Here is a 57277-nt window from a genome sequence, read left to right on the forward strand (position 1 = left end):
GGCCCGAGCCGGCGGCCCGAGTCGGCGGCCATTCGCCGGGCGCTACGAGGAGGCGCTGATCGAGATGGTTCGGTAGGCGGTGGTGTCGCCGGAGCGGTAGAGGCTGATGGTGACGCGTTCGTCGCCGGGGATGGTGAGGGTTTCGCGCCAGGTGCCGGCGGCCGACGCGGTGATCGTGCGGCTGGCTTTGGTGCTGGCGGCGACCGGGTTGACGGTGACCTTGTAGGGGGCGTCCTCGTCGAGGAGGCCGGAGGCTGAGACGACGACCGTGCGGTTGCCGTCGGAGGCCACTGCGCCGGCGGGCTCGGCGGACAGGGCTGTGACGGTGGTTTTGTAGGTCTCGCGGGAGGTGTGGAACGAGAGCCAGCTGGCGCCGCCGAGGATGGCCGCCACCAGCAGCAATGGCAGGGACTGCTTGATGAGGCGGTTGCGCTTCACCCTGTACTCGGCGGCGAGCCGTTCCTCGGTGGTCGGCGGAACGACCTGCATGACGATGGTATGAGCCTCCGTCATCGTCGGCTCGGCCGCCACAACGCGCGGCCGTGGCGAATTACCGGCCGCGCCGCCGCCCGCGGAGCCGGCAGCCGCAGCGCCGGAACTCGCATGCCCGGAACTCGCATGCCCGGAACTCGCATGCCCGGAACTCGCAAGCTCGGAAGCTGCGGAGCCGGAGCCGGAAGTCGCGCGGCCTGACGAGCCGGGGCCTGACGAGTCGCGGCCGGCCGAGTCGGGGCCTGACGAGCCGGGTGTAATGGGGGAGCCCGCAGGGGAGCGGGACGGGATGAGGGCGGCGATCAGCGCCGCGATCGTCACGCCGGCGGTGGCCGCGGTCCAGGTGACGCGGTCGAGGGGCAGGCGGCACAGGTAGATGACGAGGCCGGCGATGACCAGGACCGCCATGCTCAGGGCGGGGGCGAGGGTGACGCGTTCGACCACGGTGAGCGTACGGTCGCGAAGTAGTGCTCCGGTGAGAGCTGTGCCGGGCAGGACCAGGCCGAGCAGCAGGCCGCCGATGATGGGCAGTGGCTGGGGGCCGAGCAGCACGGCCAGCGCCGACAGCGTGGTGGCGGCCCAGACGATGCGGGTCAGCAGGGGGTTCATCCTCCCACTCCCATCCGGTAGACGCGGACGGTGCCGTTGTCGTAGAGCCGGTCGACGCCGGTGAGGGTGTCGAACTTGCCGAGCTGGGTGGCGGTCAGCGGGGAGGTGATGTTGCCCGCGTGCGGGTCGTTCTCGAAGTACGCCTCGCCCTCCGGCAACTGTTCGCCGAGCCGCTTGTCGACGACCAGGTACTGGATGTACAGGTCGTTGACGAGCTGATCCTCGGTCAGGCCCCACTCGTCGGCGTAGTACAGCGGGCCGACCTCGCGGACCGGGTCCTGCCGGCCGTACGTGGAGGCCAGGGATACCGAGGTGACGTCGCCGCCCACCCGGTTGTCGTGGCCGAGCGAGTCACGTTCCCAGTCGGCGGCGTCCACCCCGTACGCGTCGACCGATCTTTCGAAGCCGCCCGCCAGATACGGTCCCGGCAGGATGGAGCCGATCGGGGGCCAGCCACCGGCCCGCGCGCCGATCATCAGTACGGTGATCATCAGGGAGCCCGCGGCGACCCGGCTGTAGAGGTTCCAGCCGCCCGGCGCGATCACGTCGATCGCCGGTGGGGAAGCCCGCCAGCGATGCCCGTCCGCGTCCTTGGCCGGGATGATCTGCACCCCGCGGACCAGGGCGATGGCGGCCAGGATCGAGATCGGCACGTACGTGAACGTCGACAGCCGCGCCGCGATCTCCGGCCCGTTCTGCCCGAGGAACCGCGCCCCGTTCCCGGCGAAGAAGATCGCGCCGCCGACCGCCGCCGCCCAGCGCCACGCATCCCGGTCGCTGCGCTGGAACATGTCGCGCAGCAGCGCCACGTACAGCACGAAGAGCCCGAGCAGCCCGAGCCCCTGCACGATCAGCTGCCCGAAACTGATGGCCGCCGTCGTCGAGGACGCCTCGGACGTACCGCTGATCAGGTTGTTGACCGTGTCGATCACCTGGTCGACCGGCGCCTCGAGATAGCTCACGACGTCCCGCGCCACGAACAGCACCCACGCCAGCACGATCACCAGGTCCACACCCGGCAGCACCAGCGCACTCCACCGCCGCGGCCGCTGCACCACCAGCTCGACCACCGCCAGCAGCGTCAGCGTCAGCACCAGCGCGAACGCGGTCACGTGGTGGCTCACCGTGCAGACACCCATGGAAAGAACGGCAAGAACGACGAACGGCCAGCCGCCCTCCGTACGCCACCGGCGCGTCGCCCAGACCGCGAGCATGAAGAACGGCAGCGCCGCCGTCTGGTAGAGAAACATCGAATTGAAGAACAGATAATGCAAAGCTGTCGCGTACGTCGCACAGGCGACCCCCGCAACCGCAGGCGAATTACTGGCCCGCAGCACCGCGGCGAACAACACCGCCACGAACACCAGGTGCGCGATCCCGGCGACAATGACCCCCGAAGCGGTCACCGGCAGCCCGGTCATGGACGTCAGCGCCGCCCCCATCTCGGCCAGCCCCGGAAAATGCACGGCGGGCGGCAGCGCCGGATTCGGCTGGAACAGCTCCCCCGACTGCACGATCACGGTCGTCGCCAACCAGTGCTGCAATTCGTCCGGGAACCGGAACTGGTCCGGGCTGTACATCCACTTCAGCAGATACTGATTCAGCGCCAGCCCCATGACCAGCACAAACGACTCAGCCACCCCGGCCATCCGCCGGCTCAGCAACCGCACGACCACAGGCGTGAAAACAACCACCTGCCCGATCCAGTACGCATACTGGGCGTTACCCGTCCCGATCCGCCCCCCGGCGTACCCCAGGGCAATCATGAGCACACCCAAAGCCGAAATGGTGAGTACGGCCGGAGCGTGCCCAAAATCAAGCGGCTCCCGCCGCGGCCTCGCAGGACGCGGCGCCCGCCCAGGATCACGCGGCGCAGGCACCTTCGTCCGCTGCCCGTCCTTACGCCCATGCACGATAGGAATCAGCGCAGTCACGGCGCTGTCCTTCTCACCCGCGCCGGCCTTCACCCCACTGATGACCTGAGTCTCATCCGCAGCAGGCAGCCTGATGACCTGAGTCCGCTCAGCCCCGCCCAGCTCACCCCTCCGCAGCGCACCCTTGTCCGGCTCGGCTCCGTTCGCCGCGGCTTTGGACGGCCCGGCTCCGTTTGGCCCGGCTCCGTCCGGCGTGGTTTTGGGCGGCGTGGTTTTGGGCGGCGTGGTTTTGGGCGGCGTGGTTTTGGGTGGCGCGGTTTTGGGTGGCGTGGTCGTCGTCCGGTTGGGGAGCTCGATGATCTGGGTACGCTCGGCGTCGCCGCTCTCCACCTTGATGGCCGGGATGACCTGGGTCGCGTCGACGAGCGGCGAGGCCTCCGGCAACCGGATAACCTGCGTGGCCTCGGCATCCTCCGCGGCACCCAGCTCTGCAGCCGGGAGATCCTTGCGCGGGCGATCCTGGGCCGGTAGATCCTGGGCCGGTAGATCCTTGGGCGGGTGATTCCTGGGCGGGAGCTTGATGATCGCGGTGGCATCAGGGTCAACCTGAGCTTCACGCTTGCCCGTGTCGACCTCTACCTCACCCTGAGATCCGCCCCGCGCGGGCACCTCATCCCGCGGCGCCTCGGCACCGACAACAGACGGCTTGCCCCTGACCCCAGCCATCCCACTGCTGGTTGGCCCGCTGCTGCTCGGCCCGTTGGCGCCCGGCCCGCTGCTGCTAGGCCTGCTGCTAGGCCCGCTGCTGCTAGACCCGCTACTGCTCGGCCCGCTGCCAGTTGGCCCGCCGATGGTCGGCCCGCTGCCATTCGGTCGGCTATCGGTTGGCTCGCTGCCGGTTGGCTCGCTGCCGGTCGGTCCGGTGGCACGGGGCCAAGAGCCAGGCGTTGCACCGCGCGGCGTCTCGGTGGAGGTCTTTGGTGTGGATGGGGGAGCTGGTGTGGATGGCGGAGGGGTGACTGGCTGCTCTGTGGCTTTTGAACCGTTGCTGGCAGTCGCCTCGGTGATCCGCCCCCGGTGCCCGTCATCCGGCTTATCGGACGAATTCATCTTTGATGGGGCAGGCTCGATAGGCGCTTCGGCGCCCTGGATCGACGTCATCGGCGCCGCAGGCCGCAAGGTTGGCTCAGCTACTCCCGACGCTGGCTCAGCCACTCCCGAAGTCGGTTCAGCAGCAGACCCAGCGCCCCCTGCAGCGCCTGAGCCATCCTGAATGTCCGGCACCACGCCCGGCACCACGCCCGGCACCACGCCCGGCACTACGCCCGGCACCACGCCCGGCACCACGCCCGGCACCACGCCCGGCACTGCGCCTGAAGCCGCAGGCTGGCCGGGCTGGTCGTCTGAACGATCGTCGGCGGAGCTCACCATGGAACGGCCGCTCTCCCCGGGGGCGGTGGGGGAGCGGTCTGCGGGAGACCGATCATTTGCCACATATGCACCGAGAATGCCCCGTTTCTCGGGTGATTGTCCGGTGAACTGCACGATCAGCGGCTGCCCCGGAGCTTGGCGCGGGCGGCGCGCCGGCCCTTCAGGTAGGCGCGGGGCCCGGCCAGCATCCCTCGTCGGTTGGCGCCGAGGAGTTCGCGGGGGAAGTCTTCCTGCAGCGTCGAGACGCGGAGGCTGTCCTTGCTGGTGAGGTCCCTGAGGGCGCCGGGGGCCAGCTTGAGCAGCGGCCAGAGCAGCGACGGGCGGGAGAGCAGCAGGCTGGTGTACGCGGCTGTGAGGCCGGCGCCGTACCCGATCATCTGTTTGCGGAGGCCTTCGAAGTCGCGGCGGTGGTAGTGATGGGTGACCGCGGTGGGCTGGTAGACGATGGTGCCGCCGCCGAGCAGGACCTGGGTGAAGGCGAGGGTGTCCTCGGAGCCCATGGCGGGGGTGCCGGCGCCGAGGGCGGTGTCCCAGCCGCCGGCGCGTTCGATGACGCCGGGGCGGAACGTCATGTTCGCGCCGGTGCCGAACGGGGGCAGCGGGTAGAGCGGGCTCTGGATGTGGGCGGTTGCCGGGCTGAAGACGTCGGGTTTGAAGCCGCGGCCCTTGCTGTGACCGCCGAACTGCTCGAACCAGAGCTGGGCCTGGGTCTCGAGTTCGGCGGGGACGATCACGCCGGATACGACGTCCGCGGAGGGGTGTTCGTGCAGGGCGCGGGCGATCTCGGCGAGCCAGTTCGGGTCGGCGTACTCGTCGTCGTCGATCCAGGCGATGATCTCGCCGGCGGCGGCGGCCTGGGCGGCGTTGCGGGCGAACGACAGGCCGGCCTTGGGTTCCTTGAGATAGCTGACCGGGCCGCGGCGGGCGGCCGAGCTGACCACTTCGGCGGTCGCGTCGGTGACCGGGGCGTTGTCGACGACGAGGATCCTGAAGTCGGGGTAGTCCTGGGCGAGCAGGCTGTCGAGGCAGCGGGCCAGGGCGCCGGGGCGTTCGCGGGTGCAGACCACGATCGTGATCGGCTGGGCGGTGGCGAGGGCTTCGCGGCGGCCGGCGAGGAAGGCCGGTTCGCCGTCCGGGACGATGCCGTCGGTGGGCACGGTCGCGAGGCCGCGTTCCCGCAGGCGCGGTGCCAGCTCTTTGTCCAGGGCGGCGGCCAGGACGGCCGGTTCCAGCCCTTCTGTGGGTACGTGGACCAGCGCCGTCCCCAGCGGTTCGCTGAACAGGCGTACGAGGATCCACGCCTGCAGCACCCGCCGTCCGTCCGCTGCGATGGCGGGTACGGGGGCCAGCGGCTGGGCCAGGTCGATGTCCAGGACGACGGCGGGCAGCTCGCCGGCGCCGGTGCTCAGCGTCGGCGCGGTGAGCGGGGTCTCCGCCGTCATCGGGTGGCCTCCGCGGTGACACGCTGCGGCGTACGGCGGGCGGCGACCGTTTCGACGACGCCTCCCCAGCCGGCGGCAGCGACACCGGCGATCACGCCGCCGGCCTTGAGGGCGTGCCCGACCCCCTTGCCGCGCGCCGCGGCACCGAGGTTGCGCACCACGGCTCTGGGCAGCGAGCGCAGGTAGTCACGTTCGGAGCCGAGGCTCTCGGAGCCGTCGAGCAGCCCGGCCATCGCGACCTTGCCCCGGCCCTCGGCGTAGCAGCGGCGGATGAAGAAGCCGAAGGTCGAGCGGCCGGCGGGGACCTCGTGGCGGATGACGGCGTCCGGGACGTACATCCAGTGGCCGCCGCCGAGGGCGCTCATGCGCAGGCACAGCTCGGTGTCCTCGGGGCGGTTCTGGTTGCCGAGCTTGCCGAAGCCGACCCGGAAACCGCCGACGGCGAGGAACGTCTCGCGGCGCACGATCATGCCGGCCGACCAGACGTTGCGGATCTTCGACACCGTGGTCGGCATGCCGGAGTAGGAGCCGCCGACGGCCCAGAGGAACTCCTCGGGCATCCAGCGCGGCTCGCCGGTCTGCCAGTCGGGGCAGATGCCGCCGCCCGCACCGACGACGGTGGGGTCGCTGAACGGCGCGATCAGGTTGCCCAGCCACTCGGGGCCCATGCTCACATCGTCGTCCACGAACGCGATCAGCGAGGTCGAAGTGTGGAAAGCGCCCGTGTTGCGGTTGCCGGAGACGCCCTGGGTGTAGAGGTTCTCGAGCACCGTGACGCCGCTCAGATCCCGGCGCGCCCGGCGGTAGAGCTCCGGGTTGTGGTCCACCACGACGACGATCTCGGCCGGCGTGTAGGTCTGCGACTTGGCGGCCGCGACCGCGCGGACGATCGACGGCCAGCGCTTCTCGGTGTGGGTCGGGATGACGATGCTGACGGCGGGGCGGGGGGTGGATTCCACGCTGGGTGTGCTCCTCGGGCGGGGTGGGCCGTGGCCGCGTGACCGTGGGGGTCACGGGCCGGCCGGGGTCGTGCCGGGGGTGGTGCCGCTGGGGTGGTGGCTCGGGGTGAGAGGTCGCCCGTGCGGCCGGAGGTGGGTCGGCCGGGCGATCCGGGCCCGGGGAGTCGGGCCGGGCTGAGCTGGGCTCAGTCCTCGCTACCGGTGCGGGTCTGGATGGCGCGGATGTCGTCGGTGCGGCGGGTGCCGACGTCGTCGCGGCGGTTGGTGCGGTCGTCGTCGCGGCGCAGGCCGCGGTTGATGCTGGCGACGTGCTGGCGCGGGTCACCGGCGGGGCCGACACCGGCCGCGGGCGGGCGGTTGACGACCTTGCCGGCCGAGGGCGCGGAGCTGAGGGTGCGGGCCGACGCGGCGTTGGCCGCCGACGGGTGCTGGTGCACGACCACGCCGCCCGGGCGGGCGCCGGTGTGGCGCATCCGCTTCATCCGGCCGTACTCGCTGAAGATGGTCCGCAGCACCCGGAAGCCGTCGCGGAACGTGTTGAGGTTGCTCGCCCCGTGGATGCGGGCGTGCTCGACGCTGCCGACCTCGCCGACCTTCATGCCGTCGGCGGCGGCGCGGATGTTGATCATCGTTTCGATCTCGAAGCCGTCGCCCCAGAGCTTCGAGCCGTCGTTGGGCCGCGGCAGCGCGGTGTCCGGCAGGTCCAGGGTCGGTACGACCCGGGCCCAGAACGCGTTGTAGCCGTAGCAGAGGTCGGTGAAGCGGGTCCCGAACAGCACGTTCACGACCAGGTTCAGCCCGTCGTTGCCGAGTTTGCGCAGCGCGGTGATGTCGTGGCTGAAGCCGCCGTGCGAGAAGCGCGAGCCCTTGACGAAGTCGGCGCCGTCGACGAGCTGGGCGACGAACAGCGGGATCTCGCCCGGGTCGGTCGACCCGTCGGCGTCGATCATCACGATGATGTCGCTGGTGCAGGCCGCGAAACCGCAGGCCAGCGCGTTGCCCTTGCCGGTGCGGGACTGGTGCACGATCTTGGCGTCCGGGCGCAGCTGCAGGGCCACCTCGACGGTCCGGTCCACCGAGCCGCCGTCCACCACGATCACCTCGTCGATCCCCTCAGGGAGCTTGGCGAACACGTGGGGCAGGTTCCGTTCCTCGTTGAGGGTCGGAATCACGACGCTTACGGTCGGTGACAATGTGTTGTCACGCTCTGTGTTGCCAGAGGCTGGGGGGAGCTGCATGTCGTTCCCTTCGGGGGCGGCAGAAGCGACGGATTCAATGATTCCCGGGAGCGGGAATCCGGGTCGCCGGCGTCTGTCGCCAAATCTACCAACACGCTACGTAGCGTCAACTAACCAAAGGGCCGGGTAGTCGATATCCATGCGGGCACCTCTGACCAATCGGCTGAGCTGCGACTATGCGCACAGGCAACAAGATCACCCTTCTGTCCCACCAGTCACGTTGCGTAATGGACATCGAGGCATTCGCGGGCACGGAATGCGGATCAGAGACAATTCCGGAATTGCAATACCGTCGAGGTACGCACATCGCATTCTCGCGATGTCCGACATGTCTCGGTGATGTGTGTCACTCTCAGTGTTGTCACCGTGCGTATAAGCGACGGTTGCAGGATGGTTGTTGCGGCGTGGGAACGGTGAGCGGGGCCGTCTATGCCTAGGCTGTGGACATGCGAAGTGACCGTCCGCTGCGCGCGGGTGCGGTGCCATCGGCACGTTGGGTGATCCGGTGACCGCCCCCGGAGCGCTCTGTGTCTGCGGCCATCAGCACGCCGCCCACGAGCACTACCGCGCCGGCACGGAATGCACCCGCTGCGGCCCGCAGTCCTGCCCCCGTTTCCGCCGCCGGACCTGGTGGCGCCGCAACGCCTGAGCGCGCAGGCAGAATGCCGGGCCGGTGTACGGGCGCCGCGGCGCCTGAGCGCGCCGGCAGAACGCCGGGCCGGTGTACTGGCGCCGCGGCGCCTGAGTGGGCCGGGCAGAACGCCGGTCGGTTGTGGCGGCGCTGCCGCGTGGGACCGCATCGCAGGAATGCCGGGCGGGCGTGGGGGTAAGGCGGTGCGGGCGCATCCGGCGGCGGGCCCGCGGGATCGCGAATGCCTACTTGATCTGTAGGCTAAGTGTGGGGGCCTGCCCCGCAGCCCGGCCGACAAGGGGGATCCTCATGCCGTTGCCCGACTTCCTCATCGCCGGTGTGCCCAAGGCGGGGACGACGGCGCTGCACGCCGCGCTCGTCCGGCACCCCGGGCTGTTCCTGCCGGCGGTCAAGGAGCCGAAGTTCTTCCTCTCCGACGGCCGGCCGCCGGCGACGGGTGGCCCGGGCGACGTGCAGACCTACCAGGAGCACGTCTGGCGCCGCGCCGACTACGAGAAGCTGTTCGAGCCGGCGCCTGCGGGTGCGCTGCTGGGCGAGGCCACCCCCTTCTATCTGTACGACCACGCGGCGCACGACCGCATCCACGCCCTCGTGCCGGACGCGAAGCTGATCCTGCTGCTGCGCGACCCCGTCGACCGGGCGCATTCCAACTGGACGCATCTGTGGAACGCGGGTCTGGAGCCGGAGGCCGACTTCCTCACCGCCTGCCGGGCCGAGGAGTCGCGCCGGGCCGCCGGGTGGGCGGACTTCTGGCACTACGTGAGTCTCGGCCTGTACGGGCGCCAGGTCCAGCATCTCTACAAGGTGTTCGACCGCGAGCAGGTCCTGCTGCTGCGCTACCGCGATCTGAAGGACGCCCCGGCCGCCACCCTGGACCGGGTTTGCGCGTTCCTCGGGGCGCCGACCGGGGTGCTCCGCGAGATCCCCAAGGAGAACGTCAACCGGCACCTGGTCGAGGACAACACCGTCAACACCGTGCTGCGGGGCCTGTTGCGGGCGGGCGGGGGCTTCGGTCACCGGTTCCCCGTGCCGCTGCGGCTCGCAGCCCGGGGACCGCTGCTGACATTGCTGCACCGCAAGCACGGCAAGCGCCCGGTGACGACGCCGGAGGAACGCGCCGCGCTGCTGCCGCTGTTCGCCGAGGACATCGCGCTGCTGCAGGACGTGACGGGGGAGCGCTACGACGACTGGCTCTCGGTCGACCGCCACGCCGGCGCGAAGTAGGGCCCGAACCGTGGGAATACCCTCCCGGGTAATCCCTATCTTCCCCATAGATGTTGCAAACTTGGGCGGATACCCTTCGCTGTGCCGACGTCGCCACGAAACGGAGCCGCTTTGTCCCACGGAACTCAGACTCTGTCGCTGCCTCGCTGGGAAGACTCGACCGTGGTGGTCGAACCGCCCGGTGACGAACCGGGAGCATGGGCGGGCGCACCGTCAGCTGTCGTCGCCGACGGTTACATCTATCTCGCCTACCGGCTGCGGTTGCCGATCGGTGAGGGACGCGGCATCTCCAACGTCGTCGCCCGCTCGTCGGACGGGGTCACGTTCGAGGTCGTCGCGGAGGTGACCAAGGACCAGTTCGGTGCGGAGTCGCTGGAGCGGCCCGCTCTCGTGCGTACGCCGGAAGGTCGCTGGCGTCTCTACGTCAGTGCCGCCACCCCCGGCACCAAGCACTGGCGCGTGGATCTGGTCGAGGCCGCGACCCCCGAAGGCCTGTCGACCGCGCCGGCCGTCACCGTCCTCGCCGGCGACGACACGATCGGGGTCAAGGACCCGGTCCTGCACCACGACGCGTACGGCTGGCATCTCTGGGCCTCGGTCCACCCGCTCGAGTCCTGGGACGACGCCGACCGGATGACCACGCGATATGCCACCAGCCCCGACGGCGTCGCCTGGACGTGGCGCGGCACCGCCCTCGCCGGCCGCCCGGGCCGGTGGGACGCGCGCGGGGTGCGCTTCTCCTCGGTGACCGTCGACGGCGACACGATCGTCGCGGCGTACGACGGCCGCGCGACCGCGGGGGAGAACTGGGAGGAGCGCACCGGCGTAGCCCGCGGTGCCCGGCTCGCGGACGGCACGTTCGGCGAGTTCACCGCCGCCGACGGTGAGCCGGTGGGCAGCCCGCACGCCCCCAACGGCCTGCGGTACCTGACCGGCGTCACCCTCCCGGACGGCCGCACCCGGCTCTACTACGAGGCGACCCGCGCGGACGGCGCGCACGACCTGCGTACTGAGATCGCGTAATAGGGGATCGCGTAATTGAGAGCCCGGTCACGATGCCCGCCCCCGCATGACGGACCGTGATCGACTTCGCCTAGCGTCATCAGCACGAAACATTCGGCCTGCTGGCCTCCGCCACCAAAATCGGCGGGTTTCAGCCGGCGGGCCGTCATGGCGGAACCCCTCCCACAAGGAGGAGTTCCGCCATGTCTACTTTCAGTGACTTTTCGACGTCACTGTGTGGCGTTCGCCGATGGCATCGCCTATAACGTTCGTGGGACGCCGGTTCAACGCAGCGTCACCGATGCCCGGCCTTGGCCGATTCATGTGATCTCTCTGCCAGTGTCAGGTTGCGCGCGCTGACTTGTCCACTGTGCACGGTTCACAGCAAGGTGGTCCCGCCCGGACCCCGCACGCCGTAAGGAGCACCACCCCCGATGCAGGACTTCAGGGATCTCGCGCCGGCCATCGTCCGCCGGCGCCTTGTCGTCGAGGGTTACCCGGCGTTCACCATCACCGCCGGCCACATCACGGCCTACCTCCGCAAACTCTCCGAGGTCACGGACATGGTGACGCTGATCGAGCCGGTGACCCACCGCAGTGACCGGTACGGCTGGGCCGGCTGGATCCACTGGGAGACCTCGGGCGCGCACTTCTACGCCTGGGAACAACCGCTCGCGTTCTTCAGCGTCGACGTCTACACCTGCAAGGACTTCGACCCGGACGCGGTGCTCAGCTTCACCCGCGACTTCTTCGGGGCCACCGAGATCACCGGCAAGGAATTCTGAGCCGGTGACCACGACGGACGACACCCGCTACGACCTCACCGCCGCCGAGATCTGGCGGATCACCACCGAGTTCCTCGCCGCACACCCCGGCCGGGGCCGCTTCGTCTCGGCCGTGGTCGGCCCCGCGACCCCGCTCGCCGGCGTCGGGCGCACCCTGGAACGCCACGTGTTCGAGGACGCGTTCGGCAACGACGCCAAGGTCATGGCCGCGGAGTACGGCGCGTACGAGCACAACAGCCTGTTCTTCGTCGCCCTGGACCGCAGGCACGGCGTGCCCGCCGGCGTCGCCCGGATGATCGAGAGCACCGGCCCCGGCGTGAAGACCCTCGACGACGCCCCGGCGTGCATCGGCGTACCCCTGGACAAGATTCTGGCGGCCCACGGCATGGACGGCGGCACGGTCTGGGACTGCGCCACGCTCGCGGTCCTGCCCGAGTACCGCGGCCCGCGCTCGGCGCTGCTGGTCAGCTCGCTGATGTACCGGACGTTCCTGGTCATCGGGGCGCGACGCGGTGTGCGGCACGCGGTGTCGATGCTCGACCGCGGAGCGTACAAAGGGATCGGTCTGCTCGGCACCCCGCTGGAGCCGCTCGCGGGGTCGGGCCCGTTCGAATATCTCGGCTCGGGCGAGAACCGGGCCGTCTACATGGACTTCCCGCGCATCGCACCCACGGTGACCAGGCACGCGGCTCGTCTGCGCGCGGCGGCCCGGCCCGGTCCCGCCGTGCTGCGCCGCGGTGGCCTGCGCCGGCTGCTGACCGCGCGCCTGGCCGCCGCGGCGTCCCTGCGGGTCGGCACCGGCAAGGACCTGGACCAGCTCATCCTCGTGCCGGAGCCACTCGGCGTGAGTGTGACGCCTCACCGTGACGTTTGTGCTGGGTGAGCCTCGGGTAGGAAGCCTGGACCGGAGATCAGGGCGGGTCCCCGGGTGACACGAGGGGGATCGATGCGGATGCTGGGCGGGCGGTACCGGCTCGAACAGCGCATCGGCATCGGTGGCATGGCCGAGGTGTGGCGCGGCCACGACGACGTCCTCGACCGCCCGGTGGCCGTCAAGATCATGGCCCCGGCGATGTCGGGCACCCTGGGCGAGATCACCAGCATCGATCTCGTACGCACGGAGGCCCGCTCCGCCGCCCGCCTGGCCCACCCCAACGTGGCGGGCGTCCACGACTTCGGCACCTCCCCGGCCCCCGACCGCGAGGTCCCCTACATCGTGATGGAGCTCGTCGACGGCCAGACCCTCAGCGAGCACCTGGCCGCCGGCCCCCTGGACTGGCGCATCGCCGTCCGCGTCTGCGCGGAGGTCGCCGCGGCCCTCGCCGCCGCCCACGCCCAGCACGTCGTGCACCGCGACATCAAGCCGTCGAACATCATGCTCACCCCGTCGGGCGCCAAGGTCCTCGACTTCGGCATCGCCGCCGCCGCGGGCAGCCACGACCCCGACCCGGACGCCCCGGTCATGGGCACCCCCGCCTACGTCGCCCCGGAACGCTTCCAGGGCCTGCCCGCCACCCCGTCCTCGGACATGTACTCCCTGGGCGTCCTGCTCTACCACTGCCTCTCCGGCCGCCTCCCCTGGCATGCGGAATCGGGTACAGCCCTCATCTACGCCCAGCGCTACCGCGACCCCGACCCCCTGCCCCCCATCGAAGGCCTCGCCCCCGAAGTCCTCGACCTCTGCTCCCGCTGCCTCGACAAGGACCCCGCCGAACGCCCCACGGCCCTCGTCGCAGCCCTCCTCCTCGCCGAAGCCGTCGACGCCCGCGTCTACGTCCCCCTCATGGAGATCGGCACCCGCCCACCCCGCCCCGAAATCTCCACCTGGGACAGACGAGCAGCCGAAGCCCCCACCGACATGGCCGTCGCCCCCGCCGAGCCGCCGTCGCCCTCGCCTGCCGCGCTCTCGCCCTCGCCCGCCGAGCCGGCTGCGGCAGACCTTGATGACGTGCCGGTCATGGACCCCACGACCGGTTCGCACAGCCCGTCTGGCTCGCACAGCCCGTCTGGCTCGCACAGCCCGTCTGGCTCGCACAGCCCGTCTGGCTCGCATAACCCGGCTGGCTCGCACGGTCCGGTCGATTCCGACAGCCCGGCGGGTGGGCACGGCTCTGCCGGTCCGCAGGACCCGGCCGGTTCGCACGGGTCATCGTGCAGCGCGGTGCGGCCCGTCTCGGGCGGCCCGTCGGTCACCCACCGGCCCGGCGGCCGGCACCGCGCCTGACGGGGGCATCGCGCCTGACGGGGGCATCGCGCCTGACGGGGGCATCGCGCCTGACGGGGGCATCGCGCCTGACGGGGGCATCGCGCCTGACGGGGGCATCGCGCCTGACGGCGGCATCGCGCCTGACGGCGGCATCGCGCCCGGTGTTGCTTGCAGGCCCGCTGCCTACAGGCAGGTTCCGTCCGACAAGGTGCCGGTGACCGTGAGGGCGACCCGGTCCGGACTCCCGGCCCACTGGCCCACCAGGCAGGTCGTGCCGAACCGCACTGCGAACGCCTCGCCGCCGCGAACCGTGACGCCCGGGTAACCCAGGTCGGCCAGTACCGTCGTCGCGTCGCCGAGGTCCCGGCCGCCGGACGCGGTGAACCGTTGCTCGATCCCGCTCCGGATCCGGGTCGCCGCCGCCCGGGCCGCAGTCGTGTCGGCGGACTCCACGACCGGTAGGCGGCAGGAATCGCGCTGCGCGTCGTCGCAGGATCGCTCGTCGCCCACGATGAAGAAGCACGAGCCCGTCCTGCTGTCCCCAGATGTCTCCCCGTCGGGTTATTCAAGGAAATACGCCATCGCGGACAGCGTCACCGCCGCCGTCAGCAGCACGACGCCGGCCGCGGCGATCCTCGGTTGCACGCCGTCAAGGTAATGCCTGACCTGCGGTTCCGCCCCGCACCTGATGGGGGAGGGGCGGGGCGGAACCGGGGGTCAGGCGCTGCGAAGGGCTCAGCCGCTGCGGGGGACGATGACGACGGGGCGGCGGGCGCGGCGGACGAGGCGGGTGGAGACGCCGCCGAGGAAGACACGGCGGGTGGGGCCGTAGCCTCGGGAGCCGCAGAAGAGGACGTCGATGTCGTCGAGTTCGGCGAGTTGGTCGACGACGTCGCCGGTGCGGATCTCCCAGTCGGCGGTGGTTTCGCGGACCGAGGAGGCGGCCCGGGTGAGGGACAGTTCGTAGGTTTCGCGGGCGGTGTCGCGGAAGGCGTGCTCGGCGTCCTGGCCGACCAGGAACGGCAGGGTGGCGTCGGCGTCGGCGACGACCGTGTAGAGCCGCAGGGGGGTCCTGGTCCGGGAGGCCAGGGAGGCTGCCGTGTCCAGGGCGGCGCGGCCGTCGAGGGTGTCGACGTAGGCCACGCCGATGCGGCCGAGGGTGCCGGGCGGGCGTTGCATCCCGGCGGGTGCCACGGCGATCGGGCAGATGCTGCCGGCCAGGAGGCGGTCGGCGGTGCTGCCTGCGAAGAGGCGATGGCGGGGGCCCGCACGACCGGAGCCGACCACGATCGTCTGTGCGCCCAGCTCCTCGGCGAGATCGTGCAGGCCGTGCGCGGCCGACGTCGACGCCACGGTGCGGTATTCCACAGCCGGGCCGGTTGCGGGGATGCCCAGGCCGGTCAGGACCGCGCGGGCGCCGTCGAGGACGGATCGGGCCGCCTCGTGCCGGGAGGCGATCCACTCCGCGTCGACCCGGCCCGAGCCGAGTGCCGCGGGTGCCGGGTGGACGACCGCCACCACCAGCGGGGCGTCCAGGACCGTTGCCGCCCACTGGCCGAGGAGCAGGGCGTCGCGGCCGGAGTCGCCACCGTCCACGCCGACGATCACCGGCGCCGTCACGACGGATCACCGCCCGTGGTGCCACCCGCGCCCGGCGAGGAGGACGGCGGCGGGGAGGACTGCGAGGGGAAGGACGGCGGCGGGGAGGTGATGCCGGCGGCGTGGTCCTTGCGGAGCTTGGAGTTGCGGTAGCCGTACAGGAAGTAGATGGCCAGGCCGATGGCGAGCCAGACCACGAACCGGATCCAGGTGGAGAGCGGCAGGTCGCTCATCAGGTAGACCGCGAACAGGACGCCGACGATCGGCAGGAACGGTGACCACGGCACGCGGTACGGCCGGGGCATCTCCGGACGCGTCCGGCGCAGGATGATCACGCCGATGTTGACCAGGATGAACGCGAACAGCGTACCGATGTTGACGAGTTTGACGATCTCGGAGAGCGGGACCAGCGCGGCCAGGATCGCGATCAGGATGCCGAGGCCGATCGTGAGCCGGGCGGGGGTGCCGTACCGCTGGTTGACCTTGGCGAAGCGCTGGGGGAGCAGCCCGTCGCGGCACATGGCGAAGAAGATGCGCGTCTGGCCGTACATGATGACCAGGACGACGCTGGTGATGGCGACGACCGCGCCCAGTGACAGGATCCCGGCAGCCCAGCTGATCCCGGCGCCCTCGTCGAGGGCCGCGGCCAGGGGTGCGTCGCTGCTCTCGAGCTGTTCGGGGCTGGCGATGCCGATCGCGCCGACCGCGGTCAGCACGTAGAAGATCGTGCAGATGATCAGCGACCCGATGATCGCGAGGGGCAGGTCCTTGGCGGGGTTGCGGGCTTCCTCGCTGCCGGTGGAGACGGCGTCGAAGCCGATGTACGCGAAGAAGATGATCGCCGCCGCGGAGGTGACGCCGTCGACGCCGCTCGGGGCGAAGTTGTGGAAGTTGCCGGTGCCGAAGTTGAACAGTGCCACGGCGATGAAGAACACCAGCACGGACAGCTTCACCGCGACCATCACGAGGTTGACCCGGGCGCTCTCGGTGACGCCGCGCACGAGCAGCAGGGTAATGGCCAGCACGACGAACACGGCCGGCAGGTTGAAGATGCCGCCGTCCTCGGGTGACTTCGCGATGGCGTCCGGCAGGCTGACCCCGAACGCGGCGTCGAGGAACGCGTTGAGGTTGCCGCCCCAGCCGACCGCGATGGCGGCGACGCTGACGCCGTACTCCAGGATCAGGTCCCAGCCGATGATCCAGGCGACGATCTCGCCGAGGGTGGCGTACGTGTAGGTGTAGGCACTGCCCGACACCGGGATCGACGACGCCAGCTCGGCGTAGGACAGAGCGGAGAACGCGCAGGCCACCGCGGCGAGCACGAACGACAGGATCACCGCGGGCCCGGCTACTCCCGCTCCCTCGCCGATGACCACGAAGATGCCGGTGCCGATGATGGCGCCGACGCCCATGGCGGTCAGTTGCAGGGCGCTGACGGACTTCTTGAGACCCTGCCCTTCCTCGGTGGTCTCGGTGATCAAGGATCGGACGTCGCGGATCGCGAAGATCCCCGGTTTCCGGCTCGAGCTCGTCGTCATGCTCACCCTCCGTTGCAATATCGGTGACCATCGGTCTCACCGTGGCGTCCACCTGGGAGAGCCGCAAGATGATCTGCGGGATGCGGGAATCTTCGCCGCCCGGGTTGCCGTCTCGTGCGTGCGGTGGGTGACACCCCCGTGACACTCGGCGGACGCCTCCGGGCAACCCGGCGGACCACCTGTCCGCCCTGGTCACGGATTGGTGCGGCAACCTGCGAGGTGGCGGGACGGCGTTGTACCGTGAACCCACGGGCGAGACAGCGGATGGGGCGGAAGATTCCATGGGCGAGGCCGTGATGACCACCCGGCGTCAGGACGACGGCGCGATCGTGGTCGACGTGCGCGGCATGCTCGACGCCGCGACCGTGGACGCGTTACGCAACGCCCTGGTCGGCACGCTGCACGGGCAGCGCCCGACGATGATGATCGTCGACCTCACCTATGTCACCTTCATGGACTCGATGGGCGTCGGCGCGCTGGTCGCGGGGTACAACGCCGCCCGCGAGACCGGCACCCGGTTCCTGCTGCGCAACCCCAGCGAGTTCGTCCACCACCAGCTGCGCATCACCGGCCTGACCGAGATGTTCGGCCTGCCCCAGCACCCGACGGGCCCCCAGTCCTACACCCCCTGATCCGCCGGGGCCACCTAGTCTGCAGGGCATGTGGCGAGACGTTCCGCTGACACTGCCCGCGCTGCGAGCCGATGTCGATGCCCGGGTGTGGTCACCCCCGGTGCCGACGGACCGGGTGGTCGTCGTTCATGACGGCGATGAGTACGAGCACCGCACGGCGATCTCGACGCTGATCCCCGGCGCTCACGTGGTGCTGCTCCCCGCCGCCGATCGGCTGGAGTGGTATTCGGCCAGTCCGGCGTACGCGAAAGCATTGGCTCTTGAAGCCCTCCCGCAGCTGGCGGCCGTCCTCGGCACGGACCGGCCGGTCGTCGGGGTCGGGGCGAGCCTCGGCGCCCTCGCCATGCTGCACGCGCAGCGCCGCCACCCCGAACGGTTCGCCGGCCTGCTCCTGCAGTCGGGCAGCTTCTTCCAGCCGCGGTTCGACCGGCAGGAATCCGATTTCCGGCGCTGGCTGCGCATCGTGCGTTTCACCGGCCGGGTGGAACGGGCCACCGGCGGCCCCGGCGTGCCGATCGCGCTCACCTGCGGCAGGGTGGAGGAGAACCTGGCCAACAACCGGGCCATGGCGCAAGCCCTGGCGCGTCAGGGGTACGAGGTGGACCATGCCGAGGTACGGGGCGGTCACGACTGGCCCGCCTGGCGTGCCGCGCTCGATCCGCACCTGAGCGCGCTGCTGCACAAGGTGTTTTCCTAGAGGAGGAGACCCGTGGCCGACGTCGAGCACACCATCGGATTGCTGCTGGGAACCGAGGACGACTGGCCGCGCGCCTATGAGGCGCTGCTGCGGCGGGTGGGGACGATAACGGACGGCTCCGGGCGTACCCATCGGATCGATTCGGTAAGGGTGACCATCGAGCCGTTCAACCTGCGTGACAAACCCCGCCACGACCTGGTCATCGACCGGCTCGCCTATTGGTACTACCACCCGCGGGAATGGCTCAAGAAAGCCGCGCTGATGGACGACGTCTACCTGCTGAACAGCCCGTTCACGTTCCAGTCGATGGAGAAGCACGCCGCCTACTGCGCGATGATGAGGCTCGGGCTCAAGGTGCCCGAAACGGTGCTGGTGCCGTTCAAGAACCCGCTCGACAACTCCCGCTGGGCGTACACCTCGGGGCGGTACAACCAGCAGTTCGACCTGGAGGCGCTCGCCGAGTCGGTGGGCTATCCGATGTTCATGAAACCGTACGACGGCGGCGCCTGGGTCGGCGTCTCGAAGATCCGTAACGTCGACGAACTGCACGCCGCGTATGACGCGTCCGGGGAACGGCTCATGCATCTGCAGGCCGCGGTGGAGGACTACGACGTCTTCGCCCGCTCCCTGACGATCGGCCCGGAGACCATGGTGATGAAGTTCCGGCCCGAACTCCCCATGTACGACCGCTACGCCGTGGAACACGATTTCCTGAGCCCTTCCACGGGCGACGAGGTGGTCACCATCTCGCGACTGGTCAACGCGTTCTTCCGGTGGGAATTCAACTCCTGCGAATCGCTGGTCAAAGGCGACGAGGTCCACCCGATCGACTACGCGAACGCGTGCCCCGACGTCGCGGTCACCTCGCTGCACTACTACTTCCCGTGGGCGATGGCGGCCCTGCTTCGCTGGACGGTCTACTGCGTGGTGACCGGCCGCCGCCCCCGCCTCGACATGGACACCACCCCCTATTTCGCCATCGCCGACGACCGTTCTCTCTCGTACGCGCAGAAACTCGCCGGATACCGCCGGCTGGCCGACGACTACTTCGAGGTCGACCGGTACGAGGAATTCTGCGAGAAGCACCTGTCCCACGTCGACGAGATGGTCCACGACTGGGTCAGCTCGCCGGAATTCACCACCCTGCTCGACCAGACGGTCCGCGCCACCTATCCGCCGGACGAGCACGAGCGCTTCCTCGCCCACTTCCGCGGCCTGATCGACGCCTGGCTGCGCGACCAGGCCTGAGCGCTTTCGCAAACCCGGGGCCGCCGTGCCGGGGCCGTGGTTCGATGGTGCGGTCATGTCTGCCTCTGCTCCGGCCGCACGGCCCCGCTGGTCACGGCCGACCGTGGTGTCGATCGTGGCGCTCAGCCTGCTCACCGCGGCCGGGCAGGGCTACATGGCGGTGCACAGCGATGCCCGGCTGTGGGTTCTGGGCGGGCTGCTCCTGGTGCTCGACGTCGCCGGCGCGGGCTACGGGTTCCTGGCATCGAGGCAGTCGCCCTTCACGCGTATGCCGTGGCGCCTGATGGCCGCCGGCCGGGCGGCGTCGGCCGTCGGAGCCATCACGATCATCCTGTCCGAGCGGGTCGGAGGCGCGGCGTTCTGGTGGAGCGGGACCACGGGACACCTGGCCATGTACGTGCTGCTGGCCGGCGGTGTGCTGTACGGCGCGATACGCCAGTACACCGGCCGGGACCGGGTGGCGCTGCTCGCCGAGCTCACCACGGTGGTCGCCGCCGGGGTCATGCTGACCTGGTACATCACCGTCGTCCCGCTGCTCGGGCGGCAGCCGCCGGCCCGGGACCTGGCGTACATCCTCGGGTCGCACGTGGGCGACCTGCTGCTGCTCGCCGCCATCGCCTCGATGCTGCTGCGCGGGGCGGTGACCCGTTACGCGCTACCGATCACCGTCAACGCCGTGGGGCTCGCCGCGTACCTGGCATCGGATCTCGCCTGGTCTCTGAGCGGCGTCGTGGCCGCGTCCCTGCTGCTCACCCTGGCCCCGATGATCTCGGTCGGGAAGCCGGCCCACGCCGCCCGCCTCAATCCGCCGGCCTGGGCTGTCTACCTGCCGGTCTCGGCGATCTTCCTCGCCTGCGGGCTGCTGATCGCCGTCGTCGCGCTCGAGGGCGAGGTGCTGCGCTGGGGTGGCATCGTGGCCGGGCTGATCATGATGGCCGCCGCGATGGCCGTCCGGCAGATCATCTACATGCGGGTGAGCGGCGACCTGATCGTGTCGGACCCGCTGACCGGGCTCGCCAACCGGGTCGGGCTGGAACACCGCACCGCCCGCGCGGTACGCCACCGGGAGTCGATGGCGCTGCTGCTCATCGACCTGGACGGCTTCAAACTGATCAACGACGCGTACGGGCACGCGGCCGGCGACACCGTCCTGATCCACTTCGCCGGTGAACTCCGCGACGCCGTCCGCGCCGGTGACCTCGCCGCCCGCATCGGCGGGGACGAGTTCGCCGTCCTGCTCCCCGGCGTCACCGACGCCGGCAGGGCCCGCGCGGTCGCCGAGCGGATCCTCGCCGTCGCCGCGGCGCATCCCGTCGCGATCGGTGACGACCTCGTTCCCGTCCGGGCCAGCATCGGCGTGGCCGTCGCCACCGACGGCGAAGCGCTGCAGGAAGTCACCCGTCGCGCCGACGTCGCGATGTACCACAGCAAGCGGGCCGGCAGCCACGGCTGCGTCGTCCACGACCCGTCCCTGACCGACCCCCGCGCCGACGACGCCCTGCTCTCCGACGACCTCGACCACGCCCTCGACCGCGGCGAACTCCACGTCCTCTACCAGCCCATCGTCACCCTCGCCGACGCCCGCCCGGTCGCCGCCGAAGCCCTCCTGCGCTGGCAGCACCCCACCCGCGGCCGGATCCCGCCGGACCGCTTCATCCCGATCGCGGAACGCTCCGGAGCCATCGCCCGCATCGGCCTCTGGGTCCTCGCCGAGGCCGCCGCCCAGCCGTTCCCTGCCAGCGTCAACATCTCCCCCCGCCAGTTGCGCGAACCCACCGTCGTCCACGACATCCTTGCCGTCCTGCACCGCACCGGCCGCGACCCCCGCGACCTCATCCTGGAGATCACCGAATCCGCCATCGTCGACGGCGAAGCCGTCATCGATGCCCTCCGCTCCCTGCGCACCCACGGCATCCGCATCGCCATCGACGACTTCGGCACCGGCTACTCCTCCCTGCAGTACCTCACCCGCCTCCCGGTTGACATCCTCAAGATCGACCGCAGCTTCGTCGCCGAGCTCAACGGCACCCCCGGCGGCGCCGCCGTCACCGAGGCGATCATCCATCTGGCCGGGGCCCTCACCCTCACCACGGTCGCCGAAGGCATCGAAACCGCCGCCCAGGCCGCCGAGCTGCAATCCCTCGGCTGCGACAAAGGCCAGGGCTATCTGTACGCCGAACCGCTGCCGGCCGCCGACGTCGCGCGCACGTTCGTGGGCTCGGCCGCCGAGGGCCGTACCGGAAATGTCGGAGGGTCGGCCTAAGGTTCAGGGCGTGCGGATCCGGATCGAGGGCAGCGACCTGCCAGGGCGTCGTGGCGGGGCGGCAGCCGATGCCCTGCGCCTCAGGAACGTGCACGTCGGCGTGCAGCGGACCGGGCCCGGCCGGGTCACCGAGGTCGTCGACCGGGTCTCGGCGTTCGCCGGCGCCGTGACCTGGGAGTTCGAGGTCACGAGCCGCGAGGTCGACGAGCTGCTCGATGTCGGCGGGCCGTTCGTGCACGGGCGGCCGGGAGCACGGTTCCTCTATCTGAGCTGGGGTTCCGTCGACGGCGACGCGTTCGCGATGTTCCGGCGGGCCAAGCTGTTCTTCGGCGACATCCCGACCGCGGTCCTGCGGGCGGCCCATGACGGGGATCTGCTGCTGGTCGGGCGGGTCGGGCTCACCGACGCCGAGGGTGGGCCGCGGTGCGCCCGGGTGCGCGCGCCGGACCTCGTCTGGAGCCTCGGATGACGGTGCTGCACGGGTTCATCGCCCGCGACGGGGCCCTCGCCCTCTGGGGCGAGGCCGGCCCCGCGTCGGGCTCGGCTTCCGCCGGCAACGTGCCTCCTGCCGCCGGCGTGCGCCGGGGGGAGCATCCGTCCGCGTTCGTGCCCGGGGGTGTGACGGCTCGGGGGGCGAGCACGCTCGGGGAGTTGCGGACGTCGACGGTGTTGCTGCCGTCGACGTCGGCGGGGCCGTTGCCGTCGCCGGGGCTGGGGCTGGCGGCCCGGCGGGGGGTGCCGAAGCTGCGGCCGTGGGTGGTGCCCGCGGTGGTGGTGCCGTTCGTGACCGAGGAGATGGCTGACGAGTTCGGGGCTCGGGCCGCTGCGTCCGTGGCTTATCTGGCCGAGGTGTGCGCGTTCGCCGCTGATCTGGTGGCGCGGGGGCGGGTGCTGCCGGGGGTGCGGCCCGGCGAGCCGCGCGGACGGTCCCGGGCCGAGGGAGCGCGGGGGTTCTGGCGGCCGGTGCTGACCGGCCCCGACGCGGCCCGGCACGCCGCCCTGGTCGAGCGCATGCCACCCGCCTGCCGCGCCGAACGGGCCCGGCCCGGGGACGTCGACGGGCTCCCCGCCGCCGACGCCCTCCACGCAGCCCTGCACCGCCTCGTCGACGGCCTCGTCCGCACCCGCCTCGCCGAGGCCGGCATCACCCTCACCGGAGCCCCCTGGCTCACCGCCCTCACCACCGACGACGGCAACGCCGCCCCCACCAAGGACGGCAACACCGCCAAGGCCGCGCCGGACACGGGCACGGTGGATGCGTGGCGGGCGAAGCCGGGTGAGCTGGACATTCTGGCCGAGGCGCTGGATGAGTGGCATGCCGAGGCGAGCAGTGGGTCCGTGGTGCGGGTGGTGTTCCGGCTGAGCCATCTGCATGAGGTCGAGCCCGATGAGCCCGACGCGACCAGCGCCCATGACACCGCGCCGCCGCCGGATGCCGGGCCTGAGGACGCGTGGTTGCTGGAGTTTCTGCTGCAGCCCTTGGAGGAGCCGAGTCTGCTGGTCAGCGCGACCGAGGTCTGGCAGGACGCGATCGCGCCGCTGCGGCGGTGGACGCAGCGGCCGCAGGATCGGCTGATCGCGGGGCTGGGGCAGGCGGCGCGGGTGTTCGGGGATCTCGAGGCGGCGTTGCGGGTGGCGCGGCCGGCTGAGCTGGTGCTGGATACCGAGGGGGCCTACCGGTTCCTGGGGCATGCGGAGGTGCTGGAGCAGGCGGGGTTCGGCGTGCTGCTGCCGAAGTGGTGGCGGGAGCCGTTGCGGTTCGGGCTGGCGCTGGAGGTGCGCAGCCGGGAGGCCGCCGCGCACGTGCTGCGGGACGAGACGACCAACCTGGCGACGCTCGTCGGGTACGACTGGGGGCTGGCGCTCGGCGGGAAGGTGCTGACCGACGACGAGCTGGCGGAGCTGGCTCGGGTGAAGGTTCCGCTGGTCCGGCTGCGGGGGCGATGGGTGTATCTCGACGCGCAGCGGCTGCGGACGGGGCTGGAGTTTCTGAAGCGGGGCGGCGGGACGATGACCGCCGGGGGTGCGCTGCGGCTGGTCCGGTTGATGCCGCCCGAGGAGGTGCCGCTGCCCGTGACCGAGGTCCGGGGGCGGGGATGGGTGGCCGACCTGCTGGGCGGGCGGCTGGGGGAGAGGCTCGAGCTGATCGAGCCGCCGCCGGAACTCACCGGCGTGCTCCGGGCGTACCAGATGAGGGGTTATTCCTGGTTGTCCTTCCTGGACGGTCTGGGGCTGGGGGCACTGCTCGCGGATGACATGGGGCTGGGCAAGACCGTGCAGTTGCTGGCTCTGCTGCTCGGGAGCCGGCGGGGGCCGACGCTGCTGATCTGCCCGCTGTCGGTGCTGGGGAACTGGCAGCGGGAGGCCGCGCGGTTCGCGCCGTCGCTCAGGGTGCGGGTGCTGCACGGGGCCGACCGGGCCGAGCCTGCCGAGCTCGCGGACGGGGCCGACGTGGTGCTGACCACCTATGCGACCGCGACGCTGGACGCCGATGAGCTGGCGCGGGTCGGCTGGGACCGGGTGGTGCTCGACGAGGCGCAGCACATCAAGAACAGCGCGAGCGGCACCGCCAAAGCCGTCCGACGCTTCCCGGCGCGGTCGCGGATCGCCCTGACCGGTACGCCCGTCGAGAACCGGCTCGCCGAGATGTGGTCCATTCTCGACTTCCTCAACCCGGGGCTGCTGGGGAGCGCGCACACGTTCCGCAACCGCTACGCCGTACCCATCGAACGGTATGCCGACGAGGACGCCGCCGCACGGCTGCGGCAGGCCACGCGGCCGTTCCTGCTGCGGCGGGTGAAGTCCGATCCGAGCGTGATCGACGACCTGCCCGCGAAACGGCTGACCCGGCACCTGTGCGGGCTGACCACCGAGCAGGCCACGCTCTACCGGGCGGTGCTCGACGACATGCTGCTGCGGATGAAACAGGACAACGAGACCCGGCGCAAGGGGTACGTCCTGGCCGCGATGACGAAGCTCAAACAGGTCTGCAACCACCCCGCGCAGCTGCTCGGCGACGGCTCACCGCTCGCGGGGCGCTCCGGGAAACTCGAACGCCTCGAGGAGATCCTCGACGCGGCGCTGGCCGAGGGGGAGAGCACGCTGTGCTTCACCCAGTTCGCGCGCTTCGGGACGATGCTGGTGCCGCACCTGGCCGCGCGGTTCGGGGTGCCGGTCCGGTATCTGCACGGCGGGACCCCACGCGGGGCGCGGGACACGATGGTCGCCGACTTCCAGGCCGACCGGCGGCCGGGGATCTTCGTGCTGTCGCTCAAGGCAGGCGGCACGGGGCTCAACCTGACGGCGGCGAACCACGTCGTCCACGTAGACCGGTGGTGGAACCCGGCGACCGAGGCGCAGGCGACCGACCGGGCGTACCGGATCGGGCAGGACCGCGACGTGCAGGTCCACACGCTCGTCTGCCTCGGCACCCTCGAGGAGCGCATCGACCGGCTTCTCGCGGACAAGGGCGTGCTCGCCGAGCGCGTCGTCGGCAACGGCGAGGGCTGGCTGACGACCCTGTCCAGCGACGAGCTGCTCGACCTCGCCCGGCTCGCCCCGGAGGCCGTCGGTGACTGAGTCGTTCTCCGCGTCGTTCGTGGCGATGTTCGAGGCCCTGCGCATGGCCCCGACGTTCGCCCGCGGCCGCCGCGACGCCCGCGCCGGGCACGTTCGCAGCCTCAGCATCTCCGGCAGCCTCGTCGTCGCCCAGGTCCGCGGCCCCGACGACCCCCGCGCGTTCCGGTCCCGCATCGCCGTCCGCGCGTTCGGCGCCGCCGAGTGGGCCGGCATCGAGGACGACCTGGCCGCCGAGGCCCGCTACGTCGCCGACCTGCTCGCCGGGCGCATGCCCACCGGCATCGACGCCGTCTTCCGCCGCGCCGGGCTGACCCTGCTCCCGCTCTCGCTCGCCGAGGTCGCCATGGACTGCGCCTGCGAACGCTGGCCCATGCCCTGCATCCACCTCGCCGCCACCGTCTACGCCCTCGCCGACTCCTTCGAGACCGACCCGTTCGGCACCTTCACCTGGCGGGGCCGCGGCCGCGACGAGCTCCTCACCCGCCTCACCCAGCTCCGGGCGACGGCACAACCCGCGGTGGTCGAGCCCGAGCCCGCCGCCCCCGGCCTGGGTGACCTTTCCAACTTCTGGGACATGGGTACGCCCACCGCGCCGTCGCCGTCCCCCCTGCGCCCGGCCCGCCCCGACCTGCTCCTCGACCAGATCGACACGCCACCGCTGCGGTACGGGGGTGTGCCCCTCGCCGAGCTGCTGCGCCCGGCGTACCAGGCGCTCCCGCCCATCAGCCCGGAGTGATTCAGCTCGGAGTGAGCAGGCAGAACTCATTGCCCTCGGGGTCGGTCAGGACCTTCCACGTGATGTCCTGGCCCAGGTCGACGGGGGTGGCGCCGAGACCCGTCAGCCGGGCGGCCTCGGCCTCCAGGTCGTCAGCCGGGTAGGGGCGGATGTCGAGGTGCACGCGGTTCCACCCGGTCTTCACGTCGGGCGAGCGGAGGAACTGCAAATAGGGCCCGACGCCCGTCGCGGAGCGCAGCACCGCACTGTCATCGGTCACCTTGTGCACGGTCCAGTCGGTGGCCTCGCCCCAGAACCGGGCCATGACCCGCGGATCCGCGCAGTCCACCACGACGGACGCGATCGGGCCGGTCTCCTGCAGCATCGAGTCCAGCACGCAGAACTCGTTGCCCTCCGGGTCGGCCATGACCGTCCACGGGACATCACCCTGACCGACGTCGGCGAGCGTCGCCCCGAGCCCCGTCAACCGCGCGACCGTCTCCGTCTGATGGGCCGCCGACGCGGTGGCGAGGTCGACGTGCACGCGGTTCTTCACCGTCTTGGGCTCCGGCGAGACGATGATGTCCCCGACGACGGCGACGGGGTCGGGGTAGACGAAGCCGGCGGGCTCGAGGTTGGTCACGCCGGGCCCCTCGCTGGAGATCTCCCACCCGAGCGCCGCCGCCCAGAAACGGCCCAGCGCGGCATCGTCCCGGGCCTTCATGTTGATCTGCACCAGCCGCGTCGCCATGCCCACGATCGTAACGGGCGATTAGGATCGCCCCGATGCTCAACCCCTGCGCCGACACCATCGGCCTGCGGTACGCACTCCCGGTCCGCGAGATACCGGGCGGCGCCGCCAACCGCTGTTACGCCCTTGGCGACTCGCTCATCCTCCGCATCCCCCGGGACGCCGCGGCCGCCACCGATCTGGCCCGCGAGGCGATCGTCATCCCGTACGCCGTAGCCGCCGGCGTCCCGACACCACCGATCGTCGAATACGCGGGCGGCTACATGGTCGTCACGCGGGTTCCCGGCGCCGACGCCGTGACCGCGCCCGTCGCAGCCGGGTTCTACGAAGCGGTGGGCGAAGGGCTGGCCGTCCTGCACACGGTCACCGCCGTACCGGGCCTCGACGCGCCCGCTCCGGACGATCCCGTTGCGCTTGTCAACGCGTACGCGACAGGTGGGCTCATCGACGCGGCGACGGCGTCCTGGCTGACCGGCTGGTTCGGCAGACTCCGCCGTCCGCCCCTGCCGCCCGTCCTGCTCCACGGCGACGTCGCGGACCAGAACCTCATGGCCGGCCCCGACGGGCGTTTCACCGGTTTCGTCGACTGGGGTGACGCCCGCCTCGCCGACCCCGCCATCGACTTCGCGAAGCTCCCCCTGCCGGCGGCGGACCGGGCGCTGCGCGGCTACCTCGGCACTCCCGACCTGGGCGACTGGCCCGCCCGCGTCCTCTGGCACCATCTGCACTGGGCCCTGGGACGGCTCGCCCACCCGGTGCCCGAGCCGGGGGCGCGACATTGGACCGCAACCCCGTACGCACGCCTGTTCTCCATCATGCGGTTCTTCACCGCGGCCCCCGGACAGTGGACGCGGCTCCTGCCCTGACTGTCATATTGGGACGATGGTGGATACCGCTGCTCTCCTGGCCGTCTACGACGCGCAGATGCGCATGCCGCCCGGCGGCACCCTCCCCGCCGGCGTGACCTACGAGCACGACGGCCCGGTCGTCCGGATCGTCGGCGGCCACATGGGACGGATCCGGGCGCCGCGCGACGTCGGCGTCACGGGTGCCGCCCTCGACCGCCTGATCGTCCGTCAGCGGGACTACTTCCAGGCCCGCGGCCAGGGCGTCGAATGGAAATTCCGGGCCCACGACCTGCCGGCGGACCTCCCCGAGCGCCTCGTCGCGGCCGGTTTCGTGCCGGAGGACCCGTCCACGACCCTGCTCGGCTTCGCCGCCGAGCTGGCCACCGAGCCCGTCCTGCCCGCCGGCATCGTGCTGCGACAGGTCCACGAAACCGATGACCTGCGCCGCATCGCCGACCACCAGAGCGAGGTGTGGGACACCGACCTGTCCTGGGTCACGGGCATGCTCCTGTCCCAGGTATCGGCCGACCCCACCCAGATCACCATCCTGATCGCCGAGGCAGATGATCGGATCGTCTGCTCCGCCTGGTCCCTCTACTACCCGGGCACCGAGTTCGCCGCCCTCCTCGGCGGCACGACCCTGCCCCAGTGGCGCGGCCGCGGCATCTACCGCGCCCTGATCGCCGCCCGCGCCCAGGACGCCGTCACCCGCGGCGTCCCCCTGCTCCACGTCGACGCCTCCCCGGCCAGCGCCCCCATCCTGCGCCGCCTCGGCTTCCACGCAATCACCACCTCAACCCACTACCACTGGACACCACCGAATTAGCCGCGGTTTGATCCCGGTCATGGACGTCTGTGTTGTCGCGGTGGATGTCGGCTCGGTTCGTCCGCCGTCACGCTTCGCCTGGGTGGCGCTGGACACGCGTGGGGCTGAGCCGATCGGTGCCGGCATTGATCCTGCGACGGCGGTCGACGCGGTGGCTGCCGCCCTCACCCGGGGTGACCAGGTCGCGCTGCTCCTGGAAGCGCCGATGGCCGTCCCTGTCCCGGATCGTTGGGAGGACCTGGGGAAGGCCCGTGCCGGGGAGGGAAACCGGCCCTGGTCGGCCGGTGCGGGTGCCGGCGTCCTAGCCACCGGCATCGCCCAGGCGACATGGATATTCAAGGCGCTCGCCGAACGGGTCCCCGCCTGTACGGCAACCACCCAGCCCGCGACATGGCAGAGCGGTCAGGCTCAGCTGCTGCTGGCCGAGGCGTTCGTGTCAGGAACGGGTAAGCCGGTTCCGGTCGGCGTCAGCTCTCACGCTGCGGACGCCGCGGCAGCGGGCCGCGATTTCCTCGATCGGCTCCACAGGGGGCCGTTGGTCTCCGACGTGGTGTGTGGTCCGCATGCCGCGGTCAACCTGCTCGCCGCCACCGCGATCGGGGGGCGGTTGCCGATTGCTGAGCATGAGCTCCGTGCGGACGTGCTCGTGCTGAAGGTGCGGCCGGTCCGGTCAGGTGGCGGAGTGTTCGAGGAGTTCGCCCGGGGCGGGGAGGGCGGCTGATTCCTGGCGGTGCTGGTGTTTCTCGGTGTACATGCCGGCGTCGGCGGCGGCGAGGAGGGTGTCGGTGTCGGGGGTGGGGTAGTCGCCGGCGGCGGCGATGCCGATGCTGACGCCGAGGGGGTAGGAGTCGTCGGCCTGGCAGACGGGGTCGGTGACGAGGTTGCGCAGGCGGGTGGCGATGGCGTGGGCGTCGGCGGGGGATTTGACGTCGCAGGCGAGGACGACGAATTCGTCGCCGCCGAAGCGGGCGGCGAGGTCGCCGGGGCGCAGGGAGGCGCGCAGGCGCTGGGCGAACTCGATGAGGACGAAGTCGCCGGCGGCGTGGCCGTGGCGGTCGTTGATCTGTTTGAAACCGTTCAGGTCCAGGTAGAAGATGACCGGGCCGTAGCCGTGGGCGGCGGCGAGCGAGGTTTCGAGGGCGGCCCGCAGGGCCTGGCGGTTGGCCAGGCCGGTGAGCTGGTCGTGGCGGTTCTGGTGGGCCAGGACCGCGCGGATGTCCTCCTGGCCGCGGACGACCAGGACGAAGCGCACCAGGATCAGCGAGGTGAGCAGGGCGATCGACACGAGCAGGGAGACGCGGCTCAGGACGCTGTCGAAGGTCTGCAGGCCGGCGAACATCGGCAGGGCGACCAGGGAGATGCCCAGGAAGACGACCCGGGCGGGGTGCAGGCGGTCCTCGTGCTCGGTGTCCGGTTCGATGCGATCGGCGCGGGGGTGCACGAGCGCGGCCACGAAGAAGCTGTTGGCCACGAGCAGGACGCCGTCGAGGCGTTCGGCCTGCACGGCGCGGGACAGCGCCGGGAGCAGGGCCGGGAGCATGGAGATGCAGACGTCGCCGACCATCGTCACGGTGAGGGCGGCGACCAGGTAGCGGGTCGGGCCGTGTTTCGAGCCGGGGGCCAGGACGAGGATCGCGACGACGGCGAAGAGGACGACGTCGCCGAGCGGGTAGAAGGCGCCGAACACGATGGCCAGGGAGAGCTGCTGGTGCTCGGCTGCCGGCAGGATCAGGAACTGCCAGCACAGCCAGGCCATCACCGTGGCCATCGCCAGCGCGTCGAGCATGCCCTCGCGCAGGTTGCCGGGGGCCCGCACCCGGACCAGTCTGATCAGGCCGATCGCGAGCAGCGGGTAACCGCTGACCCAGAGCACATCGGAGGGTTGCACGTCCCCCATCGGCCCCAGCAGCCACGTCAGTACGTCGGACAACAGGTCGCCCACGACCCAGATGGTGAGCGCCCCGATGACGTACGCGTAGCCGCTGCGGACGGGGCCGGTGATCGTGCGCAGCCGCGCCCAGCCGAGTGCGACGAGGCTGGTGAAGCAGATCAGGTAGGAGAAATGCGCCACCGCGCTGCCGGGGGCGACCGCTGCGGGCACGCCCGCGGCAGCGGCGTACGCCGGCACTAGCAGGGGTGGCACACGTGGCATGCGCTGCCTATCGGTCTCGGCCCGGCCCGGTGAAGGGAAAGCCACCATACACGCGCCGTGGCGGCTCAGGCCGTGTCCTATCGGTCGAGCTCGACGATCTCGCGGCCGAGAGGCCAGAATGCCACGGGTACGAGCTTGAAGTTGGCGATTCCGAACGGTATCCCGATGATCGTCACGCACAGCGCGATCCCGGCGGTGATGTGGGTGAGCGCCAACCACCACCCGGCGAGCACGACCCACAGGACGTTGGCGATGCCGGAGGCGACCCCGGCGCTGGGCCGGCTCACCACGGTGCGCCCGAACGGCCACAGCGAGTAGACCGCCAGCCGCATGGCCGCGACGCCGAACGGGATGGTGACGATCAGCGCGAAGCAGATCAGCGCCGCGATGCCGTAGCCGATCGCGAGCAGGAAACCGCTGCCGAAGATGAACCAGAGGATGTTGAGGATCGTTCGCACACCTTGAAGCATGACCGACGAGTGCCAGTGCGGACGCTACGGCAGGTTCCAGCGCTGGTTGCTGCTGCCGTTGCAGGTGGTCGTGCGGACGCCGGCGCCGAGGCGGTTGCCGCCGGCGGGGTCGGTGAGGCAGGTGCCGGTCGCCACGTTGATGACGGTGGCGCCGTCGACCCGCCACAGGGTGGTGTCCTGGCCGCGGCAGGTGGTGATGCGGACGCGGGTGTCGTCGCTGCTCTGGGCACATTTGCCGCTGACGCGCAGGGTGCCGTCGGTGTCGAGGGTCCACACCTGGGCGGCGGTGCCGTTGCAGTCGAAGACCTGGACGTGGTTGGTGTCGACCGCCACGCCGCCGTTGAGGTCGAGGCAGTAGCCGCCGGTCTCGGTGATCGTCCCGGTCCGCGCCACGGCGGACACCACGGACGGCGACGGTGCCGGCGACGGGGCAGCGGAAAACGAGGGGGCGGGGGAAGCGGACGAGGTGCGGGAGGACGACGGCCGCGTGGATATGGGGGAGCGGGTCCGGACACGGGAAGTACGAGTGGCCGTGGCCGAGGAAGGCACCCCGGCCGGAGTCGCAGCGGTGGACCACGGCGGGAGCGAGACGTCGACGAAAGCTTGCGGCGTACGGTGCGCCCCGGGTTTGAGCGTGACGGCCAGGCCGGCGGCAGCGAGGGCGACCACGACGGCGATCAGCAGTGCCCAGCGGCGGCGACGCCGGGGGAGGACAGCGGGCGGAACGCGGGGGATGACAACGGTCGCATCCGCGAGGTCGGGGGCGGGCGGCGACGCGGGCCAGGTGGGGGAGGAGACGACCGGCGGGGGCGCGGAGACGTACGGGCGGACCAGCAGTGGATCTTCGGTGTCGTCCATTACCGCCCTATGCGCCGCCGTGAGAGGACGTCACCGTACCGAATCCGCCGGCCAAGATCAGCGGCCGAAGATACCGGATCGGGCGGCCTTAGGGTTGCTTTAACCTGCGACTAACCCGCGCTTAGGGCAAACCCGGACAGAGTCGACGCCATGTCAACTCTTCGCTCCAAGAGCCTCGCGGCGTTCGCCGTGTTCGCCGCGGCCGTCCCGCTCGCCGCGGTCGTCGCGGCAGCCCCCGCGGAGGCGGCCAGCTCCAAGTTCTGCACCGGCGGCAGCTACGCGGTGCTCGGCAAGGTCGGCCAGAAGGACCGGTTCCGGGGTACGGTCGCCGCGCCCGCCACCCGCTTCCTGGTGCAGGGCAAGTACACGCAGTTCACCATCGATCCGGTGACGTTCGCCATCTACGACTACGCGTTCACCGGCGCCGCCAACACCGGCGACATGACCGGCGGCAAGCTCACGCCCGTCTACGCGGGCAAGGTCCCCGATCACCGCGGCCTCGCCCTGACCAGCGGTATCGGCCTGGAACTGCGCGACGAGGACATGACGATCTCGCGGACCGGCACGAGCGGGCTGAGCATGAAGATCCAGGCGAAGGACTGCGCGCAGGGCGGCATCTTCCAGATGGAGGTGGCCCGCGGCGACGGCACCCGCACCCGGATCGTGCACACCCTCGCGGACACCACGTTCTACTACGACAACCCCAATTTCCGCGCCGACCTGGGTAAGTGGCTGGGCTCCGGCTGCACGAGCGAGCAGACCGGTCCGTCCGGCGACCTGTGCGTACGCGTCAGCCCGCGGGTCAACATCGGCAGCGATCTCTCCCCGAAGCTGATCCTGCGCGACAGCGCCCAGGTCGCCACGCGCATCCCGCAGGCGTCGTGCGGCCCTGACCTCACCAACGCGCTGGGCCTCACCGAGACCAGGGACCACTGCGGCGCGACGAGCGTCTGGGACGTGGCCAGCGGCGGCCGACTCGGCATGGTCACCGGCGAGGACGCGACCGAGGTGGCGAACCCGCCCACGGCCTGCACCGAGGACTGCCAGGCGCAGAACCAGGTCGGCGGCAAGCTCGCGACGCTGGGCTTCCCGAACCCGGTGCCGGCGGCGAGCAGGCTGTCCCCGCGTACCTCCCCGGACGGTCTCACCGCACCGCTGACCGCGCCCTGATCCCAGGGTTGTTGCGGGGGTGGGGCAGAATCCGCAGGTGCTGCCCTACCCCCGGACCATCCCCGCCCTGCTGCGCGCGTTGCGTGAGCTTCCCGACCCGCACGCCGGGATCGCCACTCTGGCCGCGGGCGGGCCTGACGAGCGCTACCTGGCGGTGACGGCGGCCGCGGCGTTCGGCGCACGGTCCGTCGTGGTCGAGGCCCTGCAGGATCCGGATCCGTCGGTACGCGGGGAAGCGGCGCGACAAGCGCTGAGGCTCGGCTGGTCCACGGCCGAAGCCCTGCTGACCGACGCCACCCCCGTGCTGCGTCACCTCGTCCTGCGGTTGCTGCGCCGGAACCCGGGGTCCGGCGACGACGTGATCGACCTGGTCCGCGAGCGCTACGGGGATCACGAGGCGGCCGTGGTGCTGCCCGCCTGCACCGCACCGGTCGTCGCGCGGCTGCTCCCGGAGCTCGCGCACGCGATCGTCTCGTGGAAGGTCCTCGCCCGCCGCCACGCCGCCGTGCTCCTCGACTACGCCGGCGCGCGGCTCGCGGCCATGGGGACGCCGGACTGGGACGCGCTGGTGACGGCGGTCGGCACGTGTACGCGTACCCAGCCGGGCCTGGTCCTGGATCTGCTCGAACGATATGCGCCGGGCGAGCTGCCCGCGATCGACCTGGCGCCGCTCGCGGCCCGCTTCCCCCGCCGCGTCGCGGCGCTGATGATCTCCCGGGGCGTCTCGCACCGCCGGTGGGGCCGCGGGGTCATCCGGCACTTCCGGGAGCTGAGCGTCGCTGAGCTGGTCGCCCTCGACGCGCTCTCCGGTGACCTGCTGCCGGTCCTCGCCCCGCAGCGGCGCGGCGAGGTCTACGACGCGGCGGCTCAGGACCTCATTCCTTCTGCGCACCGGGTCGACGTGCTGCCCGCCGCGTGGCGGCATCGCGAGGCGCGCCGCGTGCTCGCCCTGCCGCATATCGTGGCCGACGAGCAACTGACGATCGAATGGAGCCAGTACCTGCCGGCCGCCGAGGCGCTGCCCCTGCTCGACCGGGCCGCGCGCGATCCGGACCCCGCCCGGCGCGCTGCCGCGTACGAGAAGATGATCGGGGTGGCCCGCCGGGAACCCGCCGCCCTGCCCGAGGTGCTGCAGCGCCTCGCCGGGGCTCGCAACGAGCGCGACAAGGTGCGCCGGCTTGCGCTGCAACAGCTCCACACGCTCATCCCGCACCTGGTCCCGGCGGTCATCCCCGCGCTCACCGCGTTCACCGACGCGTCGCTCGATGCCCGGGACTTCTCGGCCCGCAGCCAGGAGCTGATGGGTGAACTGCCGTACGAGGTGCTGGCCCGGCGCGACGCCGACGACGCGGTCACGCGCTGGGCGCTCGGCATGGCCACCCGGGTGGAGATCCCGGGCCGGCTCGAGAAACCGCTGCTCCCCGGCAAGGAACACCTCCTCGCCGCCGCCCTGGGCAAGCGGATCGCCACGGACACCACCGCGTTGGTCGCCCTCGCGCGCCTCCTCGGCCCGCGGGCCCGCCACGTGCCGGAGATCCAGGATCTGCTGCGCACCGCCGCGCTGCCGGCCTCTGCCTCCGGCTCTGCTTCCTCCGCGCCCGCTCCCTCCTCCGCTTCCTCCTCCTTCTCCGATGGCGTCCGCTTCTCCGATCGCGTCCGCATTTCCGGTGACGTGCGCGAGGACGCCGTCGAGCTGTGGCTGGACGACCCGCGCTCCCGGGCCGAACGCACCGCGGAGCTGCTGGAGGCGGATCCGGCGGCCGCGCGCTTCGACGCGGTGTGGCGCGAGGTCACCGGCTACAGCACCACCCTGCTCGACCCGGTCCTGGGCTTCTTCGCCGCCTCGCGCTCCCGGCCCGGCCCTCCGCTGCACGTGCGGCGGTGGCTGCCCCGCCGGCAACGTGCCTACGCCGAGGTGCTGGCGGCGATCGCGGCGGACACCGAGCGGGAGGACCGTGCCCGGGCGGCGGTGCTGAAGGATCTGGCCCGGGTCCCGGTCGCCGGTCGCGAGCTGCTCGGCGCCTTCCTCGACGCGCCCGGGACCGTCCTCGCCGAGGCAGCGCTGGGCGCGCTGCCCTGGACGGACCGGCCCGGCGAGGCGCTGCCGGTGCTGCTCGACCAGGTGGGTGGGGGCCGGGCCGGGGTCGCACTGGATGCCGCCGGCCGCGCGGCCCGCTTCGTGAGCGGCTCCGAGCTGCTCGCCCTGCTGCGCGGTGTCCTGCTCGCCCCGGCGCTGCGGGTGAGCAGCTTCAAGGCCCTGGTGCGGCTCCTCGGCCGGTACGGGCCACCGGACTCCCTCGGCCTGCTCGCCGAGGTGTGGCGGACCCCCGGCACCCACCCCGACGTGCGGGCCGCCGTGGTCGGGTCGCTGCGCGCCTACCTGCCCGCGGAGACCGTCTGGCAGATCTACACCGAGGCCCTGGCATCGGCGGACCGGTCCGAGGTGCGGGCCGTGCTGGCGGTTGATCCCGACGACCTTGCCGAGCCCGGCCGCCGCCGGTTCGCGCCGCTCGTCGTCGCGGCCTGCGCCGGTCCCGACCCGGAGATCGCGGCGGCCGCGTACAACAGCCTCGTCCCGTGGCTCCCGTGGGCGCCGGACGTGACCGCCCTGGTGACCGGGGTGCTCGCCGACCCGGAATCCGGGGTGCACGACCTGCTTGCGGGGTCGCTCGCCGAGGCCATGGTGCGGGGGCCCGGCGCCGGGTTCCTGGCCGAGGTCTTCGACCGGCTCGTAGCCCTGGACCTCGCGGACCCCGAACCCGGCAGCGCCGTCCGGGACCGTCCCGCGCGCCGGCGGCTGAACGCGATCGCCGACCGGCTGACCTCGTGGGCGCGCGACAATGTGGTCCGGGACGCGGAGCGCGTACGCGTAGCCGCCCGGAAGCTCGCGTCGCACCCGGCGTTCCTGAGCGACGCGGCCGGACTGCTCACCGCGCTGGCGGATCTTCGCCCGGCCGGGGTGGACGCGCTCGGTGACCGGCTCGCCGAGGTGGCAGATCTCGTCGCCGGCCGCCCGGCAGTCGCGGTGCGGCTCGCCGCCGACCTCGATCGCCACCGCCGGTACTCGTTCACCGCCCGGCCCGAGCTCGGCCTGCCCGCGGCCCGGCGGCTCACCGGGCGCGGCGACCTGGCCGGGGGACTTCTCGCGCTGGCCCTGCTCGCGCCGGGCGGCTCGCAGCAGTGGAGCCCGCCCTGGCAGGAGGCACTGCAGCGACTGCGCGACCACCCCGACCCGGACGTCTCCGCCGAGGCCTACGCGGTGAAGATCAAGCACCACAGTTGAAACCGGACCTTTCCTGACGGTGCGGGACAGGAAGCCGAAGAGACGGTCATGCCGCTCCTCTCCCGCCTCGTCGCCGCCGGTCTCGCCGTGTCGGCCCTGCTGTCCCCGGCCCCCGTCCAGGCTGCCGCGAAGTCCGCTCCGGGTGCGGCGAAGTTCTCTCCGGGTGCGGCGACCAGTGCGACCGAGGCGCGGCGGGTGGGGCGGGTGGCCACACCGAAGCTGCACTGGTACGCGTGTTACGGCTGGGCCCAGTGCGCCACGGCGAAGGTACCGCTCGACTACGACCACCCGTACGGTGCGCAGACCACGATCGCGCTGCTGCGCGTCAGGGCCACCGACCAGAAGCACCGGATCGGCAGCCTGTTCGTCAACCCGGGCGGCCCCGGCGCCTCGGCGACCAACCTGGCCCTCGCCGCGTCGAGCGTGTTCAGCCAGTCGATCCTGGAACGGTTCGACATCGTCGGCATGGACCCGCGCGGCATCGGCTCCAGCGACCCGGTCACCTGCTTCCCCGACACGGGTACGCAGTCCAAGGCCCTCAAGGGCATGAACGTCGCGTTCCCCGTCGGCGCCGCGGAGACCAAGGCGTACCTGACGAGCGTCCGCAAACTCGCCACCGGCTGCTCCACCATCGGCCGTCCGCTGGCCGGAGCCATGTCGACCGCCGAGGTCGCCCGCGACATGGAGGTCATGCGCCGCGCCGTCGGCGACAGCAAGCTCAACTACTTCGGCTTCAGCTACGGCACCGCCCTCGGCCAGTACTACGCGAACATGTTCCCCGACCGGTTCCGCGTCATCGCCGTCGACGGCGTCATCAACCCCCGCAACTGGGTCGGCACGGCCAAGACGCAGAACACCGTCCAGGACGTCCGGCTCGGTTCGGCCGTCGGCGCCGAGAAGGCCCTGCGCCGCATTCTCACCCTGTGCGACCGGGCCGGCACCACGAAGTGCGAGTTCGCGGCGGGCAACCCGGTCGCCCGCTTCGCCACCATCACGGCCGCGCTGAAAGCCGGACCCCTCACGATCCAGGGCGAGAAGCTCACGTACGCCGCCTTCATCGGCGCCGTCCTCAGCGCCCTCTACGGCCAGGACGCCCCGGAGCAGGTCACGGGTCTCGCCGCGGACGTCTGGACCCTGATGCACGGCGGTGCCGCCTCCGCCGGGCTTCGTCGCGCTTTCGCCTACGACAACTCCCTGGACGCGTACGCCTCCGTGATGTGCACCGACGGCCGCCACCCGGCCCACCTCGCCAACTGGCCCGCGAAGGTCGCCAAGGCCTCCGCCCGCGCCAGGTACTTCGGCGCCGCCTGGGCCTGGGCCAGCGCCCCCTGCGCCCGCGACACCTGGACGGTCCGCGACGAGGACGCCTACACCGGCCCCTTCACCAGGACCACGAAGAACACCGTCCTGGTCGTCGGCAGCTACTGGGACCCGGCCACCAACTACTACGAAGCGGTCGGCTCAGCGAACCAGCTCGGCAACGCCCGCCTCCTCAGCAGCAACAACTTCGGCCACACCGCGTACACCTCGTCCCCCTGCGTCACCAAGGGCATCGACAACTACCTGCTCCACAAGACGCTCCCGGCCAAGGGCACGGTCTGCGCGGCGATCCAGCCCTTCACCACCACCCTCGACACGGGTACGGACTCCGCCGCCACGCCGAAGCTGAACCTGCTCACCGCCACGAAGGCCGACATCGTCGCCGCCGGCCGCCCCGCCCCGGACGCCCCCAAACAGGGCCTCTACTGAGTACTAGGCTGACCGGCATGGTGATCTTGCAGGATGTACGCGACGCGGCCGAGCGACTGAAGGGGGTCGCGCACCGCACCCCGGTGATCCGGTCCCGGACCCTCGACGACCTCGTCGGCGCGAGCGTGTTCCTCAAGGCGGAGAACCTGCAACGCGTCGGGGCGTTCAAGTTCCGGGGCGCGTACAACGCGTTCTCCCAGCTCACCCCCGAGCAGCTGACCCGGGGCGTGGTGACGTTCTCGTCGGGCAACCACGCCCAGGCCATCGCGCTGTCCGCCCGCGAACTGGGCAGCACCGCCGTGATCGTGATGCCGCAGGACAGCCCGGTGGCCAAGCTCGACGCCGTCCGCGGCTACGGCGCGGAGATCGTGCTCTACGACCGCTACACCGCCGACCGCGAGGAGATCGGCCGCACCCTCGCCGGGGAACGCGGCCTCACCCTCATCCCGCCGTTCGACCACCCGCACGTCATCGCCGGTCAGGGCACCGCCGCCCTGGAACTGCTCGACGAGGTCGGTGAACTCGACGCGATCGTCGTCCCGGTCGGCGGCGGCGGCCTCATCGCCGGTACCGCGGTCGCCGCGAAGGGCCTGCACCCCGCCATCCGCGTCATCGGCGTGGAACCCGAAGCCGGCGACGACACCCGGCGTTCCCTCGCCGCGGGCGAGCGGATCACCATCGACGTCCCCCGCACCATCGCCGACGGCCAGGCCACGACCGCCCCCGGCGAGCTGACCTTCGCCCTGAACAAGGACCTCGTCGACGAGATCGTCCTGGTCAGCGATGACGAGCTGCGCGACGCCCTCCGCTTCGCCGTCGACCGCCTCAAACTCGTCCTCGAACCGAGCGGCGCCACCGGCCTGGCCGCCCTCCTCACCGGCCGCGTGACCCCCACCCCCGCCCGCATCGGTGTCATCCTCTCCGGCGGCAACGTCGGCGCGGCCCGCCTGGCCGAACTGCTCGCCGAGGGCCTCCGATGACCAGCGAGGTGGTCCGGGCCGAGGGCCTGCCCCGCCCGAACGGCCATTACTCACCCGTGGTCAAGGTAGGCAACCTGCTCTTCCTGGCTGCCCAGACCGGCATCGACCAGGCCACGGGTACGGTCCCCGAGGGCGGCTTCGAACCCGAGTGCCGCCAGGCCTTCACCAACATCCAAACCATCCTCCACGCCTGCGGCTCCAGCCTTCCCGGCGTCGTCCGCGCCGTCGTCCTCTACACCGACCTCGCCGACCTCCCCGTGATCAACGCGGTCTTCGCCGACACCTTCCCCACCGACCCACCCGCCCGCACCGCCGCCATCGTCGGCCTCGCCGGCGGCCGCCGCATCTCCATCGAGATCACCGCGGTCGTCCCGAGCGGCACGGCGTGAACCGCCTGGTCCTGTGATCTCCGAGTGAACATTCCGGGATTCCCGACAAGCGGCCGGTGGTCAGGGGCCCCTGACTCGAGTTCCCGGGGTTCAGCGCACCATCCGCGTGGGTGACACTCCGTGCTCGTCGTTTCTGGAGATCGATATTTACGAATTTGTGGGGTCGGCCACTCGTCGAACATTGCGCTGAGGCCCCGGATGGCGCAATTTGCAGTGGCCTTACCTGTCAAGCGCGTGGCAATCATTGTTCAGCGCATGACATATACATTCCGGCGCTGGTGACGGAGCGTGTCGCCGGTCGCCGGTCGCCGGTCGCCGGTCGCCGGTCGCCGGTCGCCGGGCCGCCGGGTCGCCGGGTCGCCGCGAGATCGATGGCGGCGGCCGTCGAAAGCGCCGCGGTCGTGAGGAGCGGGGCGGCGCGGAACGTCGTGAGCTGGTTGGATCGGCGATCGTGCACCTACGATCCTCCTCGTTCGACGACAGTTCCGGCGCCCGGCCCGACAAGCCGGTGACGCCCCACCCGGTGACGCCCCACCCGGTGACGCCCCACCCGGTGACGCCCGATCCCGATCAGCCCCACCCGGTGGCATCCACGGCCCGCCGGTCCCGGAAACGGCTGCTTCTCGGCGGCGCGCTCGCCGCCGTCGTTGCGGCAGGCGCTGCCGTGGCTGTGGTGGTGACGGGGCCGGCGCAGAGCGGGAAGGCGGAGGGTTTCACCAGGTACGTCGCGACGGGTGAGCCGTTCACGCTGCCCGCCGGGCGCACGGCGATGAGCCCGGCCAACGATCCCAACTCGGGGCTGACCTCTTTCATCGTGAAGGACGTGCTCGACCGGCAGGCCCAGGCGCTGCTGCGGCATGACCTCACCGGGTGGCTCGCCACCGTCGATCCGGCCAAGCCGAAGGTCGTGGCGTACTACCGGGATCTCTACGCGGCCATGCAGGCGCTGGACGTCACCGGCTTCGCCTACGAGAACACCGGGTCGATCGACATCACCAGTAAGAACGATCTGCGCTGGCAGTCCGACTACGGCATCACCTACTGCTTCAGCCGGCCCGAGTGCGCCGGTGGGGGCAGGGCCGGGCCGCTGGGCTCGCCGTCGATCACCCAGCATCTGAGCCTGCGCAAGGCCGATGGCGGGTGGCTGATCGAGGGCGTCGGCACGTCGAAGAAGCCCGGGCGGTACGAGCCGACGCCGTGGCAGAACGGCGGGATGGTGTTCGCGCGGGGCAAGCGGGTGACGGTCGGGGCGACCCGGGGGCACGACAAGCGGATCAAGGAACTGGCCGCGATCGCTGACAAGGCAGCCGCGGTCACGGACCGGTACGCAGCGAAGCTGGGTAGTTCCCCGAACCGCTACCGGATCTACCTCGCCACCGACAAGGAGTGGAGTGCCTGGTTCACGTCGGGCGAGGAGGAAGGTTACCGGGGTCAGGCGTTCTCCATCAACGACATCCAGTCGGAGGTCGTGCTCAAGGCCTCGGAGCTGGGTGGCGCCGCTGACGCCCGGGCGGTCATCCAGCACGAGCTCGGTCACGTCGTCGCGTTCGACGGCACGGGGGTCGGGCAGGTCCCCGTCACGATGTTCTACGACTGGTTGTCGGAGGGCTTCGCCGAATACGTCTCCTACGACGGGCGCCCGGCCACCTCCAGCGACCGCGCACCGGCCGTGCGTACCCTGGTGAAGAGCCGGAAGCCCTACCGTTCCCTCGACGTCGGGCGCCCGTCGGTGACGTCGAAACTGCCGACCATCAACCAGTTCTACGGCTGGGGCGCGTTCGCCGTCGACTGCATGGCGCAGAAGTACGGCAAGCCGGCGATGCTCGGCTTCATCAAGGACATGTACCGGACCCGGAGCATGACCCTCGACAGAGCCGCGCAGAAGAATTACGGCGTCCCGTTCGACGAGCTCAGCGACAGTTGCGTCAGCTGGATCGCCAAGAAGTTCTGAACCCGGCCGCGGCTCACGCGGGAGCCGCGGCCGGAAGGGGTCAGCGTTTCCAGAAGGGCTTGCGGGTGGACCCGGCCGAGCCGAAATTGGTGAGGGTCTCGGTGGCGTCGGCCCAGGCGCCGGCCAGGTCGTCGATCGTGGACAGGCGGCGGGCAAGGTCGCGCAGGGACTCGATCTCGGGGGCGGTCATGGCTTCCAGGAGGGCTGTCAGGCGGGTGGCGAGGTCGGCGAGGAGGTCGCGGCGTTCGAGGGCGGAGCGGCCGCGGGCCTCGTCGAGCCGGGTGGCCTCCAGTTTCACGATGGTGGTGAGCTCGTCGAGGGTCAGGCCGGTGCTGGTGGGGGCGGTGGCCAGTTTCGCCATGCGGCCGGAGGCGGGGGTGCGGGCGCGCATCATCGCCGACGGGACCGCGGCGAAAGGTGCGGGGCCGCCCGGGGCGCCGGGCGCGGCCTGGGCGCGGACCGGGGCGAAGCTGGGGGCCGGGGGAGCCGCCGGGGCGCCGGAGAACGACGGGGGCACGGGCGGGGCGGCGCCGGCGACGATGAAGGAGGCGTCGACCGATTCGTAGCGCTGCCAGCCGGACGGCGACTCGACGGGCTGGGTGACGCGGCGGGGTTTGCCGGTTTCGGCGACGATCTCGGTGTCGACGGCGACGAAGGCGGTGAAGCGGCACAGGACGCCGTAGCGCAGGGAGGTCGCGACGATCTGCTCCTCCAGGGTCTGGTCGCCGGCGGCGTAGCGGTCCTCCAGGTCGCGCAGGTGAGCGCGGGCCCATTGGGCGGTGATCGCCGGTTCTTCGCGCTGGTCGACCGGGACGTCGACGGTGAACGGCCGGTCGTCGCGGGTGGTGCCGGTGACGGTGACGGTGGCCGGGGCGTCGCCCTGGTAGCGGCCGAAGAGCACGAGCGGGACGCCCGGGAAGATCGACTGGGGACGGTCCTGCTCCACGCCGGTCACGGTGATGCCGGTGACCAGGGGTGCGCCGATGCGGCGGTGGATCTGCTCCATGGCCTCGTCGAGGCGGTCCTCGCTCTCGACCAGCTCGCAGCGGCCGGCGCCGATCGCGGCGAGGCGGCCGAGGAAGCCCGCGTTGACCGCGCGGTCGATGCCGACCGTGTGGATGCGGGTGGTGCCGACGAGCTTGGTGACCTCGGCGATGATCTGGTCCTCGTTGCCGACCTGGCCATCGGTGACCAGGACCAGCACCCGGTCACGCTCCTTGACGTCGGACAGCAGCGCCAGGCCGTCGCGCAGCGGGGTGAGCAACTCCGTGCCGCCGCGGGCGTCGGCGCGGGCGAGGTGCTCCACGGCGCGGAAGCGGTGGCGGTCGGTAGCGTCGGACAGGCCGGTGCCGAGGTCGTCGGGGTGGCTCACCTGGTGGTCGAAGGTGAGCACGGCGAAGCGGTCGCCGGCGGTGAGCGTGTCGACCACGCGGGCGGCGGCGCGGCGGGCGGCGACCATCTTCCAGCCGCCCATGCTGCCCGAGCGGTCGAGCAGCAGCACGACGTCCTTGGGCCGAGCGGGCCCGTCGGCGACAACCGGCGGCGTCACCACGAGCTGATAGGTGCCGCCGGTCTCGTCGGATACGAACACCGCGCCGGACCCGTTGCCCTCGTAGGGCAGACGCAGGACGAAGTCGCGGTCGGCGCGTTCCCCCGCGGCGATCTCGACGCGCCCGCCGGCGGTGGTGACGGTGTGCAGGCTGGAGCGGATCTCGCCCAGCGGCAGGCCCGCGGTGTCGATGTCGACGCCGATGGACAGCCGCAGCGGGTTGGGGAAGCCCGGCAGCAGCACCGGGGGAGAGATGCGGGAGGCGTCGGGCACGGCGTCGGTGTCGCGCAGCTGGCCGTCGCCGACCGGCTCGCCCGGCAGCGGCATGCCCGGCACGTAGCGGGGTGCGACCACGAGCGGGAAGCGGAACGTCGCGGCGTCGTCCTCCCACGGCAGGGGGCCGACGAGGGTGAGCTCGACGGTGACGCGCTCGCCGGGCTGGATGTTGCCGACGCGCATGGTGAAGACGTCGGGGCGTTCCTCCTCGGCGATGGAGGCGCGTTTGCCGGCCTCGATCGCCTGGTCGTACGCCTGCCGCGCCGCGCCGCGCTCCTGCAGCTCGGCCTCGACCGTGCGGCCGTCCGCGGTCATGGTCATGCCGGTCACCGCGGCCCGGTCGGGGAGCGGGAAGACATAGGTCGCCTCGAGCGACGTGTCGTACGCGTTGACGAACTCGGTGGTCACCGTGGTCCGGGCGACCAGGCCGCTGATCCTGGCCTGCACGTCGAGACGGTCGAGGGGCAGGTTGCCGCGCTCGGTGCGCAGCGCGCCGAGCCCCGCGTCGGGCAGGATCCGGATGCGGCCGAGCTCCGCCGGCTCCATCGGCGTGACGGAAAGGGTCATGACGGGCTCCCATCTTCGGTGGTGATCAGCAGGCCCCGGTCGTGCAGCAGGGCCAGCAGGGGTGCGGCCGCGGCGGTCACCGCGTCCAGGTCGCCGGGGGAGAGACGGACGGGAAGGACCAGAACGGCTCCGCCTCCCAGGGTGATGCCACTGACTTCTGTCGATGCGGCCGGGCGCCGCGGGCCGGAGGACGACGCCGCAGGCAGGGACGGTGCGGCGGCCCAGAAGCGCGCCGGTGCTGGAGAGGATTCCCCCGAAAGAGGCGCGACAACCGGAAGTTGAGCGACGGCGGCCAGCTCCGCGTCGCTCGCGCCGGTCAGCTCGGCCTGGATGGCGGCCAGGGAGTGCCCCTGAGCCTGGCGGCGCTTGACCGCCACGATCTGCGCGAGGTGCCGCGGGCCGTAGAGCGCGCTGCGCCCGCGCATCCCCGAGGGCCGGTCCACCAGGCCGGTGGTCGTGTACCACCGGATGGCCCGCCGGTCGGGGACGTCGCGGACCCGGCCGTTGGGCGCACCGGCGTATTCGGCCGCCAGCGCCTGGCGTACCCGATCCACCAACTCGTCCATCGTCCACATGCCGACCATATTGACACTGTCATCGTGACACTGTCAACGTAAAAACCTTCAGGCAAAACTGGCCAGTTTCAACTGAAGGCTTTACGGTGGGACCCATGACCTCCACATCCGCCGAACAGGCTGCCCGCGACGTCCGGGTCGTGGTCGGCCGTCTGCGCCGCCGGCTCAAGGAGGTCGCCGGTCTGGACGACCTGACCCCCTCGCAGACCTCGGTGCTGAGCCGGCTGAGCAAGGACGGCGCGGCCTCCGCCAGCGATCTCGCGGCCGCCGAGCGCGTTCGCCCCCAGTCGATCGCCGCGACCCTCGCCGTGCTGGACGAACGAGCCATGATCGAGCGTCGCCCCGACCCGCACGACGGCCGCCGCCAGCTGATCTCCCTGACCACGCACGGCCGGGAGCTGATCGAGGGCAGCCGGCAGGCGCGGGAGGAGTGGCTGGCGAAGGCGCTGGACGAGCGCTGCACCGAGCAGGAACGGCAGACGATCATCGCCGCGCTGGCCCTGCTGGAGAAGGTGAGCGAGCAGTGACCGCGATGACCACCGCGCCCGCGGCGTTCGACCGGCGACTGCTCCCGCCGATGCTGCTGGGCACCGTCCTCAACCCGGTCAACTCGTCGATGATCGCCGTCGCGCTGATCCCGATCGGTCTCGCGCTGGGTGCCTCCCCGGCACAGACGGCGTGGCTGGTGTCCGGCCTCTATCTCGCGACCGCCGTGGGGCAGCCGGTGGTCGGCAAGCTCGTCGACACGTACGGTCCGCGCAAGCTCTATCTGGCCGGTGCCGTGCTGCTGGGTCTCGGTGGCCTCGCCGGTGCGCTCGCCCCGGACCTGTGGGTCCTGGTGATCGCCCGGGTCCTGATCGGATTCGGTACGTGTGCCGGCTACCCCGCCGCGATGTACCTGGTCCGCCGTGAGGCCGAGCGCACCGGCGCGAAGAGTCCCGCCGGCGTGCTGACCGCGCTCGCCGTGGGAGCGCAGACCGTCGCCGTGGTGGGGCCGACCGTCGGCGGCCTGCTCATCGGGCTCGGCGGCTGGCGCACGATCTTCGCGATCAACGTCCCGATGGCGCTGCTGTGCCTGGTCCTCGGCACCTGGCGACTGCCGCGCACGGCGGCCCCGCGGGAACGGCCCCGCTTCGATGTGATCGGCATCGGACTGTTCGCCGTGTCGCTGACGGCGCTGCTGTTCTTCCTGATGGAGCCGCACGTGGTCACGCTGTGGCTGCTGGCGCTGACCGTCGCCGGGGGAGCGGGCTTCGCCGTGCGCGAACTGCGTACCCGGGAGCCCTTTCTCGATCTTCGGGTGCTCGGCGGGAACGGGCCGCTGCTGACGACGTACGGGCGCAACCTGCTCGCGTACGCCGTCTCCTATGCCTTCATCTACGGGTATACGCAGTGGCTGGAGGCGGGCCGCGGCCTCAGCGCCTCGCATGCCGGCCTGATCCTGCTGCCCTCGTTCCTGATGGCCATCGTGGTCTCCACGCTCACCGGCCGGCACCGCGGCGTGCGCGCCAAACTCCTCGTCGGCGCGGCCGCCCAGATCGTCGCGTGTGCGCTGCTGCTCGTCGTGGATCAGGGCACCCCGCTGGTCGCCCTGATCGGTCTCGGTCTCGTGGTCGGCATCCCGCAGGGCCTCAACAACCTGGCCAACCAGAACGCCGTGTTCCACCAGGCGCAGGCCGACCGGATGGGGCAGAGCGCCGGACTGCTGCGCACGTTCACCTACCTCGGCGCGATCCTCGCCTCCGCCGCGAACGGTGCCTTCCTCGGCGCGGACGCCGGCACCGCCGGCCTGCACCACCTGGCGATCTTCATGCTCGGCGCGGCGACGCTCATGCTCGTCGTGATCATCCCCGACCGGTCCCTGAAACTGGTCAACGCACAGAGGTAAGGATGCACATGCCCGTCACGACCCTCGACCCGAAGACCGCTCTGGTCGTCATCGATCTGCAGAAAGGCATCATGGGCGCGACCGGCGCGCCCCACTCGACCGCCGAGGTGACCGCCCGCTCGGCCGAGCTCGCCACCGCCTTCCGCGCCGCCGGCCTCCCCGTGGTGCTGGTGCGCGTGAGCTTCGCCCCGGACGGCGCGGACGCGGCACCCGGCCGCACCGACATCCCGAGCACCCGGAGCGCCACGCCGCCGCAGGGCTGGGACGAGATCGTCGACGATCTGGCCGGGCACCCGGGCGACATCCTGGTCACCAAACGCAACTGGGGCGCGTTCTTCGGCACCGATCTCGACCTGCAGCTGCGCCGCCGCGGCGTCACCCAGATCGTTCTCACCGGCATCGCCACGAGCATCGGCGTCGAGTCGACCGCCCGCGCCGCCTACGAGCACGGTTATCACGTCACGCTGGCCACGGACGCGATGACCGACCGGAGCGGGGACGCCCACACCCACAGCGTGGAGCGGATCTTCCCCCGCCTCGGCGAGACCGGCACGACCGCCGACATCCTCCGCAAGATCACGGCTACGGTGGCGGCATGACACCAGAACACCAGACCCTCCTCGACTCCGTCCCCGCCGGCGCGGGCGCGCGGATCGAGGAGGAGACCGTCGACTACCGGCACGGCGACGTCACCCTCGAGGGCTACGTCGCGCACGACGCCGCGATCACCGAGCGCCGCCCCGGCATCCTCGTCGTGCACGACTGGACGGGACTGCGGGACTATCCGAAGGTCCGGGCGCAGATGCTGGCCCGGCTCGGCTACGTCGCGTTCGCCGTCGACGTCTACGGCACCGGCATCCGCCCCACGGAGCACGAGCAGGCGCAGGCCGAGGCGATGAAGTACTACGGCGACCTCCCGCTGATGCGCGAGCGGGTCCGGGCCGGCTACGAGCAGCTCGCCGCGGACCCGCGCGTCGACCCCGAGCGGATCGCGATCATCGGCTACTGCTTCGGCGGGTCCGCGGCGCTGGAGTTCGCGCGCACGGGGGTGGCGCTGCGCGGTGCGGCCTCGTTCCACGGCGCGCTCAGCACCCACGACGCGAGCGACCCGGGCGACATCAAGGCACCGCTGCTGATCCTGACCGGCGCCGCCGACCCGGTCGTCCCGGACGACGCGCTCGTCGCCTACGAGAACGAGCTGCGGGCGGCCGGCGCCGACTTCGAGATCATCAGCTACTCGGGGGCGCCGCACGCGTTCACGCTGCCGGGCATCGACGCGTACCGTCCGAAGGCCGACGCCCGGAGCTGGCAGCGGCTCACCGGCTTCCTCGACGAGGTTTTCGCCTGATCGGTCCTCAGCTGCCGCCGGGCTGGGTCACGCCGTTCGCTTCCAGGACGTAGGGCGCGTACTGCTCCAGCTCTCCGGTCGGCTCGTCGTAGGAGACGACAGCGACCACCTTCTCGTACGCCCGGAGCGCACTCACCTGCGTCACCGGCACCTGCCGCGCGCGCGGTCCGTCGTCGTCCAGCCCGATGAGTCGTACGTTCCACGCGTGCACCGCGTCCGGCACGATCTGCGTCGGCGAGCGGAACGCCGCGAGGCCGGTGCCGTCGCTGATCGTCACGCCGCCCAGCGAGATGTCGTCGAGGTACCAGCCGCCCTCGTCGACCGCGCCGTCGCTGACATAGCGGAAACCGAGCAGGACCTTCTTCCCGGCGTACGCGGACAGGTCGTAGGTGTGCGGCTGGAGCCCGTCCGTGCTGCCCGTGACGCCGGGGCCGAGCGGCCCGCCGACCGTGTGATCGCCGGCGACCGCGGTGTAGGTCCTCCCGCCGTCCGTGGACACGGTGACGTACCCGTAGTCGTACCCGTTCTCGGCGCCGTACGCCTCCTGCAGTCTCAGCGTCGGGTCGTCCTTGGGCACCTGCACGGCAACCACCGCGGCGGCGTCGATGTTGTTGCCGCGCCCCGAGAAGAGCGCGCCGTCGCGGACCGTCCACGTGAGCGGCAGAGCGGGCAGCGTCCTCGCCCCCGTGAACCGCACCGACTTCACCTCGGCACCGGTGAGGTAGTCCCCGTTCGCATCGCGCAGCCGCACGTAGTCGGCACCGTTCGGCGCCGCGCCGGCCCAGTCGTAGGAGTCGGGGTTCGCGAGGTTGACCGTGGCGCGCAGACTCGGCGCCGTCACCCTCGCCAGGGGTACGCCCACCATGACGCCGTCATCGCCGACCGCCTTGTCGACCAGGCTCATAGTCTGGAAATCGTGCAGGACGCCGTAGAGGCGTACCGCATCACCCAGCGCCGCCTGCACCCCCGCCAGACCCTGATGCGCCCCGTCACGGTGCAGCCGCGACAGCGCCTCCGCCCCGAACCGGTCCCGCAGATACAGCATGAACTGGTACGCGTTCCCGTAGTCCGCGAGCACCTCCGCGGGCGCGCCCTCGTCCCACAGCGTGAGGGAATTCTGCGCACCCCCGCAGTCCCGGGGATTGGTGTTGTACTTCGTCTCCACCACCGCGAACCCCTGGAAACAGGTCAGATGCGTGTCCGCACCCGGGTGGTAGATCGTGGCACTCGCGTCCACATAGCCGACCAGGGTCTGCGCGTAGTCGGACAGCCCCTCGTTGACCCAGGTCACCTCGTCCGGATCGGTGTACTGCTGCAACAGGTGCTGCCACTCGTGCGCGAACGTCCCCTCGTACATCCGGGGCCGCGCGGGCCGGCTCGTGCACACGTCCCCGGTCGGCTCGTCGGGCGGCGTGGCGCCGGTGCGGTGCTTCCAGTCGTACGCGTCGATCGTCATCACGTTGCGGTCGACCAGCTCGTTGATCTGCGGTGAGAAGAAGCCCGCGACATAGGTCGGCGCCTTGGGGAACGTGTAGAAATTGTCGTCGCGCACATTGTCGACGAGCGTCACCGTCCTGTCCCCGTCCCCGGTGAAATCCCCGGTGATCAGCGGATCGGTCCCGTCCCGCCCGGCCGGCGTACTGAACGCACTCGTCTCCCGCGGCCAGATCGTGGTGTCGAACTCGTGGACCAGCGCGTTCACCTGGGCATCGGTCACGTCGGTGGAGTTGCGCGGCCGGCAGTCACGCTCCGGGAACCGCAGATCGTTCGCGACCCAGACCTCGATGTGCTCCCCGACCGCCCGCAGGGTGAAATCCTTGCGGTAGTAGTTCCCGTTCGCATCATCCAGACCGAGCCACTGCCGGACGGTGCCGACCCCGACGTCTGCCCGCCCTTTTCTGACGGTACGCCCGAAGCCCAGCCCCGCCGTCGAATAGGTCCTCCGCGACGGCTCCCGGGTGTCGTCCACGATGCCGCCGGCCTGGTGCGGCACAGCGGCCTGCTCCGGTGCGGCTGGGCCTTGTCGGGAGGCGGCGGAGGCTTGCGGGGGCGGCGGCGTCAGCAGCAGGGAAGCGGCTGCGGCGGCGGCGAGGCAGGGGCGGACGTAGGCGCGCACCCGCAGAACGCTACAGGGACATATTGCCCACAAGCGCCCATTTCGGTCCAGTCTCGCCTGTTCGTGCTACTCGAACAGCGAGTGATCCCGCCCGTCGCGCGCCCGCGCCCGCCGCCGCAACTGGACGACAACCGCGTCCACGACGGCCACCACCGCCCACGCGGCGAGCAACCACCCGGGCACGGTCCACCCGGCCCGGAACAGCAGCACCGACAACACACCGCAGACAACGAACCCGAACGCGGCGAGAACCAGCCGGAGGTTGAGCGCGCTGTAGGGCTCTCCCACCGTCCCCCGCCGCCCAGGCGGCTGCGCTCCGATCGGCATCCCCCGACCCTAACGCCCGCGCCACCTCGCCCCCACGCGGACCATGCCTGACGAAAGAAGCCGCCCCGCGTGTTCGCGGGGCGGCTCGATCCGTGGTTCAGCCGATCCTGACGTCGAAGAGCTTGTCGGCGGCGAGCTTGCGGAAGGCGGCGAGGTTGGCCGGCGTGCTGTCGATGCTGATGTCGCGGTCGCCCTGGTCGTCGTGCTTGGTGTCGAAGTAGACGACGGCCTTGATCTGCTTGCGCCTGGCGAGCTCGGGCAGGACGCTGCGGAAGGCGGCGGTCTTGTCGGCGGTCATGCCGACCCGGTGGTAGACACCCCACTCGGCGACCATGAGCGGCTTCGAGGCGTGCTTGGTGGCGGCCCAGTCGTAGAAGCCCTGGCCACCCTTGGCGGAGCGGTCGAGCAGGTCACCGAAGAGGCCGGCGTGGTAGGCGCCCTGCTCGGCGCTGACGTACGAGTCCAGGCCGATCCAGTCGATGACGTCGTCGCCCGGGTAGAGGTCCTTCCACCAGGACTTCGCCATCCACTTCTCGTTGCCCATGTACGCGAGGACGTTGATCGCGTTGCCGACGCCCTGGGCGCGCAGCCGCTGGATCGTGTGGCGGTACATCGCCGCGAAGTCCTTGGCCTGCCAGCCCGTGCCGGTCTCGACGACGTCGTTCTCGGGCTCGTGGTTGAGGACGAGGAAGAACTTCTCGGGGAACGAGGACTTGATCCGGGCGGCGAACCGGTCGATGCGCGCGTCCTGCTCACCCTTGGCGACCCTGGCCCAGTCGGAGCCGTACGCGATCTTCCAGTTGATCAGCAGCACCCGGGGGTGGGCGGTGTCGCGGGCCATGGCCATCTCGGCCTTGGTCGGGAAAGGCTCATCACCCTTGTGGTACGTGTGGAAGATGCTCGCCGTGCGACCGCTGAGCTTCTCCCAGTCCTGCAGCGCGGCATCGCGCGGAGCCGTCGTGAAACCACCGGCGGCGGCACCCCAGAGCACTCCGCAGGAGGGTACGAGCAGCGCGCCCGTCGTGCACTGTCCCGCTGACGCCGAGGGCGGCGGCATGTCCTCGTCCTCGACCGCCGGCGGGATGGTCTCGGCGGGCAGGGCCGCGGTCCTCGTGCTGATGCGCAGCGCCGGGCCGGTGGTGCTCTCCGCACTGCGGAACCGGGTCACCACGTCCTTGGCGCCCGACTGCAGCGCGAACGAGTAGACACCCGGGCCGGTCACGACCTTGCCGAGGTCGAAGCTCACGTCGGCGGCCTTCGTGACGGTCGCCGTCGCGACGACAGCGCCCAGCGCGGGGGCGTTCGCCGCGGTCAGCGTCTTCTCGGACCAGCGCGTGCCGGCGACCCGGTTCAGCGTGTACTTGCCGGTGGCGCTGCCGTCCACGGCCAGCTTCAGCACGGCGCCGGTGACCTTGGTGCCGGCGGGAACTACGAAACGCAGGAAGCCGACCTTCTTGTCGCTGCCCAGGTGCCCGACGGCCAGCTTCTCGTCGGCGCCGAACACCGTGTTCTTACGGCTGCTCGACGCGTACGTGTCGTCGGTGGCGGCGAGGGTGATGCCGGTCTTGTCCGCGGCGTGGGCCGCGGGTCCGAGCGCGCCCGCGCCGGCCGCGATCGCGATCAGGGCGGTCATCGACTTCTTCAGCATCTGTTTTCTCCCCCGCGTCTGCCCGGCGTCTCGGCCGGGCGGGCTTTTGCCCGGCGTTCCGGCCGGGCAAGGCGCCCGGCGTTTCGGCCGGGCATGCGGTGAAGATTCCGGGACGGGGGGAGCGCGGGCCGGTCCCGCGAGGGTGCGCGGAGGTTGCGGGTGAGCCTTTCGGCGGGACTTGAGGATTTCCCGGCCGCGGATATCGGGCACCTGGGCAGTTCCGGTCATATGCTTCGCAGGCCCTGATCAACTCCAGGAGGCTCCGTGGAACCCCTCTCGCCCGTCGTCGACGCCGCCCTCGCCGCCATGCCGGTCATCGACGGGCACAACGACCTCCCCATGGCGCTGCGCGCGAAGGCCGGTTATCGGGTCGCCGGGCTCGCCGCGAACCGCCCGGAGTTCCACACGGACATCGCCCGCCTGCGCGAGGGCCGGGTCGGCGGCCAGTTCTGGTCGGTCTACGTCCCGTCGGACCTCACCGAGCCCGAAGCCGTCGCCGCCACCATGGAACAGGTCGACGCCGTCTACCGCCTGGTCCGGGCCTACCCCCGCGATCTGGCCATCGCGTTCACCGCAGCCGACGTCACCGCCGCGATCGCCTCGGGCCGCATCGCCTCGCTGATCGGCATCGAAGGCGGCCACAGCCTGGCCTCGTCACTGGGCGTGCTGCGTGCCTTCGCCCGCCTCGGTGTGCGCTACGTGACGCTGACCCACAACCACAACACGCCCTGGGCCGACTCCGCCACCGACGAACCCGCGGCCGGCGGCCTCAGCGACGAGGGCCGCGCCGTGGTCGCGGAGATGCAACGGATCGGCGTACTCGTCGACCTCTCCCATGTCGCCGCCACCACCATGCACGCCGCCCTGGACGTGGCGACCGCCCCGATCATCTTCAGCCACTCCTCCGCCAGGGCCCTCTGCGACCACCGCCGCAACGTCCCGGACGACGTTCTGTCACGCCTTCCCGGCAACGGCGGCGTCTGCATGGCCACCTTCGTCCCGCCCTTCGTCTCCGCCGAGGTCAAGGCCTGGGCCGCGGCGGCGGACGAGGAATGGGCCCGCCTGGACCTCCCCGTCCCCTACGAGTGGCCCCGGGCCCCGCGCCCCGGCGAGGATCTCGTAGCCGACCCACCCGGCAAGGGCATCTGGGGCGACGACGTCCCTCCCGCCTTCGCTCCCTGGCTCACCGCCAACCCGCGCCCCACCGCCACCATCGCCCAGGTCGCGGATCACATCGACCACATCCGCGAGGTCGCGGGCCCCGGCCACGTGGGCCTCGGCGGCGACTACGACGGCTGCGACCTGCTCCCCGAGGGCCTCGAGGACGTCTCGGGCTACCCCCGGCTGCTCCTCGAGCTCTCCTCCCGCGGCTGGACCCCGCAGGACCTGGCCCGGCTCACCGGCGGCAACATCCTCCGCGTCCTGCGGGAAGCCGAGAGCCACGCCGCCGAACCCATGTGGCCCACCGCTCTCTGACGCCTCGGTCGCTGATGCCGGGCCTGCGTCATGCCAGGCCCGCGTCGTGGACGAGGAGGGCGACCTGGACGCGGTTGTTGAGGCTGAGCTTGACGAGCAGCCGGGAGACGTGGGCCTTGACCGTGGCCACGCTCATGAAGAGCTCCTGGGAGATCTCCGCGTTCGACCTGCCCCGGCCGATGGCGAGCGCGACATCCCGCTCGCGCTCGCTCAGGGCGCCGATCATGGTCAGTGCCTGACGGCGACCGGGATGCCGGTCGGGACCGGCGACGTGGGCGATCAGCCGGCGGGTGACCGTGGGGGAGAGCATCGCCTCGCCGCCCGCCACCTTGCGGACCGCGTCCAGGATCGCCGCCGGCGGCGTGTCCTTGAGCAGGAACCCACTTGCCCCCGCCCGCAACGCCCGCAACACGAACTCGTCGGCGTCGAAGGTCGTCAGCACGATCACCTCGGGTGACTCCGCCCGCCCCCGCAGCGTCTCGGTCGCCGCCAGCCCGTCCACGCGCGGCATGCGGATGTCCATGAGCACCACGTCCGGCCGGTGGGCGGCGACCGCGGCGGGAACCTCCGACCCGTCCGCCGCCTCGCCCACCACCTCGAGGTCCCCGGCCCCCGACAGGATCATGGAGAGCCCGGCCCGGACGAGCGCGTCGTCGTCGACGATCAGCACCCGGATCGGCTCTCGCACCGTCTCCTGCTCCCGCACGGTCATGCGGGCGGCCACGGGAGCCAGGCCTCCAGGACGAAGTCGCCCTGGGTGTCGTGACCGTGGACGATGGTCCCGCCCGCGAGGGTGGCCCGCTCGGCCAGGCCGATCAGGCCGGTGCCCGTCCCGGGGATCGTCACGACGGGCCGTGCGACCGGCGCCGGATTGCGTATGCCGATGGTGAGCCCCGCACCCGCCGCACCGCCGACCGCGACCTTCACCGCGGTGCCGGGGGCGTGCTTGCGGGCATTCGTCAGGCCTTCCTGAATGATCCTGTACGCCGTGCGCCCCGTGCCGACCGGCAGCTGCTGCGCCTCGTCGACCGCCACGTCGAGGCGCACCTTCACGCCGGCCGCCCGGGACTCCGCCGCGAGGGCGGGCAGTTCGCGCAGCGTGGGCTGGGGCCGCTCCGGGGCGGCATCGTCCGTGGACTCGCGCAGCACCCCGATCACCTCGCGGAGGTCCTGCAGGGCCAGGTGGGCGCTGGCCCGGATCACGCCGGCCGCCCCGGCGATCTCGGCCGGGGGCGCGTCGGGCCGGAACTCGAGTGCCCCGGCGTGCAGGCTGAGCAGGGAGATGCGGTGCGCGAGCACGTCGTGCATCTCGCGGGCGATGCGGGTGCGTTCGAGCGCGCGGGCCTGCGCCACCCGCAGCCGCTGCTCGGACTCGGCGCGCTCGGCGCGGTCGCGCAGGGAGACCACGAGCTGGCGGCGGGCGCGCACGGTCATCCCCCAGAGCTGAACGATGATGATGAAGACGATTCCCCACACGAACGACTCCACGAACGTGCCGCCCTGCTCGGGGCGCACCACGCAGAACACCGCGTTGGTGACGAACCCCGCCGCGCCGACCCAGAGGGCCGTCACGAACGGCCGGTGCACCGCCACCGTGAACAGGGAGATGAGGATGGCGACCGCGGCGGTGACCGACACCAGGCTGAGGACCAGCATCAGGACGGCGAACGCAACCGGCCACCGGCGCCGCCACCAGAGCGCGACCGAGCACAGCACCCCGAGGAACAGGTCGGCCCAGATCAGCCACTCGGGCGTTCCCGCCCATTGGCCGATCATGGAGGGCTCGGCGCTGAACAGGTCACCCGTGCAGAGCAGCGCCCAGACCAGGCTCAGCAGGAAGCAGGCGGCGTCGACGAACCAGTCGCGCATCGAGCGCGGGCCGCCCTGGCTCACCGGCTGGTCGCGCAGGGCCGCCGGGAGCAGAAAGCTGTATTCGGACGGCTCTGCCGCCGGGCGTACCGCCAGTTCTCCCATGCCGTCATGGTAGGTCGGCGGCACCGGCGCCGATACCGACCAAAGTCGGGGATCGGGGCATACCTTGGTCCGCCGGACCCATGGACCGAGGTATGCCCCGGGAGAGACTCCTGGCCGTCGCGGGCAACCGGCCGGTCCCGGCAGGCTCGGCGCATGATTTCGGTTGACCACCTGAGCAAACGGTACGGGGCCCACCCGGCCGTGAACGACGTGTCGTTCACCTGCGGGCCCGGCACGGTGACCGGCTTCCTGGGGCCCAACGGGGCCGGCAAGTCCACCACCATGCGGATGATCTGCGGGCTGACCGCGCCCACCTCCGGCACGGCGACCATCGACGGCCGCCCCTATCAGCGCCTGGCCAACCCCGGTCGGCGCATCGGTGTGCTGCTGGACGCGTCCGCGCAGCACGCCGGACGGACCGGGCGGGAGATCCTGACCCTCGCCGCGATGACCCAGGGCCTGGACCGCCGCCGGGTCGACGAGAGCCTGGACCGCGTCGGGCTCAACAACACCGCCGCCAAACGGCGGGTCAAGGCCTACTCGCTCGGCATGCGCCAGCGGCTCGGCCTGGCGTACGCCCTGCTCGGCGATCCCGGCATCCTGATCCTCGACGAGCCCGCCAACGGCCTCGACCCGGAGGGGATCTTCTGGATGCGGGGCCTGCTGCGCGACTTCGCGGACCGGGGCGGCACGGTGCTGCTCTCGTCCCATCTGCTCCGCGAGGTGGAGGCGGTCGCGGACCGGCTGGTGGTGATCGGCGGCGGCCGGGTGGTCGCCCAGGGCGACAAGGACGAACTGCTGGCCGCCTCGGGCACGGTCGTCAGGGCGCTCGACATGGCGGGCCTCGACGCGGTGCTCACCCGCGCGGGACTGACCGCTGTGACGTCGGCCGACGGGAGCGTCGTCGTGCAGGCCGACGCGGAGACCATCGGCCGGGCTGCCGCTCAGGCCGCGCTCGTCCTCCTCGAGCTGCGACCGGCCGGCAGCGGCGGGCTCGAGCAGATGTTCCTGACCCTGACCGCAGGTGATTCGGTGAAGGAGGCAGTCCGATGACCGCCGTGCAGAGTCCGCAGACCGTTCCCGCCGACGTCGCAGGCCCCGGGCCGGGCGAGCGCGCGGGAAAGATCTCGATGGTGACGCTCACCCGCGTGGAGCTCCGCAAGCTGGCGGATACCCGGTCCGGGTTCTGGATGCTGGTGGTGATCGGTCTGGCCGGGGCCGCCACCGCCGCGATCATGCTCCTGGCGGCGCCGGGCGAGGAACAGGCCTTCCAGCCGCTGCTGGCGTTCGCGCTGCTGCCGGCGAGCGTGCTCCTGCCGGTGCTGGGCATCCTGTCGATGACCAGCGAGTGGTCGCAGCGCACGGCGCTGACGACGTTCACCCTGGTGCCCGAGCGGGGACGGGTGATCCTGGCGAAACTGCTGGCGTGCGTCCTCATCGCCGTCGCCGCCACGGTGGCAGCGGCCGCGCTGAGCGCCGTGGCGAACCTGATCGCGATCGGCATCGGCGGGGACGGCAGCTGGCACCTCACCGCCGACCAGGCCGGGCGGCTCCTGCTCAACCAGGTCGTCTTCGTCCTGATGGGCACGGCGTTCGGTGCGCTGCTGATGAACTCCCCGCTGGCGATCGTGCTGTTCTTCGCGATCCCGACAGCCTGGACGGTGCTCTCGTCGCTGGTGAAGTGGCTGGCGACGGCAGCGGAGTGGATCGACATCAACATGACGTCGACGCCGCTGAGCCAGCCGGACATGAGCGCCGGTGAGTGGGCGAGACTCGCGGTGTCGGCAGCGGTCTGGATTCTGCTGCCCCTGGTAGCGGGAACGGTCCGGGTCCTGCGCCGCGAGGTGAACTGACCCCCGGCTGAGGGGAGGGCTTGGCCCATTACTGGGAGGGGTTGGCCGGCGACTCTGCGAGGTCTCCG

47 protein-coding genes and 1 pseudogene are annotated in these 57277 nt (G+C 71.5%); 29 read left to right on the top strand and 19 right to left on the bottom strand.

The genetic code is table 11. The features are described 5' to 3' along the window. Positions 1-42: 42 nt before the first annotated feature. The 5 genes from Aco04nite_RS12105 to Aco04nite_RS12125 all read right to left on the bottom strand — a co-directional run bounded on the left by Aco04nite_RS12105 (position 43) and on the right by Aco04nite_RS12125 (position 7979). Complete coding sequence (locus tag Aco04nite_RS12105; protein ID WP_212997342.1) at positions 43-1101, bottom strand: hypothetical protein; 1059 nt, start codon at positions 1099-1101, stop codon at positions 43-45. Next, positions 1098-2867 (bottom strand): putative glycosyltransferase family protein, encoded by a 1770-nt coding sequence (locus Aco04nite_RS12110; RefSeq protein ID WP_212997343.1) that lies wholly within the window; start codon positions 2865-2867, stop codon positions 1098-1100. Before Aco04nite_RS12110 ends, Aco04nite_RS12105 begins: the two co-directional genes overlap by 4 nt. 1655 nt (positions 2868-4522) lie before the next feature. Next, positions 4523-5848, bottom strand: coding sequence for a glycosyltransferase family 2 protein (locus tag Aco04nite_RS12115; protein WP_212997344.1), 1326 nt, complete (start codon positions 5846-5848; stop codon positions 4523-4525). Continuing rightward, entirely contained in the window at positions 5845-6807 is a 963-nt protein-coding gene (locus Aco04nite_RS12120) for a glycosyltransferase family 2 protein (RefSeq protein ID WP_212997345.1), read from the bottom strand. Before Aco04nite_RS12120 ends, Aco04nite_RS12115 begins: the two co-directional genes overlap by 4 nt. A 185-nt stretch (positions 6808-6992) precedes the next feature. Beyond that, complete coding sequence (locus Aco04nite_RS12125; RefSeq protein WP_244875925.1) at positions 6993-7979, bottom strand: glycosyltransferase family 2 protein; 987 nt, start codon at positions 7977-7979, stop codon at positions 6993-6995. A gap of 571 nt (positions 7980-8550) precedes the next feature. Between Aco04nite_RS12125 and Aco04nite_RS12130 the strand changes: the two genes are divergently transcribed. The 6 genes and pseudogenes from Aco04nite_RS12130 to Aco04nite_RS12155 all read left to right on the top strand — a co-directional run. Continuing rightward, on the top strand, positions 8551-8694 hold the full coding sequence (locus Aco04nite_RS12130) for a hypothetical protein (RefSeq protein WP_212997347.1): 144 nt from the start codon (positions 8551-8553) through the stop codon (positions 8692-8694). 291 nt (positions 8695-8985) lie between these two features. Further along, positions 8986-9921 carry a sulfotransferase domain-containing protein gene (locus tag Aco04nite_RS12135; protein ID WP_212997348.1) on the top strand — a complete coding sequence of 312 codons (936 nt, stop codon included), beginning with the start codon at positions 8986-8988 and terminating at the stop codon, positions 9919-9921. 162 nt (positions 9922-10083) lie between these two features. Beyond that, entirely contained in the window at positions 10084-10944 is an 861-nt protein-coding gene (locus Aco04nite_RS12140; RefSeq protein ID WP_244875926.1) for a glycoside hydrolase family protein, read from the top strand. A 413-nt stretch (positions 10945-11357) separates the two neighbouring features. After that, positions 11358-11708 carry an S-adenosylmethionine decarboxylase gene (locus Aco04nite_RS12145; RefSeq protein WP_212997350.1) on the top strand — a complete coding sequence of 117 codons (351 nt, stop codon included), beginning with the start codon at positions 11358-11360 and terminating at the stop codon, positions 11706-11708. 4 nt (positions 11709-11712) lie between these two features. Continuing rightward, complete coding sequence (locus tag Aco04nite_RS12150) at positions 11713-12591, top strand: hypothetical protein (protein WP_212997351.1); 879 nt, start codon at positions 11713-11715, stop codon at positions 12589-12591. 63 nt (positions 12592-12654) lie between these two features. Then, positions 12655-13590: pseudogene (locus Aco04nite_RS12155) on the top strand (serine/threonine-protein kinase); the annotation flags it as partial. A gap of 507 nt (positions 13591-14097) precedes the next feature. Here Aco04nite_RS12155 and Aco04nite_RS12160 read toward each other — a convergent pair. The 3 genes from Aco04nite_RS12160 to Aco04nite_RS12170 form a co-directional block, all read right to left on the bottom strand. Then, positions 14098-14424 (bottom strand): DUF6993 domain-containing protein, encoded by a 327-nt coding sequence (locus Aco04nite_RS12160; RefSeq protein WP_212997352.1) that lies wholly within the window; start codon positions 14422-14424, stop codon positions 14098-14100. 225 nt (positions 14425-14649) lie between these two features. Beyond that, on the bottom strand, positions 14650-15534 hold the full coding sequence (locus tag Aco04nite_RS12165; protein WP_212997353.1) for a universal stress protein: 885 nt from the start codon (positions 15532-15534) through the stop codon (positions 14650-14652). After that, positions 15531-17051 carry an amino acid permease gene (locus Aco04nite_RS12170; RefSeq protein ID WP_244875927.1) on the bottom strand — a complete coding sequence of 507 codons (1521 nt, stop codon included), beginning with the start codon at positions 17049-17051 and terminating at the stop codon, positions 15531-15533. Before Aco04nite_RS12170 ends, Aco04nite_RS12165 begins: the two co-directional genes overlap by 4 nt. A 281-nt stretch (positions 17052-17332) precedes the next feature. On the opposite strand from Aco04nite_RS12170, the gene Aco04nite_RS12175 reads away from it, so the two are divergent. Genes Aco04nite_RS12175 through Aco04nite_RS12205 form a run of 7 tightly spaced genes read left to right on the top strand, consistent with a single transcriptional unit; the run spans position 17333 to position 26206 of the window. Further along, positions 17333-17683, top strand: a complete 351-nt coding sequence (locus Aco04nite_RS12175; RefSeq protein WP_212997354.1) for an STAS domain-containing protein — start codon at positions 17333-17335, stop codon at positions 17681-17683. A 28-nt stretch (positions 17684-17711) separates the two neighbouring features. Beyond that, entirely contained in the window at positions 17712-18380 is a 669-nt protein-coding gene (locus tag Aco04nite_RS12180; RefSeq protein ID WP_212997355.1) for an alpha/beta hydrolase, read from the top strand. A gap of 12 nt (positions 18381-18392) precedes the next feature. Then, positions 18393-19628, top strand: a complete 1236-nt coding sequence (locus Aco04nite_RS12185; RefSeq protein WP_212997356.1) for an ATP-grasp domain-containing protein — start codon at positions 18393-18395, stop codon at positions 19626-19628. A gap of 55 nt (positions 19629-19683) precedes the next feature. Then, entirely contained in the window at positions 19684-21891 is a 2208-nt protein-coding gene (locus Aco04nite_RS12190; RefSeq protein ID WP_212997357.1) for a putative bifunctional diguanylate cyclase/phosphodiesterase, read from the top strand. A gap of 10 nt (positions 21892-21901) precedes the next feature. Next, positions 21902-22360: a DUF5990 family protein gene (locus Aco04nite_RS12195; RefSeq protein WP_244875928.1), complete on the top strand. Its 459-nt coding sequence runs from the start codon at positions 21902-21904 to the stop codon at positions 22358-22360. After that, positions 22357-25470, top strand: coding sequence for a DEAD/DEAH box helicase (locus tag Aco04nite_RS12200; RefSeq protein WP_244875929.1), 3114 nt, complete (start codon positions 22357-22359; stop codon positions 25468-25470). Before Aco04nite_RS12195 ends, Aco04nite_RS12200 begins: the two co-directional genes overlap by 4 nt. Further along, the gene (locus Aco04nite_RS12205; protein ID WP_244875930.1) at positions 25463-26206 is read left to right on the top strand and encodes an SWIM zinc finger family protein; all 744 of its coding nucleotides are present in this window, start codon (positions 25463-25465) and stop codon (positions 26204-26206) included. Before Aco04nite_RS12200 ends, Aco04nite_RS12205 begins: the two co-directional genes overlap by 8 nt. Position 26207: 1 nt before the next feature. Here Aco04nite_RS12205 and Aco04nite_RS12210 read toward each other — a convergent pair whose 3' ends face one another. Beyond that, positions 26208-26936, bottom strand: a complete 729-nt coding sequence (locus Aco04nite_RS12210; RefSeq protein ID WP_212997359.1) for a VOC family protein — start codon at positions 26934-26936, stop codon at positions 26208-26210. 35 nt (positions 26937-26971) lie between these two features. Here Aco04nite_RS12210 and Aco04nite_RS12215 point away from each other — a divergent pair, with 35 nt between their 5' ends. The 3 genes from Aco04nite_RS12215 to Aco04nite_RS12225 are packed head-to-tail and all read left to right on the top strand — an operon-like array spanning position 26972 to position 29331. Then, positions 26972-27802, top strand: coding sequence for an aminoglycoside phosphotransferase family protein (locus Aco04nite_RS12215; RefSeq protein ID WP_212997360.1), 831 nt, complete (start codon positions 26972-26974; stop codon positions 27800-27802). Between the two features lie 16 nt (positions 27803-27818). Next, positions 27819-28610 (top strand): GNAT family N-acetyltransferase, encoded by a 792-nt coding sequence (locus tag Aco04nite_RS12220; protein WP_212997361.1) that lies wholly within the window; start codon positions 27819-27821, stop codon positions 28608-28610. A gap of 19 nt (positions 28611-28629) precedes the next feature. Beyond that, positions 28630-29331: a hypothetical protein gene (locus Aco04nite_RS12225; protein WP_212997362.1), complete on the top strand. Its 702-nt coding sequence runs from the start codon at positions 28630-28632 to the stop codon at positions 29329-29331. Here the strand turns inward: Aco04nite_RS12225 and Aco04nite_RS49575 are convergent. The 3 genes from Aco04nite_RS49575 to Aco04nite_RS12240 all read right to left on the bottom strand — a co-directional run bounded on the left by Aco04nite_RS49575 (position 29281) and on the right by Aco04nite_RS12240 (position 32090). Continuing rightward, a complete protein-coding gene (locus Aco04nite_RS49575; protein WP_280519335.1) occupies positions 29281-30762 on the bottom strand; it encodes a GGDEF domain-containing protein in 1482 nt (493 codons plus the stop codon). The genes Aco04nite_RS12225 and Aco04nite_RS49575 overlap by 51 nt on opposite strands. 77 nt (positions 30763-30839) lie before the next feature. Next, on the bottom strand, positions 30840-31220 hold the full coding sequence (locus Aco04nite_RS12235; RefSeq protein WP_244875931.1) for a YccF domain-containing protein: 381 nt from the start codon (positions 31218-31220) through the stop codon (positions 30840-30842). Between the two features lie 36 nt (positions 31221-31256). Beyond that, positions 31257-32090 carry a ricin-type beta-trefoil lectin domain protein gene (locus Aco04nite_RS12240; protein WP_212997364.1) on the bottom strand — a complete coding sequence of 278 codons (834 nt, stop codon included), beginning with the start codon at positions 32088-32090 and terminating at the stop codon, positions 31257-31259. A gap of 150 nt (positions 32091-32240) precedes the next feature. Here Aco04nite_RS12240 and Aco04nite_RS12245 point away from each other — a divergent pair, with 150 nt between their 5' ends. The 6 genes from Aco04nite_RS12245 to Aco04nite_RS12270 all read left to right on the top strand — a co-directional run bounded on the left by Aco04nite_RS12245 (position 32241) and on the right by Aco04nite_RS12270 (position 41612). Then, complete coding sequence (locus tag Aco04nite_RS12245; protein WP_212997365.1) at positions 32241-33260, top strand: hypothetical protein; 1020 nt, start codon at positions 32241-32243, stop codon at positions 33258-33260. A gap of 37 nt (positions 33261-33297) precedes the next feature. Next, positions 33298-36543: a hypothetical protein gene (locus Aco04nite_RS12250; RefSeq protein WP_212997366.1), complete on the top strand. Its 3246-nt coding sequence runs from the start codon at positions 33298-33300 to the stop codon at positions 36541-36543. 48 nt (positions 36544-36591) lie between these two features. After that, on the top strand, positions 36592-38292 hold the full coding sequence (locus tag Aco04nite_RS12255) for an alpha/beta fold hydrolase (protein ID WP_212997367.1): 1701 nt from the start codon (positions 36592-36594) through the stop codon (positions 38290-38292). Between the two features lie 17 nt (positions 38293-38309). Further along, positions 38310-39272 carry a threo-3-hydroxy-L-aspartate ammonia-lyase gene (locus Aco04nite_RS12260; protein WP_212997368.1) on the top strand — a complete coding sequence of 321 codons (963 nt, stop codon included), beginning with the start codon at positions 38310-38312 and terminating at the stop codon, positions 39270-39272. Next, positions 39269-39661 (top strand): RidA family protein, encoded by a 393-nt coding sequence (locus tag Aco04nite_RS12265; protein ID WP_212997369.1) that lies wholly within the window; start codon positions 39269-39271, stop codon positions 39659-39661. The genes Aco04nite_RS12260 and Aco04nite_RS12265 overlap by 4 nt, the downstream gene beginning before the upstream one ends. A 451-nt stretch (positions 39662-40112) precedes the next feature. Next, a complete protein-coding gene (locus Aco04nite_RS12270) occupies positions 40113-41612 on the top strand; it encodes a hypothetical protein (protein WP_212997370.1) in 1500 nt (499 codons plus the stop codon). Between the two features lie 40 nt (positions 41613-41652). Here the strand turns inward: Aco04nite_RS12270 and Aco04nite_RS12275 are convergent, their stop codons facing one another. Next, the gene (locus Aco04nite_RS12275; RefSeq protein ID WP_212997371.1) at positions 41653-44004 is read right to left on the bottom strand and encodes a VIT domain-containing protein; all 2352 of its coding nucleotides are present in this window, start codon (positions 44002-44004) and stop codon (positions 41653-41655) included. Beyond that, positions 44001-44588 (bottom strand): MerR family transcriptional regulator, encoded by a 588-nt coding sequence (locus tag Aco04nite_RS12280; protein WP_244875932.1) that lies wholly within the window; start codon positions 44586-44588, stop codon positions 44001-44003. Before Aco04nite_RS12280 ends, Aco04nite_RS12275 begins: the two co-directional genes overlap by 4 nt. 86 nt (positions 44589-44674) lie before the next feature. Here Aco04nite_RS12280 and Aco04nite_RS12285 point away from each other — a divergent pair, with 86 nt between their 5' ends. From Aco04nite_RS12285 to Aco04nite_RS12300, 4 genes are read left to right on the top strand one after another with little or no spacing between them, the layout of a single operon-like run. After that, positions 44675-45106 (top strand): MarR family winged helix-turn-helix transcriptional regulator, encoded by a 432-nt coding sequence (locus tag Aco04nite_RS12285; RefSeq protein ID WP_212997372.1) that lies wholly within the window; start codon positions 44675-44677, stop codon positions 45104-45106. Between the two features lie 5 nt (positions 45107-45111). Further along, the gene (locus Aco04nite_RS12290) at positions 45112-46467 is read left to right on the top strand and encodes an MFS transporter (RefSeq protein ID WP_212997390.1); all 1356 of its coding nucleotides are present in this window, start codon (positions 45112-45114) and stop codon (positions 46465-46467) included. An 8-nt stretch (positions 46468-46475) separates the two neighbouring features. Further along, positions 46476-47066 carry a hydrolase gene (locus Aco04nite_RS12295; protein WP_212997373.1) on the top strand — a complete coding sequence of 197 codons (591 nt, stop codon included), beginning with the start codon at positions 46476-46478 and terminating at the stop codon, positions 47064-47066. Continuing rightward, complete coding sequence (locus Aco04nite_RS12300; protein ID WP_212997374.1) at positions 47063-47815, top strand: dienelactone hydrolase family protein; 753 nt, start codon at positions 47063-47065, stop codon at positions 47813-47815. The genes Aco04nite_RS12295 and Aco04nite_RS12300 overlap by 4 nt, the downstream gene beginning before the upstream one ends. A 7-nt stretch (positions 47816-47822) precedes the next feature. On the opposite strand, the gene Aco04nite_RS12305 is transcribed toward Aco04nite_RS12300, so the two are convergent. The 3 genes from Aco04nite_RS12305 to Aco04nite_RS12315 all read right to left on the bottom strand — a co-directional run bounded on the left by Aco04nite_RS12305 (position 47823) and on the right by Aco04nite_RS12315 (position 51906). Then, complete coding sequence (locus tag Aco04nite_RS12305; RefSeq protein ID WP_244875933.1) at positions 47823-49931, bottom strand: M6 family metallopeptidase; 2109 nt, start codon at positions 49929-49931, stop codon at positions 47823-47825. A 66-nt stretch (positions 49932-49997) separates the two neighbouring features. Next, positions 49998-50258 carry a hypothetical protein gene (locus Aco04nite_RS12310; RefSeq protein WP_212997375.1) on the bottom strand — a complete coding sequence of 87 codons (261 nt, stop codon included), beginning with the start codon at positions 50256-50258 and terminating at the stop codon, positions 49998-50000. Positions 50259-50355: 97 nt separating this feature from the next. Further along, positions 50356-51906 carry a CBM96 family carbohydrate-binding protein gene (locus Aco04nite_RS12315; RefSeq protein WP_212997376.1) on the bottom strand — a complete coding sequence of 517 codons (1551 nt, stop codon included), beginning with the start codon at positions 51904-51906 and terminating at the stop codon, positions 50356-50358. Positions 51907-52170: 264 nt separating this feature from the next. On the opposite strand from Aco04nite_RS12315, the gene Aco04nite_RS12320 reads away from it, so the two are divergent. Next, positions 52171-53382 carry a dipeptidase gene (locus Aco04nite_RS12320; RefSeq protein WP_244875934.1) on the top strand — a complete coding sequence of 404 codons (1212 nt, stop codon included), beginning with the start codon at positions 52171-52173 and terminating at the stop codon, positions 53380-53382. Between the two features lie 28 nt (positions 53383-53410). Here the strand turns inward: Aco04nite_RS12320 and Aco04nite_RS12325 are convergent, their stop codons facing one another. Both Aco04nite_RS12325 and Aco04nite_RS12330 read right to left on the bottom strand, forming a co-directional pair. Further along, complete coding sequence (locus Aco04nite_RS12325) at positions 53411-54094, bottom strand: response regulator (RefSeq protein ID WP_212997393.1); 684 nt, start codon at positions 54092-54094, stop codon at positions 53411-53413. Further along, the gene (locus Aco04nite_RS12330) at positions 54091-55356 is read right to left on the bottom strand and encodes a sensor histidine kinase (protein ID WP_212997377.1); all 1266 of its coding nucleotides are present in this window, start codon (positions 55354-55356) and stop codon (positions 54091-54093) included. Before Aco04nite_RS12330 ends, Aco04nite_RS12325 begins: the two co-directional genes overlap by 4 nt. Positions 55357-55509: 153 nt before the next feature. Between Aco04nite_RS12330 and Aco04nite_RS12335 the strand changes: the two genes are divergently transcribed. Together Aco04nite_RS12335 and Aco04nite_RS12340 are read left to right on the top strand one after the other, a co-directional pair. Next, a complete protein-coding gene (locus tag Aco04nite_RS12335) occupies positions 55510-56409 on the top strand; it encodes an ABC transporter ATP-binding protein (RefSeq protein ID WP_212997378.1) in 900 nt (299 codons plus the stop codon). Further along, positions 56406-57209: an ABC transporter permease gene (locus Aco04nite_RS12340; RefSeq protein ID WP_438874909.1), complete on the top strand. Its 804-nt coding sequence runs from the start codon at positions 56406-56408 to the stop codon at positions 57207-57209. Before Aco04nite_RS12335 ends, Aco04nite_RS12340 begins: the two co-directional genes overlap by 4 nt. The last annotated feature ends 68 nt before the right edge of the window (positions 57210-57277 follow it).

It is taken from the genome of Winogradskya consettensis (genome assembly GCF_018332715.1).
Lineage (GTDB): Bacteria > Actinomycetota > Actinomycetes > Mycobacteriales > Micromonosporaceae > Actinoplanes > Actinoplanes consettensis.

What these genes read in the sequence shown, in the direction of transcription:
- Aco04nite_RS12105 (WP_212997342.1), bottom strand. Translation starts at nt 1,101, where the DNA reads ATGAACCCCCTGCTGACCCGCATCGTCTGGGCCGCCACCACGCTGTCG.
- Aco04nite_RS12110 (WP_212997343.1), bottom strand. Translation starts at nt 2,867, where the DNA reads ATGATTGCCCTGGGGTACGCCGGGGGGCGGATCGGGACGGGTAACGCC.
- Aco04nite_RS12115 (WP_212997344.1), bottom strand. Translation starts at nt 5,848, where the DNA reads ATGACGGCGGAGACCCCGCTCACCGCGCCGACGCTGAGCACCGGCGCC.
- Aco04nite_RS12135 (WP_212997348.1), top strand. Translation starts at nt 8,986, where the DNA reads ATGCCGTTGCCCGACTTCCTCATCGCCGGTGTGCCCAAGGCGGGGACG.
- Aco04nite_RS12145 (WP_212997350.1), top strand. Translation starts at nt 11,358, where the DNA reads ATGCAGGACTTCAGGGATCTCGCGCCGGCCATCGTCCGCCGGCGCCTT.
- Aco04nite_RS12170 (WP_244875927.1), bottom strand. Translation starts at nt 17,051, where the DNA reads ATGACGACGAGCTCGAGCCGGAAACCGGGGATCTTCGCGATCCGCGAC.
- Aco04nite_RS12175 (WP_212997354.1), top strand. Translation starts at nt 17,333, where the DNA reads ATGGGCGAGGCCGTGATGACCACCCGGCGTCAGGACGACGGCGCGATC.
- Aco04nite_RS12180 (WP_212997355.1), top strand. Translation starts at nt 17,712, where the DNA reads ATGTGGCGAGACGTTCCGCTGACACTGCCCGCGCTGCGAGCCGATGTC.
- Aco04nite_RS12190 (WP_212997357.1), top strand. Translation starts at nt 19,684, where the DNA reads ATGTCTGCCTCTGCTCCGGCCGCACGGCCCCGCTGGTCACGGCCGACC.
- Aco04nite_RS12200 (WP_244875929.1), top strand. Translation starts at nt 22,357, where the DNA reads ATGACGGTGCTGCACGGGTTCATCGCCCGCGACGGGGCCCTCGCCCTC.
- Aco04nite_RS12210 (WP_212997359.1), bottom strand. Translation starts at nt 26,936, where the DNA reads ATGGCGACGCGGCTGGTGCAGATCAACATGAAGGCCCGGGACGATGCC.
- Aco04nite_RS12215 (WP_212997360.1), top strand. Translation starts at nt 26,972, where the DNA reads ATGCTCAACCCCTGCGCCGACACCATCGGCCTGCGGTACGCACTCCCG.
- Aco04nite_RS12220 (WP_212997361.1), top strand. Translation starts at nt 27,819, where the DNA reads ATGGTGGATACCGCTGCTCTCCTGGCCGTCTACGACGCGCAGATGCGC.
- Aco04nite_RS12225 (WP_212997362.1), top strand. Translation starts at nt 28,630, where the DNA reads ATGGACGTCTGTGTTGTCGCGGTGGATGTCGGCTCGGTTCGTCCGCCG.
- Aco04nite_RS49575 (WP_280519335.1), bottom strand. Translation starts at nt 30,762, where the DNA reads ATGCCACGTGTGCCACCCCTGCTAGTGCCGGCGTACGCCGCTGCCGCG.
- Aco04nite_RS12240 (WP_212997364.1), bottom strand. Translation starts at nt 32,090, where the DNA reads ATGGACGACACCGAAGATCCACTGCTGGTCCGCCCGTACGTCTCCGCG.
- Aco04nite_RS12245 (WP_212997365.1), top strand. Translation starts at nt 32,241, where the DNA reads ATGTCAACTCTTCGCTCCAAGAGCCTCGCGGCGTTCGCCGTGTTCGCC.
- Aco04nite_RS12255 (WP_212997367.1), top strand. Translation starts at nt 36,592, where the DNA reads ATGCCGCTCCTCTCCCGCCTCGTCGCCGCCGGTCTCGCCGTGTCGGCC.
- Aco04nite_RS12260 (WP_212997368.1), top strand. Translation starts at nt 38,310, where the DNA reads ATGGTGATCTTGCAGGATGTACGCGACGCGGCCGAGCGACTGAAGGGG.
- Aco04nite_RS12265 (WP_212997369.1), top strand. Translation starts at nt 39,269, where the DNA reads ATGACCAGCGAGGTGGTCCGGGCCGAGGGCCTGCCCCGCCCGAACGGC.
- Aco04nite_RS12275 (WP_212997371.1), bottom strand. Translation starts at nt 44,004, where the DNA reads ATGACCCTTTCCGTCACGCCGATGGAGCCGGCGGAGCTCGGCCGCATC.
- Aco04nite_RS12280 (WP_244875932.1), bottom strand. Translation starts at nt 44,588, where the DNA reads ATGGTCGGCATGTGGACGATGGACGAGTTGGTGGATCGGGTACGCCAG.
- Aco04nite_RS12285 (WP_212997372.1), top strand. Translation starts at nt 44,675, where the DNA reads ATGACCTCCACATCCGCCGAACAGGCTGCCCGCGACGTCCGGGTCGTG.
- Aco04nite_RS12290 (WP_212997390.1), top strand. Translation starts at nt 45,112, where the DNA reads ATGACCACCGCGCCCGCGGCGTTCGACCGGCGACTGCTCCCGCCGATG.
- Aco04nite_RS12295 (WP_212997373.1), top strand. Translation starts at nt 46,476, where the DNA reads ATGCCCGTCACGACCCTCGACCCGAAGACCGCTCTGGTCGTCATCGAT.
- Aco04nite_RS12300 (WP_212997374.1), top strand. Translation starts at nt 47,063, where the DNA reads ATGACACCAGAACACCAGACCCTCCTCGACTCCGTCCCCGCCGGCGCG.
- Aco04nite_RS12310 (WP_212997375.1), bottom strand. Translation starts at nt 50,258, where the DNA reads ATGCCGATCGGAGCGCAGCCGCCTGGGCGGCGGGGGACGGTGGGAGAG.
- Aco04nite_RS12315 (WP_212997376.1), bottom strand. Translation starts at nt 51,906, where the DNA reads ATGCTGAAGAAGTCGATGACCGCCCTGATCGCGATCGCGGCCGGCGCG.
- Aco04nite_RS12325 (WP_212997393.1), bottom strand. Translation starts at nt 54,094, where the DNA reads ATGACCGTGCGGGAGCAGGAGACGGTGCGAGAGCCGATCCGGGTGCTG.
- Aco04nite_RS12330 (WP_212997377.1), bottom strand. Translation starts at nt 55,356, where the DNA reads ATGGGAGAACTGGCGGTACGCCCGGCGGCAGAGCCGTCCGAATACAGC.
- Aco04nite_RS12335 (WP_212997378.1), top strand. Translation starts at nt 55,510, where the DNA reads ATGATTTCGGTTGACCACCTGAGCAAACGGTACGGGGCCCACCCGGCC.
- Aco04nite_RS12340 (WP_438874909.1), top strand. Translation starts at nt 56,406, where the DNA reads ATGACCGCCGTGCAGAGTCCGCAGACCGTTCCCGCCGACGTCGCAGGC.